The following is a 53548-nucleotide window of genomic DNA, read 5'->3' on the forward strand; positions in this document are numbered from 1 at the left end:
CATGTCGGATTCACCGACACGCTGCTGACCATTTTCACCGGCCATAACAGTCAGGATCTGACCGCCTATCAGCTGAACATGAACGTTGATGGCGTGACGCAGGCGACACCGCTGGATGCGTTTAAAACCGGGCTGCGTTCCGGTCATACCGCCGATCAGATCCTCGGGACGCCGCTGTTCAGCGGGACGCTCGCCGGGCTGGGCTGGCAGTGGATCAACCTCGGTTTTCTGGCCGGCGGGCTGTTCCTGATGTGGCGAAAAATCATCAGCTGGCACATTCCGGTTTCCATGCTGGGTATGCTGGCAGTCTGTGCCGGTATCGCGTGGGGTCTGGCCCCTGAACACTATTCATCACCGCTGGTCGGGCTGTTCTCCGGCGCGACCATGCTCGGCGCGTTCTTTATCGCCACCGATCCGGTGACGGCGTCCACCACGCCAAAAGGCCGCCTGATTTTCGGCGCGCTGATTGGTTTGCTGGTCTGGCTGATCCGCAGTTACGGCGGCTATCCGGATGGCATCGCATTTGCGGTTTTACTGGCCAATATCACCGTGCCATTGATTGATCACTACACGCAACCACGCGTCTACGGGCATCGCTGAGGAAGAAATATGTTAGCTACTATGCGACGCCACGGCCTGATCCTGGCTTTCTTTGGCGCACTGATGACCGGCATGACCGCGCTGGTCAACCTGATGACCAAGCCGACCATTGAACATCAGGCGTTGTTACAGCAGAAATCGCTGTTTGATCAGGTGATCCCGGCTGGCGTGTACGATAACGACATGCAGAATGAATGTTACAACGTCACCGATGAATCACTGGGGACTGCAACACCGCACCGCCTGTATCTGGCACGTAAGAACGGTCAGCCGGTGGCGGCTGTGGTGGAAACCACCGCGCCTGACGGCTATTCCGGCGCGATCCAGTTGCTGGTAGCTGCCGATTTTCACGGCAAAGTCTACGGCTCCCGTGTGCTGGAACAGCATGAAACGCCGGGGCTCGGTGATAAAATTGAAGTGCGCATTTCCGACTGGATCAAGCATTTTGCCAATCAGACCGTCAACGGCGCCAGTGATGAACGCTGGGCGGTGAAGAAAGATGGCGGTATGTTTGATCAGTTTACCGGTGCGACCATTACACCGCGCGCTGTCGTTCGCTCCGTCAAACGCACGGCGCTGTTTATCGGGACGGTACCGTCTCAGCTTTCCCACCTCACCCCTTGTGGAGCCCGTGATGAGTGAAGCCAGAAAGATAATCGTTCAGGGTCTGTGGACCAATAACTCCTCGCTGGTGCAGTTGCTGGGGCTTTGCCCGCTGCTGGCCGTGACGTCCACCGCCACCAACGCCCTTGGTTTAGGGCTGGCGACCACGCTGGTGCTGACCTGTACCAACGCCATGATTTCCGCATTCCGTAAGTGGATCCCGGATGAAATCCGTATCCCGATTTACGTACTGATTATCGCCTCGGTAGTGAGTACCGTGCAGATGCTGATCAACGCCTATGCCTTCGGTTTGTATCAGGCGCTGGGGATTTTTATTCCGCTGATCGTCACCAACTGTATTGTGGTCGGACGCGCCGAAGCCTGTGCCGCCAGCAGCCCGATCCATCTGGCGGCCCTTGACGGCGCGATGACCGGTCTGGGCGCAACCTGCGCAATGTTTGTGCTCGGCTCAATGCGTGAAATTCTCGGCAGCGGCGTGCTGTTTAACGGTGCTGACCTGCTGCTCGGCAGTTGGGCGAAAGTGCTGCGCGTCGAAGTGCTGCATCTGGATAACCCGTTCCTGCTGGCGATGTTGCCGCCGGGGGCATTTATCGGCCTCGGGCTGTTGCTGGCGGGCAAATATCTTATCGATCAGCGCATGAAAGCGCGTAAAGCCGCGCAGCATGTTGCGGCTGAAGAAAGTCTGCCAAAGGGAAGTGTTCATGAATAAGGAAAAGCGCATCGAAATCCTCAGCCGTTTACGGGATAACAACCCGCATCCGACCACTGAACTGGTGTACACCACCCCGTTCGAACTGCTGATTTCGGTATTGCTTTCCGCGCAGGCCACGGATGTCAGCGTTAACAAAGCGACGGCAAAGCTGTATCCGGTCGCCAATACCCCTGAATCGGTTCTGGCGCTGGGCGTGGATGGCGTAAAGGAATACATCAAGACCATCGGCCTGTTTAATGCCAAAGCCGAGAATGTGATCAAAACCTGTCGGATTTTGCTGGAAAAACATCAGGGTGAAGTGCCGGAAGATCGCGCCGCGCTGGAAGCCTTACCGGGCGTAGGCCGTAAAACGGCCAATGTGGTGCTCAACACCGCGTTTGGCTGGCCGACCATCGCTGTGGATACGCATATTTTCCGCGTCTGTAACCGCACGAAATTCGCGCCGGGTAAAACTGTCGATGACGTCGAAGAGAAATTACTGAAAGTGGTGCCGGGCGAGTTCAAACTGGACTGCCATCACTGGCTGATCCTGCATGGCCGCTATACCTGTATTGCGCGCAAACCGCGCTGCGGGTCGTGTCTGATCGAGGATTTGTGTGAGAGCAAAGAGAAGGTTTATGCGGAATGAAAGGGATTCCCTTTGGATCCCTTTTAAATAGCTATAAATGACTTTAAATAGAATTGAGTAAGTTTCGGTTTTTCAATAACGGTTATCACATGGCCTTTCGCGCTGAAACCGACCAGAGGGGAAAAGCTTTTCCCCTCTGAACTCCCCTCGCTTTTTCAAACACGTGATCCGCGCGCTGGGTATGTTTCAGCAACCACCGCGACAGGCTGGAAATCTTGCCGCTGCGCGGTGCCTTCATTTCGGGATTGCAGCCTCAGGTCTGCAACCTCTCATTCAGCAAGCTTTCTGAATCGCCCGCAGCTTTTTAAAAGATAAAAAAAGTGAGGTTGTGAAGTATAAACCTGAGGCCGGTTCCAAAATACCGCCGAAGGAGAGGTGGAAAACCGCGCGTCTTTTTGCGCGGGTTGTAACCCGAACGTAGGGAACCGCGCAGCGGCGGGATTTTGCGGCTGTCACTGTGGCTTATGAAACATAGCCAGCGAGCGGAGCGCGCAGTGAAAAAGCGCGGAGTCCAGAGGCCCGCGCGTTACCGGGTCTCTGGTCGGTGTGGGCCGACGCCCACGACCTTGAAGTTGAAGTTGAAGTTGGAATTTAAGTTAAAAGCCGCCTTTGCAGCGGCCTCAGCAATCAGATAAATGATTTCGCCTGTTTCAGCACCACATCACAGGCTTTGGTTTTCACCTTTTCTTTCACCTGCGTCAGCCCGCTTCCCAGATTGTTCAGATCCACACTCTGATCTTTACCGGTCTTCAGTAAACCGCCCAGACCCTGCTGATAATCCTGACTTTCTGCACCGGAGGCACTCTGGATCCCCAGTTTATTCAGCAACTGATCTTTTACGTTTTCCGTGCTGGCTTTGGAAAGCACATTGTTCTTCACGCAGTATTGCAATACGCCCGCCGCGTTAGACGCACTGGTCGAGGTCAGCGCGCTGTCACCGCCGCTGAGCAGCGAGGTCAGGGAAGACGTGGTGCCGGTTGAACCGGATTTGCTGCTGCCGTTCAGTCCGTCGCTGGCAGCCTGCTGCAGTTGTCCGAGAAGATTATTTGAGGCCTGCGCGCCTGCTGACAGGAATAAACCGGCGGAGGCGAGGGTCAGGACAACGGCTTGTAATGCTTTCATGCTTAACTTCCTTCAATCACATAAGTATTGCGCTAAAGCTTGAGCTTAAATATTCACGACATCAATAGGAATTGCGGAGATAAACCGACGGTAAAGCCTTATTTGATGGCCGTTTTGGGCAACGGCTGTTCTGCTAACCAGACCCCGGCGGCGGTGAAGAAATGCTGCGCCAGCGGCGTTGCCCTGCCCGGTTCAGCGACCACCAGCGCGGCGTGGCGGCTCATGGGGGTGATATCCAGCGGACAACGTTTCAGCGCCGGATGCATGTCATCAATCAGATGACCGCGCGGTACCAGTGCGCAACCGATGCCGACATAAACGCCCTGCATCAGCTGAAAGATCGAGGTGCTTTCCAGCCGAGGATGCAACTCCAGCCCGGCCTGACGGAAGAAATTATCCAGATAACGGCGGAAATAACGGCTCGGCTCAGACAAACACAGCGGTAACGCGGCGGCCTGTTCCGCCGTGATCAGCGCGATATCCTGCAACTGCGGAAAATGATCCGGGTGATACACCACATCTACCCCGCCGTCATCGAGCGGCACCAGCTGGAAACGCAGCTCGTTGAGTGTCGAAAACTCAAAGAAACCGATACCGACATCCACCGAGTGGCTGCTCAGCGCTTCAATCAGCTGATCGGCGCTGACTTCCGCCACGCGGTAATCCAGCCCCGGATGGGCCGCGCTGACCGCTTTGATCAGTTGCGCCAGCGAGACGCTGCACTGCGGCATCACGCCGATACGCAGCGTGCCGCTCATGCCCTGTTTCAGCGATTCAACTTCCAGCTTAAGGCCTTCGTACACCGCGACGATTTCGCGCGCCCAGCTCAGCACCCGCAGGCCCTCGGCGGTAAAACCTTCAAAGTTATTACCGCGATTGATCAGATTCAGATCGAGTTCTTTTTCGAGGTTTTTGAGACGCATCGACAGCGTCGGCTGGCTGACAAAGCTGGCTTCCGCCGCCCTGCCAAAATGCCGCTCGCGTTCGAGATTACAGAGGTAAATGAGTTGTTTGATATCCAATTTATTGTCTGTTTCAGCCCTGAGTTATGCCTGATTGATTGGATTTTATTATAAGCCATCGTGATGTATATGACGCAGCGGATTAAACCCTGAAAGGGAATCCTGACGCTGTTCGCGGGCGCGACGTGCCAGTGCATAGGCCGGATCACCGTTAAAACCGTGGAATCCGCCCGGATAAATGCTGAATTCAACGGGTACACCGGCGCGGATCAAGCGGCGGGCATACTCAATATTTTCATCCAGGAAAAGGTCCACGGACCCGACGCCAATCCAGGCCGGTGGTAATCCGCTGAGATTTTCGGCGCGCGCCGCCGCGGCATAGCAGGAAACGTCCGCTAAACCGGCGTCATGCCCCAGATAGGCCTGCCAGCCGAAGCGGTTGTCGTCGCGCGTCCAGGCGAATTCGCCGGTTGAAGGATTCGGATCCTTGTCCGTCACGGTGCGGTCATCGAGCATCGGGTACATCAGGTTCTGAAATGCCAGTGCCGGACCGCCACGATCGCGGGTCAGCAAGGCCAGTGACGCGGCCAGTCCGGCTCCGGCGCTGTCACCCATCACGCCGATATGCGCAGGATCGATACCCAGTTCCTCTGCCTGCGCGGTCATCCACAACAACGCGGCATAGCAGTCTTCCAGCGGGCCGGGAAACGGGGTTTCAGGCGCGAGGCGGTAATCGACGGAGACAATCACGCAGTCATGTTGCGCCGCCGTCGGACGGGTCAGCGGCATCGACTGTTCCGGGCTGCCCAGCACATAACCGCCGCCATGAATATGCAGGATCCCCATCCGGCCCTGGCGTGTGGATTGCGGGGAAATCACCACCACCCGCACAGGCGGCGCGCCTTCGCTGCCGGAAATAAACTGGCTGCTGACGGTCAGCGCCAGCCCGTCGTCCTGTAATACACTTTCCAGCGCCGCCGCCTGCCGCTGCGCGCGCATGGCCGGCAGGACGGACGCCTCAAGCACACGTTCGGGCATCAGAGACAATAACGGGCGCAGTTCGGGATCGACAAGGTGGGCAGTTTTCATCACGGGTTCCTGTTAAGAATGTCATCCCGTCATTTATAGCCTCTTGCCGCGATTTTAAAAAGTCTGAATCGTTATGGCTTATGACTGATTACGTTCAGATTTTCACGAGGTTAAACCGATAAAAGCGTGCACGCCCATGTATATCCCGACCAGCCCGATCAGCACGCTGGAGAAATACGGTGCCCTGCGCGCCAGCGTGTTTAAACCGCTCCAGCGTTTCGTGGCCTGGCGGACACTTACGGCAGCGGCTACGCCCACGGTCACCAGCGTCAGCGCCAGCCCGAGACTGAAACACACCACCATCGTGGCCCCGAGCGCCAGTTGTTTGAGTTGGATACAGATCAGCAGCACGGTAATGGCTGCCGGACACGGGATCAACCCGCCGGTCAGGCCGAAAAACACAATCTGCCCGTTGGTTACTTCCGTGCTGGTAAAGCGCCGCTGAATATCGCTGGCGTGCGCCAGTTCATGCGCATCCTGATATTCCTGTGGCGACAGACTGATGCGCGTCATGCTGCGCAAATTACTCAGCCTCTGCGGCTGAACGTGGCGCTGTACATTGGCGTGCGTCTGAGCAGGCCCGTGATGATGATCATGTTCGTGGTGATGGGCATGATCACCATGATGTCCGTGCGTATGCTCCCTTTTCCATAACTGCTCCCCGCGAAACGTGCGCCAGAACATCCACATGGCGGTACCGAGGATAATCACTGCGGAGACCAGTTGCAGCCACGGCTCAACCGCTTCGGCAGTGAAGCGGTTGCTGAGAACCATGCCACCGAAAGCGATAATCCAGACAATCGCCGTATGCGAAATCGTGGCAGCCAGACCGAGCAGAACGGCCTGCCGCACGGTGCCTTTAATCGCGATGATAAAAGCCGCCATCATCGTTTTCGAATGTCCCGGCTCAAGTCCGTGCAATATTCCCAGTAAGATGGCGCCGGGCATGTAGAGCCACGCGTTTCCCTGCTGCAAAAGTGTAGAAAAGTCATTCATGGTGTTTATTCCCGATCCCCGGTAAAGTTGGCGTCGGGGATTGTACTCCCCCCCAGTATTAAATACACCCCCCCAGTATCCGCAAAATGCTATGATCGGGTCATCATCGGTGTCATGGAGGAAGTGATATGTCGCATACCATTCGCGATAAACAGAAGCTGAAAGCCCGTACCAGTAAGATTCAGGGGCAGGTGGCGGCATTACATAAAATGCTGGATGAGCCTCATGAATGCGCGGCGGTTCTGCAACAAATTGCCGCTATCCGTGGCGCGGTGAACGGGCTGATGCGGGAAGTGATCAAAGGGCATCTGACTGAACATATTGTTCATGAAGACGACGTGGTGAAGCGGGAAGCGGATCTTGACGTGGTTCTCAGTGTATTAAACACCTATGTGAAGTAAATTCTGCGCAGCAAAAAGGGGCCAAAGCCCCTTCTGTTACTGCATGCTGAACCTTACTTTTTGACCTGTTTGGTGGCAAAACCTTTGTTCAGTTTGCGCCAGTAGACCAGCCAGGTGATCAGCGCGCAGACCACGTAAAACACCAGGAACACTTTCATGGCACCTGCCGGAGAGCCGGTCATCGCCAGTGAAGTCCCGAAGGCTTTAGGGATAAAGAACCCGCCGATCGCGCCGATTGAAGAAATAAAACCGAGCGCCGCCGCCGTATCGGTCACCGCTTCACGCAAGGCTTCATCATCCGTTGCACCACGGGCTTTTGCCTGGTCGGTGGTCAGTTTACGGAAGATCACCGCAATCATCTGGTAAGTGGAACCACTGCCCAGACCGGCCGTCAGGAACAGCACCATAAACACCGTAAAGAACGCCGGGAAATTACCGCCCGCGCCGTTCACCGGCAGCGTCAGGAACAACAGCCCCGCGAACACCGCCATCACAATGTAGTTCACCAGCGTCACACGAATACCGCCCAGACGGTCAGACAGCATACCGCCCGCAGAACGCGCCAGTGCGCCGAAGAACGGACCGAAGAAGGCGAATTGCAGAATATTGACATCCGGGAACTGGGTTTTGGTCAGCATGGCAAAACCGGCGGAGAAACCGATAAAGGAACCAAAGGTCGCCAGATACAACACGCTCATGATCCACAGATGGCCGCGTTTCAGTACCGGCAACTGCTGACGGATAGAGGCTTTGGATGACGCCAGATCGTTCATGCCGAACCAGGCGGCAATGGTGCCGATGATCAGGAACGGCACCCAGATCCACGCGGCATTTTGCAGCCACATATCCGCACCGCTGGCCAGCGTTTGTTTATCGCTGAAGGCCGCAAACACGCCGAGTGAAATCACCAGCGGCGCGACCAGCTGCATCACGCTCACGCCCAGATTACCGAGGCCGCCGTTGATACCCAGTGCGCCGCCCTGCTTCGCTTTCGGGAAGAAGAAGCTGATGTTAGACATGCTGGAGGCAAAGTTAGCGCCACCGAAACCGCACAGCAGCGCGATGATCAGGAAGACGTTATAGGACGTTGTGGTGTCCTGCACCGCAAAGCCCAGCCAAGCGCACGGCAGCACCAGAAACACGGTGCTGATGGCAGTCCAGCGGCGGCCGCCAAACAGCGGGATCATGAAGGAGTAAGGCACACGCAACAGCGCGCCGGACACCGACGGGATCGCCGTCAGCATAAATAACTGATCGGTCGTGAAGTTAAAGCCGACTTTGTTGAGGTTGACGGAAACCAGGCTGAACAGCATCCAGACGCAGAAACCCAGTAACAGGCAGGGTACGGAAATCCACAGGTTGCGGCTGGCGATTTTATGCCCGGTTTTTTCCCAAAACTGCGGATCTTCCGGTCGCCAGTCCTGTAGCAGACGGGACGGTTTTTCCGCAGGTGTAGCTGATGTATGTGACATGTGTACCTCGGGTGGTAGCGCATTGTTGTTGTAATGATTCAGTTATGCCGCACACACTAGGTAGAGCACCGCTTCGGGATGTTGATGCAAATCAACGCAATGGCGGGTCAAAATCGCCATGAAATAGCCCTCAAATCCTTTGTGAGTATTCTGCGCCCTGCTTATAAAGTGCTAATATTCAGAAAGTTGATAGAAATATAACCCTTCCCTGTTTGCAGTTATCCTTCCACTGGAAATAAAGGAGTAATCACAAAGGGGTATAGGGAAACGCCTGCTGATCATAAAAAATGCCCACTTTGTAATAGAATTGTTCCGGCACTCACCGCTTCTTTATCAGATTCAGGAACCCGATTTCATGCTTAAACGCGCCCTGCCTTCATTGTCACTGGTCAGCCAGATCACGCTGCTGATGCTGCTGCTTGGCCTGCTGGGCATTGGCGGAATGAGCGTGGCGGCGTGGATGGCGGGCAGCATCGAAGGCAACGCCCATGCCATCAACAAGGCGGGTTCCCTGCGTATGCAAAGTTACCGCCTGCTGTCTGAAGTGCCGCTGAGCGGGAAAAATTCCGCGTATATCCGCCAGCTTGAGAACGACCAGAGCAGTGCGGATCTGCTGAAAGCGGTCGAGCGCGAAAACCTGCAACCGCAGTTTCTGGCACTGCGCAATTACTGGCAGACCACCTTGCGGGATCAGTTGCTGGCGGCAAAACGCCCGCAGGATGTCTCCGCCAATATCGCGGTATTTGTCGGTCAGCTGGATGTGCTGGTGGCCGAGCTTGAACATAAAACCGAATACCATTTGCAGCAGATTTCGCTGATCCAGCGCGGTCTGGTGGCCGTGACCCTGCTGCTGATGGCGCTGACGATCTGGTTCCTGCGCCGTCATTTGCTGACGCCGTGGAGAAGCCTGCTCGCACAGGCCAGCGCCATTACGGCCGGCGATTTCAGCCGCCGCTATCAGCGCAAGCGGGTGGCGAATGGCGATGCTCATAATGAAATGGATATCCTCGGCGACTCGCTGAACAGCATGTCGCTGGCACTGGCGGAAATGGTCGATAATCTGGCGCAGCGCGTGGCGGAAAAAACCGCCGATCTGCAACAGAAAAACCAGATGCTGGATTACCTGTACCGCGTCAGCCGCCAGTTGCATACCAGCGTCCCGCTTGAGGCGCGCATGGAACCGGTGCTGAAGGAGTTGCAGTTGCTGACGCCGCTGAGCGGTGTGCAACTGCGGCAATATGAAAACAACAGCGCCGAGGTGTTCAACGAATTCAGCAACGGTTCCGCCCGTCAGCCCGACAGCCCGCAGGTCGGGGAACATGCCGGAGAAAGCGGCGAATCCCTGAGCTGGAGCCTGCGCGACGATCGCGAGAATTACGGCGTGTTGCTGGCGCAGTTACCGCCGGGACAGTATCTGGATGACGATCAGCAGCAGCTGGTTCATACCCTGCTTGAACAACTCACCAGTACGCTGATGCTGGCGCGTCAGGCTGAACATCAGCAACAACTGATGCTGATGGAAGAGCGATCCGCCATCGCGCGCGAACTGCACGATTCACTGGCGCAGTCGCTGTCCTGCATGAAGATTCAGGTGGCCTGTTTGCAGAGGCACGCGGAGTCCTTCTCTGAAGAGGACAATATTCTGCTGCAACAGATGCGTGAGGAACTGGGCACCGCGTACCGTCAGTTGCGCGAGCTGCTGACCACCTTCCGTCTCACACTCAACACGCCCGGCCTGCGCGCCGCGCTGCAACATACCGTTGATGAGTTTTCGCGCCGGATGGGGCTGACGATTGATTTCGATTACCAGATCCCGCCGCGCTCGGTACCGGCGAATCAGGGCATTCACCTGCTGCACATCGCCCGCGAAGCCCTGAATAATGTCCACAAGCACGCCCACGCCACGCAGGTGTCGCTCTCCCTGCAATGCCATGACGGCGAGATCAACATGTGCGTGCGCGATAACGGCGAAGGCATTTCGCAGGATGCGGAGCGGCAAAATCATTATGGCCTGATCATCATGCAGGATCGCGCCAGCACCTTACATGGCCAGTGTCGGGTTGCCCGACGCCCGGACGGCGGCACCGAAGTCTGTGTCCGTTTCCGCCCGGAAGCATTGCCCATCAATCCCCAGGAGCAAGTATGAACGACATCACCCCTTCCACCATTTTGCTGATTGACGATCATCCTATGCTGCGTAACGGCGTCAAACAGCTGATTGCCCTCGATTCGCGCCTGAAAGTGATTGGCGAAGCCAGCAATGGCGAACAAGGCGTTGAGCTGGCAAAACAGCTCGACCCGGACCTGATCCTGCTGGATCTGAACATGCCGGGCATGAACGGACTGGATACACTCGACAGCATGCGCCAGACCTCCCTGTCAGGCCGTATCGTGGTGTTCAGCGTGTCAAACCATGAAGACGATGTGGTGACCGCCCTGAAGCGCGGCGCAGACGGGTATCTGCTGAAAGACATGGAGCCGGAAGATTTGCTGACCGCGCTGCATAACGCGGCGGCGGGTAAAATGGTGCTCAGCGAAGCCCTGACGCCGGTGCTGGCCGCCAGCCTGAGGGAAAGCCGTCCGAGCGGTGACCGCGATATCCAGTCCCTGACGCCGCGCGAGCGCGATATCATCAAACTGATCGCCGAAGGTTTGCCGAATAAAATGATTGCCCGCCGTCTGAATATCACGGAAAGCACGGTGAAAGTGCACGTTAAGCATTTGTTGAAAAAAATGAAACTGAAATCCCGCGTCGAAGCGGCAGTATGGGTTTTACAGAGCAACGTGCTGTAAACGATGTGTCCCCGTACCTTCCTCCGGAGTGAGAGGACGGGGGCTGTAACTTACTGCCCCCATTACATTTCTTTGGAAAGCACACCCCATTCCACGTTATCAGATTGGTTTACATACCCCGCTTACGTTATAGTCCCACCGCTGCGGCAAAATCCGCAGCAAGGTTTCGCAGCCTGAATATCACATCGAAAATACATATATAATAGCTATGTATGGCCTCGGCACACCTGTCAGATACAAATGATCGGTATTTGTACAACTATGGTGGCTCTGGCGGGGCAGCTTACGGGCTGGCCGGTTTCCGATGTGACCGGTACTGCGAACCTTGTCTGAGCCGCCACCCAAGAGTTTCGCAGCTCCGGTGGGGGTTTTTTAATCACATCGGAGATACACAATGAAATTATCACGCGACCCCACTTTCCTGCCCTTTATTGCTTGCGTTCAACCAGCCAGCGGAGGGCGGAACCGTGAAAAGTAAAGACTGGCATCCCGCTGACATTATTGCGGCGCTGCGTAAGAAAGGCACCACCCTGTCCGCCGTTTCGCGTGCGGCGGGTTTATGTTCTTCCACCCTGTCTAATGCACTTTCCCGTCCGTGGCCAAAAGGTGAATTACTGATCAGTCAGGCCGTCGGCGTCCCCGCCTGCGTCATCTGGCCAAGCCGGTATTATGATCCCAAGACCATGACGTTTATCGACAGGCCTATGCGCTCGAAGAAAAAAGTCATTCTTTGTGACGAATAGCAGCAGACCTTTCAGGGCGCTGTTCATGCGCCCTTTCTTATCCCGCCCTCCCCTTAAAACCCTCTGATTTTCGTTAGCTAACTAACTGATAATGCATTAAACATTTGATATTGAAACATTTTGATGCATTTCGTGCGTCAATGTTTCGTATTCTCATGCCGTTAGTAAAGTCACTACTATGTGAAAGGTTTTAAGGAAACAGGCATGAGAAGCATAGGATTTATGGGTAGATTACGCATCGCGTTAGCCATGGCACTGGTGGGTTTGCTGGTGCTGGGAACATGGTCGGCCTTTGAAGGCCGTAATGTGATGCTGAAAGAGCGGGAAGATGGCGTCAGAAATATGGTACAGGCCGCGCAGGCGTTGGTGGCAGATTATGCCGGGCAGGCCGCGAAAGGCGCGATGTCGCCAGCCGAGGCACAGAAGCAGGCGCTGGCAAAACTGAAATCGATGAAATACGGCAAGGACGGCTATCTGTTTGTGTTTGACAGCAACCTGACCTTACGGATGATCGGCAATCAGTCCCTCGCGAAGCTGGAAAATCAGAGCGTGAAAGATCGCACTGACAGCAATGGCCTGTTCTATTATCAGGCATTCCTCAAAACTGGCAATGCCGGCGGTGGCTTCGTGAATTATGTCAGCAATTTGCCGGATACCGGCAAGCCTGCTGACAAAGTCAGTTATGTCAGTAAATATCCCGACTGGGACTGGTATATCTGTTCGGGGGTATTCCTCAACGATGTGCAGACCGTGTTCTATAACAGCCTGCTGCAATATTTCACCATGATCCTGCTGGTCGGTCTGGCAGTCTCTGCCGTGATGCTGCTGACCATGCGTTCGACCCGGCGCAGTCTGGGCGGTGATCCGATGTATGCCCGCGAGATTATCGAACATATCGCCGACGGCAATTTGAATACGGCGATCTGTTTGCAGGCCGGAGACAACAACAGCCTGCTGGCGACAATGGCAAGAATGCAGCAACGGCTGGCGGAAATTGTCGGTGACGTGCGCCGTGGCGCAGATCAGATGCAACTGGCATCGCAGGAAATCTCACAAGGTAACGATGACCTGTCCCGCCGCACGGAAGAACAGGCGTCTTCCCTGCAGGAAACCGCCGCCAGCATGGAGCAACTGACCTCGACGGTAAAACTGAATGCCGATAACGCCCGGCAGGCGCGGGATCTGGCCGCTGACACCCGTTCATTGTCGCAGAACACCACCAAAACGGTCGACAGCACCGTGTCTACCATGCAGGGGATTAATGATCAGGTGGATAAAATGGGTGACATTATTTCCACCATCGAGAGCATCGCTTTTCAGACCAACATTCTCGCGCTGAATGCCGCCGTCGAAGCGGCCCGCGCCGGTGAACAAGGTCGCGGATTTGCGGTAGTGGCTGCCGAAGTGGGGCAACTGGCGAAAAGCAGTGCCAGCGCGGCGAAAGAGATTAAAACGATGATCACTCTCTCAACGGAAAGGATCATCAACGGCAGCAAGATGGTCACACAGGTCGGTGAATCAATGCATGCGATGATGAAATCCATCGCCAATGTGTCGGATCTGATTTCTGAAATCTCCGACGCCTCTAATGAACAAAGCAAAGGTATCCATCAGGTGAATATTGCCGTCACGCAAATGGATCAGGTCACGCAGCAAAATGCGGCGCTGGTGGAACAAGGCGCGGCGGCCACCTCTTCACTTAACGAACAGGCGCTGGAACTGCAGCAAGTGGTGTCGTTGTTTAAACTGGCGTGAGCTAATTTCCCTGAATATCCAAAATAACAGATTAGGGTATTTTCACTGAAGGGGAAAATAATGTCAGGGTACAGAGAGTAAAGACAAATAAAGGCGACATGCGTCGCCTTTTATATCCTTTCTCAGAGATGGCTTATGTTTTCAGCCAGAATCCCTGCATCAGATCCCCGCATCAGAACTGATAAACAATACCGACTGCGGTCACGTCGTCGGTGCTAATACCGGCTTCACGGGTAAAGCTGTTTTCATCCACCAGGTTAACCATGTAATCAACAAACATATTGATGTTTTTGTTGAAGTAATACGTCGCGCCGAAATCGACATATTTGATCAGATCCTGATCGCCGTAATTACGACCGGAGGCGGAACGGCCCAGATCTTTCCCTTTGTTGACGTTATAGGCCACAAACGGTTGCAGACCGAAGTCAAACTGGTAGCTGGCGTACAGTTCCATGATCTGAGATTTATTGGCATAACCGTACGCCGTATCATCAGAAACAGAACCGAAGCGGGACGCATTATACGCCTGGGTATACATCGCGCCTAAATACACGCCGTGCGCGTCATACTTGATCGCACCGGAATACGCTTCGGCACGTTTGCCGTTACCCATGATGCCGTTCGTGCGGCTGTTTTGTTCGTTGGTACGGTCAGCGCTGCTCATGGCACCGACAATGCTGACGCCTGCGCCAATATTGTAGGTGGCTGACATGCCGTAACCGTCGCCGTTCTGACGCAATACGCTGCGCACGCCCGGTTCACCGCCGCCGTCATTTTTACCCTGATACTGAATCGCAATATCCAGACCATCAATCAGGCCGTAGAAACCGCTGTCACGGTAAGTCGCGACACCGTTTGCGCGGCTGAACATGAACTGGTCAGAACCGTAGGTCATGCCGTCGAACTCAGGCTGCATGTCGGTAAAGCCTAAGGAATCGTACAGCACGCCACGGTTACGGCCGTAGTCGAAGGAGCCGTAATCACCAAATTTCAGACCCGCGAAACCGTAACGGGTGCGTGGTGTGGAATCTTCACTTTCTGCGCTGCTGGCGTCGTACTGTGACTGCCACTGGCCGTAACCGGTCAGATTGTCAGAGATCTGCGTTTCACCACGAAAACCCAGACGGACGTAGGTCTGGTCGCCATCCATGCTGCTGTCTTTGGAGAAATAATGTTCGCCGGACACCAGACCGTAAATATCTAATTTATTGCCGTCTTTATTGAAAACTTCTGCTGCGTGCGCCGTACCGGCAAGTAATGCGGATGACATCACTAAAAAGATCGCTTTATGCTTCATCATAACCCTCAATGATTGATAACTCGCCACTGCTTATTTATCGAGCTTTAGGCAAAATAAAGTTTCGGGCCTTTACTATCACTTATGGCCCCTGTAATGATTATTTCTCAAGGCAGTAAAAACGCTGCGCATTTGATTTATCATTTTTAAACTCAGGGTGTAAATAAATGTTTTATTTTGTCAGCACAGATTGATAAATATCTCATCCCTTAACTCAAATCGCACATTTTGATAATCCTTGCTTGCGGGCAATCGGTTACGTTGAGTTGCTTCATTATTATTTTTGGCTTTCATTGGCCTGTTTGATTTATAATTTAATTATATGCTTTTCATATAACCGAATATCTTGGTATTCGGTTTTTTGTTCATTTTCATGAACTTATTTCAGGATAAGAAAAACTTATATTACCTCAGGCGGGACCCGCATTAATTAACGTCACTCATGAGTTTAATCAGGATGGGGCGGGTAAATTAGTGTTTTGTTTACTGTTATTCTCTTACTGCAAGTGAAAATAGATAAATGCTCTGAGGCTATGATGATGGTGATACGCGATGAGATCGTTCGTTCAATCATGCTATGGATTGACGACAATATAGATAAACCGCTGAAGATAAATGATGTCGCCGAGAAATCTGGCTATTCAAAATGGCATTTGCAACGCGTCTTCCACGAGAAAACAGAACAAACTATTGCAAATTATATCCGCGACAAAAAACTTGAAAGTGCTGCCTGCGATTTAGTCAGAAATACTGATTCTATTGTCGATATTTCTCACCGTTATGGTTTCGATTCGCAGCAGTCATTCACCCGGGCGTTTTCCCGTAAATACCATATTTCACCGGGACACTGGCGCAGGCGTTTTAATGACTACCTCGAAGGTTCATAAGGACGGGATGTCCCGCTGAAGAGCCCGGGGAGCATGGGGGCGGCCAGCCCCCTATTCCATCTCCCGCAACTCCATAGCAACTATTGTTGTTTTACATCTCTGGTTCCTGACTTTAATAATCGGGGATAACGCTCTGCTGCCAACAATAGGAACCGAACATGAGCCACCTGATCCGCCTTGCGCACGAGTCTGAAGCGGCGGCGTTGCACCGTCTTTTGCAAAAGGCGTACGCGCCGTTGCTGGAACATGGCATTCATTTCACCATCACCCGCGCAAGCGTGGAGGATGTGCGGGATGTTATCCGCAATGAAACCACCTATGTGCTGGAGAAAGACGGCGAACTGACGGCCACGCTGACCACCCGTTTTTTGTGGACACCGGCCAAAAACCATCTTGCGCCATGGCCGTTTGTGCACTGGTTTGCGGTGGCGGAACACGCCAAAGGTCAGGGGCTGGGCAATGAAATTATCCGCTACGTCGAAGAAACATTTTTACGCGACACACTGAAATCACCGGCGGTGTATCTGGCGACGGCGGTGAAACATCCGTGGCTGACCGGTCTGTATCAGCGGCGCGGCTATGAGCCGTTTCATACTGCGACTAACCCGCTGGGTGTCGAACTGGTGTATCTGCGCAAAATTCTCAATCAACAGGCATTTGAAGCGCACGAGCAGGCACCGCTGGTTCGCTCTGTTGCTGAATTACGGACGCTGGTTTAACGCCGGGGGAATAATAAACCGAGAGGTTAAGATTTGCCGTAATATGGGTTTTGTTGCCGGTGATAACAGACAGGTGCTGTATTTTTGCGCACCTGTCTGTTAAGACCAAAATGAATATCAGAAATATTCAGGAAGGTTTTCTAAGTTATCTATGGCTTGCCCGTCAGCGAGAGTGGTGAGGTAATCTTTACCCATTACCCGATCCGTCACCACTATTCGTCCTCTTACCCATTTGCCATGGTTGTTTTGTATCGCGGTGCAGAAACTATAGTCATTATCAATCATAGAGATGACCCACTGCCGGGGTTGTATTACCGCATCACCAACGGCATTTCCCAGATCCTCATGCACCACCACATCGATAATGTGAGTATGCTGCTCGTTATATTTCACCTGCGATATTAAATAATTCGCCCATTTCCCCTTCATCTCTTTTCCTTGATTTTTACAGAGCCAGTCCTGTTTTCTCTTTATATGCTTTAAAATTTTAAAGTCTATTATCTGGCTGTTGATTTATTGATCAAACTCAATAAAAAATCAATATTACTCAACAGGTTTAGCCATACCGGTAATCTTATTACCTGAACATTTTAATAAGTATTGTAATAAGAAGAAGCCTCGTCACCCGCCTGTTATCCCATTCAGTTCGCCGGGTTATTAAGGTCAAGGTCGTGGGCGTCGGCCCACACCGACCAGAGACCCGGTAACGCGCGGGCCTCTGGACTCCGCGCTTTTTCACTGCACGCTATCGCAGGCATGACGGACATGTTCTGGTGCATTGGTGAGTGCCGCAAATCCAGGTGCTTCGCACTACCTTCTCTCGGTCTTCAAGCCATAGGTCTTGAAGCCGCTCCGTTCAGCTGAATTTTGAGCACGCCAATCAACTTTTTTAAAAGAGGAATACAGTCTGCTTTTGAATTTAAAATGTTGCGGGCGATTCAGAAATCTTGCTGAACGGAGCGGCCTGGAGACCAGAGGCTCCAGGACCGAGAGAAGGCACCGCGCAGCGGCAAGATTTCCAGCCTGTCACTGCGATACCTGAAACATAGCCAGCGAGCGGAGCACGCAGTAAAAGAGCCCGGGATTCTCAAGGGGTGTGGCGACAGGCGCCCCTTGAGGCCAGTTTGGGTGGCAACCCAAGGTGTTGACCTTTAGCACGGAAAATTCGATGAGGTGTTCCACCGCCCTGTCCATCCGTGGACGGAAAAGCTGATTGATGCGCTGCCGGTTGTCAGTTCACACAGGCATAATATTACGCCCCGCATATCGTTAGCGATTTAAAGCATTTGTCGCAGGCGACCGAAAAGTTAATATTCTTTTAAGGAAATATGCGCGTTATTTATATTAACCAGCGGGAGCACACATGATCACTGTCAGCGGATTGAATAAATCATTTAACCAATTCCCTGCCCTGTCGGATATTAATTTCACGGTGAATAAAGGTGAAGTGGTGTCGGTAATAGGCCCTTCCGGTTCCGGGAAATCCACTCTGTTACGTTCGCTGAATTTGCTGGTCAGGCCGGATTCCGGCCAGATCCAGATTGGTGATAAACACATTAACGCGGACACTCTTACCCGCAAACAAACCGCCGGTTTTCGCCGCCAGACGTCGATGGTTTTTCAGCACTACAATTTATTTAAAAATAAAACCGCGCTGGAAAATATCACGGAGATTTTACGTTTTACGCAAAAACTGACTAAAGCGCAGGCCGGCGAACGGGGTCAGGAATTGCTTGCGCAGGTGGGTCTGGCGCACAAAGCGGCGGCTTATCCCGGCACACTCTCCGGCGGACAACAGCAGCGCGTCGGCATCGCCCGCGCCATGGCCGTTGATCCGCAGGTCATTTTATTTGATGAGCCCACGTCTTCGCTGGATCCCGAAATGCGCCGTGAAGTCCTGAACCTGATTGAAGGGCTGGCCGGGCGTGACTTGACCATGATGATCGTGACGCATGAAATGGGCTTTGCACGGGATGTTTCTGACCGGATATTTTTCATGGAGCACGGGCAAATTATCGAACAAGGCGAACCGGCAAAAATATTCCAGACCGCTTCCGGGAAGCGTACCCGTTCTTTCTTACATGATTTTGCCTGATGGCCGTACACGGAACTTTGCACAATGAATTTTGATTTTCCTTATATGCTCGGCGTTATTCCGCAGATCCTCGTTTATCTTCCCGTGACCTTGCTGATTTCATTGCTTTCCATTTTACTGGCGACCGTACTGGGGATTATTTTCGCCCTGTTACTCCGGGCCGGTAAAATACCCGCAGCGTTTGCACACCTGTATATTTCCTTCTTTCGCGGCACACCGGTACTGGTGCAATTATTGATTATTTATTTCGGGCTGCCGCAAATTATTCCTTCAATGAATTCGCTGAGTGCCATGAATGCAGTGATCCTCGGTTTAAGCTTAAACACGTCCGCCTATCTGGCGGAAATCTTCCGTGCCGCCATCGACTCTGTTGATAAAGGGCAACTGGAAGCCTCGCTGGCCTCCGGGCTAAGCATGTTTACCGCTTCCCGCCGTATCCTGTTTCCGCAAGCCTGCCGCAATGCGATCCCGGCGACCGGCAACGTGTATATCGGCCTGATCAAGAACTCTTCGCTGGCGTTCACATTAGGCGTCAGCGAGCTGCTGGCCGCCGGAAAAATGGTGGCCACAGAATCGCTGAAATTCTTCGAAGCGTATTTCGCCGTGGCACTGGTCTACTGGGCGCTGACCATCATTTTCAGTGAGTTACAGCGTCGCCTCGAAAAACATCTCGGCAAACCTTATGCCGGTTAAAACAGGAAATCTTGATATGCGCTTGTTAACACTGGCAATTTGTTCACTCCCTTTGCTGCTGACGGCGTGTGATAAACCCGCCGCAAAAGCCGATGATGAACCCGTTCTGCGGGTGGGGGCGACACCGGACGGTTATCCCCACTATTTTAAAGACGGCGATACCATCAAAGGATTCAGCGCGGACATTCTCAACGCCGTCGCCAGTAAGATCCACTACAAAGTGGAATGGGTAACGTCCGATTGGGTGGGCGTGCTGGGTTCTCTGGAAACCGGCAAAGTGGATACCGTGGGCAATTTCGCCGACACGCCGGAGCGGCGAAAAAAATACGATTATTCAGCGCCCTACTATTACTCTGCGGCGCAGTTAGCGGTGAGTAAAAACAACACCACCATTCACGGATTACAGGACATGAAAGGTAAAACCGTCGCCGCCGATCTCGGTTCGAACTATGCCAAAGTCCTGAAAGAATTTGATCCGAAAAATGAAATCAAACTGGTGACCTTCGAGGGCATGGATGTGGTGGTCAACAGCGTGGCTCAGGGAAAAGTGGATGCCTATGTTTCCGGTCAGGTGATCCTGCTCGGTCAGATCAAACATAAAAATCTGCCGCTGAAAGTTGTCGGTGAACCCTTCGGCCTGAAACAGGTTGCCCTGCCGTTCAGGAAAGATGCGCGCGGGGAAGCACTGAAACAAAAAGTGGATGTCGCACTCGGTGAATTACGGGCAGACGGGACATTGAAGAAGATTTCTGAGAAGTGGTTTGACCGGGATCTGAGTGTGGACACGGAATTAACGTCGGTCAGCAAAAGGCAATAAACTTACCGTCTCTCCAGTCTGAATACCCCGCCGGAAACTGGCGGGGGTTTCGTTTACGTGCGCAACCCCTGATGACGTTTGATGGATTTACCCGCCAGATACGCCAGCGTCGCGCACAGCAGGTAATACATCAGCCCGACCAGCAGGAAGATTTCTGCCGGGTAAATTTGTACCCGGTTATTCACCTGTCCGGCGACGGTGGTCAGTTCCGGCACGTTGACGATAAACGCCAGTGACGTGTCTTTCACCAGAGAGATCAGCAGCCCGAGATACGACGGCAGCAGATTCGGCCACGCCTGCGGTAACAGCACGAACAACAGCACGTTGCCGTAACCCATACCGGATGCAATTCCCGCTTCGGTTTGCCCGCGCGGCAAGGCTTCCAGACCGGCCAGCGTCGAGTGCATCACCGCCGCCGAGGTAAACCAGGCCAGCGCCACAATCACCGTCAGCGGGCCGGGAATTGAACCGCCAAACACCACCGGCAGCAGGAAGTACAGCCAGAAAATCACGAAAATCAACGGAATGCCGCGGATAAACGACGCCCAGACAAACAGGACTTTTCGTGTCAGGCCGCCGAAACGCCACGCCAGCGCCGCCATCAGCACACCGAACAGTAACGCCAGAACGCCCGCCGATGCCGCCATGATAAGCGTCAGCAATACGCCGCCCGGCTCGCCGTCAGCCAGCCTTCCCCACAGCAGATAAGTGAAATTATCGTGTATAACTGACCAGTCAAATTCCATCGCCAATTTCCTCCTTCGGAACCACCTGCGGCCTGTGCTGCGGTCGCTTCGGACCAAACACCGTCATCAGCCAGCCGAGGAGCAGTCCGAGCGCCAGATACAGCAGCGTCCCAACGGCGAAACCTTCAAAGGCGTGCGCGTTATAGCTTTCAATCTGGCTGACCTGATACGTCAGTTCCGAAAAACCGATACCCGTCGCCAGCGAGGAAAGCTTCATCAGGTTGAGATACTGGCCGGTGATCGGCTGCCACGCGTTGATCAGCGCCTGCGGCAGGAGAATCGAAAGCAGCAGCGTTTTACGGCTGAAACCCTGAGAAATCGCCGCTTCGGTCTGGCCTTTCGGCACGGAATTCAGCCCGGCCTGCACTTCTTCCACCAAAAACGCCGCCGTAAACAGCGCCAGCCCCCAGGCCGCACACAGAAATTCCGGGGTCAGCCAGGCAATGTTGCCCGGAAACGTCGCCCACGGATGAATGTCGCCGATGTAAAAACGCCAGCTTTGCGGCAACGCGCCGTACGCCGCGAAATACCAGAACAGCAGTTGTACCAGCAGCGGCGTGTTACGAAAAACAGAGACAAACGCCGCCACCGCACCGCGTGCCAGACGCGACGAACTCAGGCGCAGCGCCAGCAGCAATACCGTCAGTAACGTGGCGAGCAAGCTTCCGATAATGCTGACATACAGCGTGGTGAGGAAGCCGGAGATTATCCAGTGCAGAGGCTGGCCGGTCAGCACGCCAGCCCAGTCGGGATGCCAGTTCATAGCGCGACTCCGGTTTGCGGATGCAGCGGAAACAGGACTTTTTGCAGAAACCGCTGCGCACGCGGATGTTGCGGACGCAGGAAGAAATCTTCCGGCTGCGCCTGTTCAAGGATTTCGCCTCCATCCATGAAAATCACCCGGTCAGCGATTTCACGGGCAAAACTCATTTCATGCGTCACCACAATCATGGTGATGCCGCTTTTCGCCAGTTCCTGCATCACCAGCAAGACTTCGCCGATCATTTCAGGATCCAGCGCCGAGGTCGGTTCATCAAATAAAATGATGCCCGGATCCGTGACCAGCGCCCTGGCAATCGCCACGCGCTGCTGCTGACCGCCGGAAAGCTGCTCAGGATAATGCTGCGCTTTATCGCCCAGACCGACGCGCGCCAGCAATGCCCGTGCCTTTTCGCGCGCCTCACTTTTCTTCCAGCCATGCACTTTAATCAGCGCCAGACTGACGTTGTCTTCAGCGGTGAGGTGGGCGTAAAGGTTGAACTGCTGAAAGACAAAGCCGATGTGCGTTCGAAGCTGGCGTAATGCGGCACCTTTGAGATTGCGCGTCGGCTGGTCGGCGATAAAAACTTCACCGCTGCTGACCGATTCCAGCTGATTAATCAGCCGGATCAGCGTGGATTTACCTGAACCGGATGGCCCGCAAACTGCCACCACTTCGCCACTGTTCACACGTAAATCAACGTTACGGATAACCTCATGCGGACCGAAAAATTTACTGACCTGGCGGAATTCAACGGCCGCGATTTTACCGGCGGATGAATGTGAAAAAACCGCAGACGCTGCTGCGGTTGAGATAGTGTCTTGCTGCATGTGTCTTACCTTGCATAAAACAGATTATTTGGCTTCGATTTTGAACAGACGCGGCTGAGGGGATTTGGTCTGCGGACCGAACCAGACGTTATAAATGCTGACCGCCTGACCGTTCTTCTCCAGATTCAGCAGCTCGTCATTAACCACTTTCAGCAGGCTGGTTTCGCCTTTTTTGACGCCCACGCCAATCTCTTCTTTGCTCAGCAATTCAGGCAGCACTTTGTATTTTGCTTTGTCCGGCGCGCCATCCAGCAGCCCCGCCAGAATGGTGCTGTCCTGCGTAATGGCCTGCACGTTGCCGTTCCGCAGCGCGGAAAGTGCCAGCGGAATATCGTCATAAGACAACACGCGGGATTGCGGGAAGCGGTTATGCAATTCCTGCTCGCCGGTGGTGCCTTTCACCGCACCGATGCGTGCCGTGGCATAGGCATCCAGCTTATCCGGCGATCCGGCCGGGACCAGGAACTGCTGGCCGGTGACGAAATAAGGCACGGAGAAGTCGATCACTTTTGCGCGTTCCGGCGTGATGGTGATATCCGCCACGATCAGATCGGCTTTACCGGACTGTAATAACGGAATACGGTTCGCCGGATTGGTCGGCACCAGTTGCAATTTCACACCCAGCGTTTTCGCCAGCGCTTTCGCGAAATCCACGTCATAACCGACGATGTCATGGGTTTTGGCATCAACAGAACCAAATGGCGGATTGGAATCGAACGTCGCGACCCTCACCACACCGGCTTTTTTGATGTCCGCCAGCTGATCCGCGTGCGCGGCAAAAGTAGAAATCGTGCTGAGCGCCAGAAACAGTCCGGCAGCAATCTGGGTTTTATTTACGTTAATGACAGCCATCGTTTTTCCTTATGAATAGTCTTCAGAGGCTGTGACGCCCCAAATGTTAAAAATGAAGATCCGGTATTTTTTCTTTTGTAGGTCAAAGAATTGCATAAGGAAGAATGAGCGACTACGAATTTAAAAATATAAATATGGACGAATTAGGCATAAGAAAAACAGCTGTCACTAAAGGCGAACCGTTCAAATTTTGAGATCCCCCGGCAGGTCGATATCCCACACGCAGCCCGGATCTTCACTTTCGATGTTTAATGGCGGGTGCGTTTTCAGCAGGTCGCGCGCCCCGCCGCTGCCCTGTAAGGCGACCAGCGAGGTCCGCATGGAGGCGGGGAATCCGACAGGATGCCCCGGCTGACCGCAATACACCGGTCTGGCGCATTGCCCGGCACGCACGGCCTGTGCGATACCGTCATAGGTTTGCGGCAGGATATAGGGCAAGTCCGCCAGCGTGATAATCCAGCCACCGGCTTCCCCCATGGCCTGCACACCGGCCGCCAGGGAATCGCCCATGCCCTGACTCTCCACGCAGACAAAAGGCACATCCACACGCTGGCAGAACGCCTGCAGTTCCTGTGAACCGGGGCGCAGCACCACGCAGACCGGCAAGCCTGTTCGCAAAACATTGCCGAGGCTGTGCTGAAATATCGTCATGCCGGTACCGGTAAGCTCTTCCAGTAATTTATGCCGACCGGTCGCCTGCTGATAACGACGGCTGAAGCCCGCCGCCAGCAATATCACCACGGGTTGTTTCATTTCAGATTGCTCCCGAAGCCATTTTCATAAACATCTATAATGATGAGTTAATCCACATGCCGGTTATTTTAGACATAACAAGGGTGTTAACCAATGCAAAGTCTGGATATCAGCGTGATCAGTCAGTCAGCCCGCTGGATTAACGATCAGCCGATATGGCTGTGCACGGTGCTCAGCACTTTCGGTTCATCCCCCCGTCCGCCGGGCACATTAATGGTGATAAACCGCGACGGCCATTTTTGTGGTTCGCTGTCCGGCGGCTGTATTGAGGATGATTTTATTCAGCGCATCCGCGACGGTGATTTTCGCCAGCCGAGTCAGGTGGTGCGCTACGGCGACGGCGGATTAACGCCGGATCGCGCGCTGCCCTGCGGCGGCGTGCTGGATATTCTGATTGAGTATCTCGCACCCACGGCGGCGAATCAGGCTTATATCGCCGGGATCGGCCAGTCGCTGAACTGTCATTTTGCGCTGAAAAAACGCATTACGCCGCCTGCGGCCTGCCATTCCTTAACGCAGGAAACCTGGCGCAGCAGCACCATTGTTGAACGTGATGCGTCTGAAATCGTCATTACCCTCGCCTGCGCACCGCGCATTATCATCGCCGGGCTGTCTGCCGTGGCGGTATTCTGCGCGGAGTTTGCCAGCGGGCTGGGGTTTGAAACGGTGATTTGTGAGCCGAGGGAAGACATTCTGGAGAATTTTCGCGGACAAATCAGCGGTTCGCCGATCCTTGATACGGTGTTTCCGGCGCGCTATCTCGAACAACACGGCTGCCATGCCAATACCGCCATCGTCGCGCTGACCCATGATCCGAGAATGGATGACCTGACCATGATGGAAGCGGTCAACACCGACGCGTTTTACATCGGCGTCATGGGGTCGCTGCGTAACAGCCAGAACCGCATCAGAAGGCTGGAAACCACCGGCGGCATGACCGCGGAAGAACTGACCCGCATTCATGCCCCGATTGGTATTGATATCGGCAGCAAAACCCCCGCCGAAATCGCGCTGGCGGTGATGGCCGATATTGTGCGGGTCAAGAATCAGCGGACAGTTTCAGTTTCGCGCTGAATCTGTCGCACAGGCTGCCGGTACATTCCCGCCACTTCGCCGATAATCAGCAACGCGGGCGTAGCCACCCGGTTCGCCACGATGATATTCCCCAGTGCATCCAGCGTGCCGGTGAATACCCGCTGTTCCGGTTGCGTACCGCGTTCGATCACCGCGACCGGCATGTCTGGCGGCATACCGTTGGCCATCAGTTTCTGACTGATGCTGTCGCTGCCTGCGATGCCCATGTAAAACACCAGCGTCTGACGCGCCATCGCCAGCGCAGACCAGTCAACGTCCGGCTCGCCCTGTGCGCCGTGACCGGTGACAAAGCGTACGGACTGCGCCAGATCCCGGTGCGTCAGCGGAATACCACTGGCCGCCGCACACCCCATCGCCGCCGTGATCCCCGGCACGATATGGCAGGTCACGCCGTGCTGCTGACAGTGCGCCATCTCCTCACCGCCCCGCCCGAAAATAAAGGGATCGCCGCCTTTGAGACGTACCACACGGTGACCGTTCTGCGCCAGATCGACCAGTAACTGATTAATCTCAGGCTGCCCGAGGGTGTGATGACGTGTGGATTTACCGGCGTCAATGCGCAGTGCGTCCTCCGGGATCAGCGCCATCACCGGCGTGGAGACCAGCCGGTCAAACACCACCACCTCCGCCTGCTGTATCACGCGCAGCGCCTTCAGGGTCAGTAATTCCACATCACCCGGCCCGGCACCCACCAGCCAGACTTCGCCGCGACATACCGGCTGACGCAGGGTGGCGGCTGCCATGATGTGCGCGATCTGCTGCACCTGTAAGAATGTTTCGGGAATATTCACTGGCTGTCTCCTTCCGTTTGCGTGACACGCTGACGGGCTATGATGTTTTTGAGTTCAGGAATGCATGAGCCGCAATTTGTGCCGCATTTGAGTGTTTCGCCAAGCTGCTGCACGTTGTGGCAGCCCTGTTGTACCGCCTGCACGATGCGGATTTCACCGACCGAAAAGCAGCTGCAAATCATCGCACCTGCCGGTGGGGTATCGCGGGCGGTGCGACCGGCCAAAAGCGCCAGACGTTGCGACGCGGTGTGCGGCGGTGTGGTAAAGGCAGCCACCACCGCCTGCCGGTCAGGTGACGGCGGTGTGCGGCGGGCATAAAACGCCAGTTGCAATGCGCCGTCTGCCCAGGCCAGCAGACTGAAACCGTCGTCGCCCGTCCGGGCGGTCTGGCAGACCATCTGGTTCGTGGCGTAAGACTCGTCCAGCCACGCCATCCAGTCGGCGGGCAGTGACGAATCGGCCAGCGTGAAATGCGTGATGCCCGGCTGGGTGATCAGGCTCCGGTAAGCGGTCACCGGCGGCTCGCGGTCTTCGCCACGGATAAACAGTTCAGCCTGCCACGCGGCCTGCCAGCGCCGCAGACTGACCGGCATATGCTTGCTTTCCGGCTGCCCTGAGATCGGATCCACATGCGCCGCAATCAGCGCATCCACCCGCGCCTGCTGGCTGAACCGGCTGTTCCAGTGCATCGGCACAAACACGCTGCCGCGCGGTTGCAGGTTGTCCGGTTGCGCACGCAGCAGCAGCCAGCCATGCGACGAGGCCACGCGCAGCAGATCACCGGCCTGAATGTCCGGCGCATCGTCGGGATGAAACTGACAGAAGGGTTCGCTGATGTGCTGCATCAGCCGCGCCGATTTCCCGGTGCGGGTCATGGTATGCCACTGGTCGCGCACCCTGCCGGTATTCATGATCAGCGGCCAGGCCGCCGACGTCGGGCTGACGGGCAGCCGTGGCGTGATCGCCACCAGCCGCGCCCTGCCGTCAGGGTGAAAGAAAGTGTTATCGGTAAATAACCGCGCGGTGCCTTGCGGATGCGCCGCGTTCACCGGCCACTGCACGGGACGCAGGTTGTCCCATTCTTCATCCGACAGCGTCGCCAGCCCGCTGATATCAAACGCCCGCGCGCCGTGATTTTCAAAACCGGAAAGCGCCGCATGTTCACGGAAAATCTCCGCCGGATGCTGCCAGGCAAAAGCCTGACCGAACCCCAGCCGCTGCGCCACCTGACTGAGGATCCACCAGTCCGCTTTCGCCTCTCCTGGTGCGGGCAGAAACGCCCGCTGACGCGAGATGCAGCGTTCCGAGTTGGTGACCGTGCCATTTTTTTCGCCCCAGCCCAGCGCGGGTAAACAGATATGCGCGGCGCGGGTGGTATCGGTGTCGCGCATGATGTCGGAGACAATCACCAGCGGACAGCGGGCCAGTCCGGCGCGTACCCGGTCCGCATCCGGCAGCGAGACCAGCGGATTGGTGCCCATGATCCATACCGCTTTTATCCGGCCGTCTTCCACCGCACGGAACAGATCCACGGCGTTCAGCCCGGCGGATTGAGTGACGTTGTCACTCTTCCAGAAGCGGCCGACGCGCCCGATATCTTCCGCTGTAAAGCCCATGTGTGACGCCAGCTGATTCGCCAGCCCGCCAACTTCCCGCCCGCCCATGGCGTTTGGCTGGCCGGTGATGGAAAAGGGTCCGCAGCCTTCGCGCCCGATATTGCCGGTCGCCAGATGCAGATTGATGATGGCATTGCATTTATCAACGCCGGAGCTGGACTGGTTAATGCCCATGGAATACAGCGTCACCAGCCGCGTACAGCCTGCAATCATCTGGTAAAACGCCAGCAACTGTTCAGCGGGCAATTCGCAGAACGCGGCGGTACGCGCCACCGTCCAGTCCCGCGCTGCCTGCAACGTCTCTTCCGCGCCCTGCGTGTGATGGTGCAGGAAATCGCGGTCAAGATTTCCGCTCTCAGCCAGCGCATTGAGCGCGCCGCAGAACAGTGCCGCATCGCTGCCGGGACGCAGGGCCAGATGCAAATCCGCGATATCACAGGTTGCAGTCTGACGCGGGTCAATTACCACGATACGCATTTCAGGACGCGCCTGTTTAGCCTGCACCAGCCGCTGATACACCACCGGATGCGCCCAGGCGGTATTCGAACCGGTTAATATCACGCAGTCCGCCTGTTCCAGATCCTGATAACTGCACGGCACGGCGTCGGCCCCGAAGGCGCGTTTGTAGGCTGCCACGGCGGAGGCCATGCACAGCCGCGAATTGGTATCCATATTTCCTGCGCCGATAAAGCCCTTCATCAGCTTATTGGCGACGTAATAATCTTCGGTCAGCAACTGGCCGGAGCCGTAAAACGCCACCGCCTGCGGCCCGTGTTCGCGGATCACCGCCTGCAGGCGTTGCGCTACCGTATCCAGCGCCTGCATCCAGCTCACCGGCTGACCGTTGATTTCCGGCTGTAACAGCCGTCCGGCCAGTCCCAGCGTTTCGCCGAGCGCGCTGCCTTTCACGCACAGCCGCCCGTGGTTCGCCGGGTGGTTCGGATCGCCCTCTGCACAAAAATCGTCTCCCTCTGGCCGCATGCTGACGCCACACCCCACGCCGCAATAGGCGCAGGTGGTCAGTGCCGGAACGGTAACGGAAGGTGTCTTCATACGCTGACCGTCGCGGCAATTTCAGCGGCGGTCTGCACCGGCTGTTCCTGCACCCAGACGCGGCCATTTTCCACTTTCACCGGCCAGACGTGCAGCGCGGACTGCGCGTCATCCACGTTGCGCCCGTCCCGCAGGCGGAAACGCTGTTTATACAGCGGCGAAATCACCACCGGTTCGCCCTGCACATCCCCCACCAGTCCCCGTGCCAGCACGTTGGCATCGCTGTCCGGCTCGCGGTTGCTCAGGGCAAAGACCTGTTGCGGATGATCCGGTAAATGGAACAGCGCAATCTGCCGGTGCGCCAGCCGTGCCGCCATACCGGCATTGGCCGGGATCGCAGTCAGATCGCACAACGCCACCCAGCCCTGCACCGCCATCACCGGCTCACTGACCGTGATCCCCTCCCGTGCCGCCCGTTCATGCGCACGCGCCGGACGCACCTGCTGACGCTCGGTGACCATCACCACCGCCTCATCCGGCGCGGTGCTGTTAACGAACGGACGGAACAGCGCCAGCCGGTCAGGATCGGCCAGCGTGGTTTGCCATTCGCACTGATAAGTGCCGACCACCGCGTTCATCTCGCTTTCCAGTTCCGCGCCGATATGCAGGCTGTCTTCCAGCACCACCTGTCGCAGATATTCCATGCCCCCTTCGAGATTATCCATCCAGGTGCTGGTGCGTTGCAGACGGTCGGCGGTACGGATGTAAAACATCAGGAAGCGGTCCACGGTGCGGATCAGATCGCCGGTGCTCATGTCCTGCGCCAGCAAATCCGCATGACGCGGTTTCATGCCGCCGTTGCCGCAGACATATAAATTCCAGCCCTTTTCAGTGGCAATCACGCCAACGTCTTTGCTCTGCGCTTCGGCACATTCGCGGGTGCAACCGGACACCGCCATTTTGATTTTGTGCGGTGAACGCAGTCCCTTGTAGCGGTGCTCCAGTTGCAGCGCCAGCGAGGTGGAATCCTGCACGCCGTAGCGGCACCAGTTCGAGCCGACGCAGGATTTCACCGTGCGCAGCGATTTGCCGTAGGCATGGCCGGTTTCGAAACCGGCTTCCACCAGTTGCTGCCAGATTTCAGGCAGTTGTTCGAGGCGCGCGCCGAACAAATCCACCCGCTGACCGCCGGTGATTTTGGTGTAGAGGTTATAGCGTTTGGCGACCTGACCGATGGCAATCAGGCCGTCCGGCGTGATTTCACCTGCCGGGACACGCGGCACCACGGAATAGGTGCCGTCTTTCTGAATATTGGCAAAGTAACGATCGTTGGTGTCCTGCAACGGCAAATGCTGCGGTGTGAGCAGGTAGTCATTCCAGCAGGACGCCAGAATCGATCCGGCCAGCGGTTTGCAGATTTCACAGCCGCTGCCGCGCCCGTGTTTCTGAATCAGTTCGGCAAAACTGCGGAGTTTGCCCATGCGCACCAGGTGGTACATCTCCTGACGGGAGTACGCAAAATGCTCGCAGACGTCTTTTTTCACCTCGACGCCCATTTCACTCAGCGCGAATTCCATCACCTGTTTGGTCAGCGCCGCACAGCCGCCGCAGCCGGTGGCGGCTTTGGTGCAGGCTTTGACTGCCGCCATGTCGCCACAGCCGCCTTTCACCGCGTCACAGATAGCGGATTTGCTGACGTTATGGCAGGAACAGATTTGTGCACCATCCGGCAGTGCCGCCACGCCGAGACTTTGTGGCGCTGCGCCTGCCCCGGCAGGCAGGATCAGGCTTTCCGGTCTGGCGGGCAGCGGCATGTCGTTAAGCATCATCTGTAACAGCGTGCTGTACTCGTTGCTGTCGCCGACCAGCACCGCACCGAGCAGACGTTTACCGTCCTGGGAGACCACGATTTTTTTGTACACTTCCGCCGGTCCATCCACCCAGCTGTAACTCTGACTGCCCGGCGTGCGGCCATGCGCGTCGCCGACTGACGCGACGTCCACGCCCAGCAGCTTCAGTTTGGTGCTCATGTCCGCCCCTTTAAACGCCACCTCGCTGCCGGAAAGCGTATCCGCCAGCGTGCGCGCCATCTGATAGCCGGGCGCCACCAGACCGAAAATCTGCCCGTTCCATAACGCACATTCACCGATGGCAAAAATGGCCGGATCCGAGGTTCGGCACTGATCGTTAATCACGATGCCGCCGCGCGGCCCGACGTCCAGCCCGCACGCTTTTGCCAGCTGATCACGCGGACGGATCCCGGCGGAGAACAGCACCAGATCGGTTTCCAGATGACCGCCGTCGGCAAACTCCATGCGATAGCGGCTGGCTTCCCCCGCCACGATGGCGCGGGTTTCCTTGCCGGTATGAACCTGCACGTCCAGCGCTTCAATCTTGCGGCGCAGCATCGCCGCCCCGCCTTCATCGAGCTGAACCCCCATCAGCCGGGGCGCGAATTCCACCACATGCGTGTGCAGCCCGAGATGTTTCAGCGCGTTTGCCGCTTCCAGCCCCAGCAGCCCGCCACCGACCACCACGCCGGTTTTGCCTTCCGCTGCGCAGTCGCGGATCGCCGCAAGGTCGTCGAGCGTGCGGTACACCAGACAACCCGGCGCGTCGTTGCCCGGAATGGGCGGCACAAACGGATAAGAGCCAGTCGCCAGCACCAGCAGATCGTAAGGGGTCTGTCGCCCCTGATGATCGACCACAAAACGGTGGCGGGTATCAATATGGCCGATGCAATGCCCCAGGCGCAGCTCGATACCGGTCGATTCAAAGAAGTCGTCCTCCACCACCGACAGCGATTCCGCGCTGCGGCCGGAGAAAAACTCTGATAAATGTACGCGGTCGTAAGCCGGTGACGTTTCTTCCGCAAACACGATCACCTGATATTGCAGATGCAGTTCCCGCTCCACCAGCTGTTGCAGGAAATGGTGACCGACCATGCCGTGTCCGGCCATGACTAAAACGGGTTTCGACATTGCATTGCTCCTCGTCACCTCAACGGGTAACTGTTCTGAAGTGATGGCCGTGAGACCGGACGTAGCCGGGACGTCACCGGGACTGAAAACACTGAGTTGAGCCTGCTGCACGCAGGGATGGCTGAGTCGTGAAACGTATTGCGGTCCGTCACTGATATCGCCCCACAGCAACACGCCGGTGAGGCGGTTATCGCGCAGGATCAGGCGGCGGTAATGGCCGTCGATCGGGTCTGAGACGGTATGGATTTGCGCCCCGTCACCGGCATGCAATTCACCGGCGCAGAACAACGCCAGGCCGGTCACTTTCAGGCGCAGCGGCAGCGGCGGGATCACTGATGACACCTTTTGCCCGCCCGCCAGACGGGCCGCCAGCGCATCGGCCTGTTGCCAGCACGGTGCCACCAGCCCGGCCGTCAGCTCCCCCTGCTGACAACATTCGCCAATCGCGGAAATGGCCGGGTCGGAAGTGTGCAGCGTGTCGCTGACCAGAATGCCGCGATCGCAGGCCAGTCCGGCGGCCTGTGCCAGCGCGATATCAGGCCGGACACCCGCCGCTACCACCACGCGCTGCGCCGGAATGTCCCGCCCGTCGCGGAGCCTGACCGCCTGCACATTGCCCCGTGCATCCCCGGCATACGCCAGCGTTTGTGCCTGCAAAATCACCTCAATCCCCCGCGCCGTCAGGCTGTCATGCAGCAGCCCGGCGGCGTGTTCATCGAGGTGACTGTCCATCAGATACCCGCCACGGTGCAGCAGGCTGACCTGCATACCGCGCTGTGCCAGGGCGGCGGCGGCTTCCACCCCCAGCACCCCGCCGCCAATCACCACCGCCGGTTGTCCGGCGTAATGCCCGTCGAGGATGTTTTCCACATCCTGCTGAGCACGAAAACCGTAAATGCCGCGCAGTGTCGCGCCCGGCAAAGGCGGCATAAAAGGCCGGGAACCGGTGGCGAGCACCAGATGGTCGTACGCCAACCACTGCCCGCCCGCCCGCACCCTGCGGGCCTTGCGGTCAATCTCCGTCGCCGCCGCACCGGCCATAAACGTGACACTGTGACGTTGATACCACGACGCATCATGGGTCACGATGTCATCAAAGTGCTTTTCACCGGCAAGCACCGGCGTCAGCAGGATGCGGTTATACGCAGGCTGTGCTTCATCGCCGATCATCAGGATGCGGAACCGGTCCGCTGCCTGTTCGCACAACCGTTCCACCAGTCGCGCGCCCGCCATGCCGTTGCCGATCACTATCAACGTGGGTTTTTCCATTGCGCTTATCCTGCCCGCTGAATCAGGCCACTGACCGGTGTTTTTCATACAGAAACTGCAACACCTGCTGGCGGTAACGGTGGAACATCGGATCGTTTGCCAGTGCCAGCCGCGAACGCGGACGTTCCAGTTCCACCTGTAATACCTCGCCGACTTTCGCCGCCGGGCCGTTGGTCATCATCATCACGCGATCCGACAGCAGCACCGCTTCATCCACGTCGTGGGTGATCAGCAAAATGGTGGTGTTCAGACGCGACTGGATCTCCATCACCGCATCCTGCAAATGCGCGCGGGTCAGGGCATCGAGCGCACCGAAAGGTTCATCCATCAGCAGCACTTTGGGTTTCATCGCCAGTGCGCGGGCAATCCCCACCCGCTGTTTCATGCCGCCGGAAATCTCAGCCGGGCGCTTGTCGGCGGCGTGCCCCATATGAACCAGCTCGAGGTTGTGCGCGATCCACTCGCGCATTTCACTTTTACTCATCACTCCTTTGAATACCTGATTCACCGCCAGCGCGACGTTCTCCGTCGTGGTCAGCCAGGGCAGCAGGGAATGGTTCTGAAACACCACACCGCGCTCCGGCCCCGGACCGGTAATCTCCTGGTTATCACACAGCAACACCCCTGCCGTCGGGCGACTCAGCCCGGCAATCAGGTTCAGCAAGGTGGATTTCCCGCAGCCGGAATGCCCGATCAGGCTGACCGTTTCGCCCTGCGCAATATCAAAGCTGACGTTGTCGAGCGCCAGAAACGTGCCTTTTGCGGTCGGAAATTGCTGGCTGACGTTTTGCACGCGGATAATGGCTTTGTCATTTTTCATCTCAGGCTCCTGACGTTGTCGTAGCTGAAGCGGCGGGCAATGGCCATCAGCCCCTGTTCCAGCGCCATGCCCACCACGCCAATCAGCAGGATGGCGATAATGATGTTTTCCACATTGAGGTTGTTCCATTCGTTCCAGATCCAGAAACCGATGCCGACGCCGCCGGTGAGCATTTCGGCGGCGACGATCACCAGCCACGCGATGCCGATCGACAGGCGCACACCGGTCAGGATGTAAGGCAACACGGCAGGAAACAGGATCTTGCGCATCACGGTGAATTCACTGAGTTTCAGCACCCGCGCGACGTTGAGATAATCCTGCGGAATACGCATCACGCCTTCTGCGGTGTTAAGGATCATCGGCCAGATGGAGCAGATAAAAATGGTCCATGCCGAGGCCGGTTCAGCACGCTGAAACAGCAGCAGACCAATCGGCAGCCACGCCAGCGGGCTGACCGGGCGCAGCAACGAAATCACCGGGTTGAGCATGCGGGCGATAAAGCGGAAACGTCCGATCAGGAAACCGGCGGGAATGCCCACCAGCGCCGCCAGTCCGAACCCGGTCGCCACACGTTGCAGCGAGGCCAGTACGTTCCAGCCGATCCCCATGTCGTTTGGTCCCGCGATGTAAAACGGATCGGCGAAAATCACTTTGGCGGCGTCCCAGGTTTTCAGCGGTGTCGGAAAACCTTTGCTGCTGAGCGCGGCAACCTGCCACAGCGCAATCAGCACAATGACGCCCAGCAGGGCCGGAATGACCTGTTGCAGCCACCGGCGCAGCACGCCATGTACGCGGCCGGTGACAGGCGCTTTCACGCTAACGACCGGCGGCGCGGGGGTCAGCGGCACGATCTGCGCGCTGACCGGCTCTGCCAGTACGACAATTTTGGATGTGGAGTGAACAGACATTGGCGACCTCACTTAGCGTTTCATGGCAAAACTGTTGGCATATTCAGCAGGCTGGCTGCCGTCCCAGACTTTCCCGTCGATGAGCGTGCTGCTGCGCATCTCGCCGGACGGCAGGCTGATCCCACCCACCGCCGTGGCGGCCTGTTTGTAGACGTCAATGCGGTTAATTTTTCTGGCGACGGCCAGATAGTCCGGATCCTTATCCAGCAGTCCCCAGCGTTTGTGCTGGGTCAGGAACCACATGCCGTCGGAGAGATAGGGGTAGTTGACCGCGCCGTCGTTGAAAAAGCGCATGCTGTGGGCGTCTTTCCAGGTTTTCCCCAGCCCGTTTTGGTAATCGCCGAGCATCCGTCCCTGAAGAGTTTCCACCGGCGTATTGATGTAGGCGCGTGCCGATATCACCTGCGCGGTCTCGATACGGTTGGCGTCTGAGGTGTCGATCCAGCGCGAAGCGTCCAGCACCGCCGCCGTCAGGGCGCGGGCGGCGTTGGGATTCGCCGTCACCCAGGCCTGAGTGGTGCCGAGAATTTTTTCCGGATGATCCGGCCAGATTTCCTGCGAGGTCACGGCGGTGAAACCGATATCATCCTGAATGGCGCGCTGGTTCCACGGTTCGCCGACGCAATAGCCGCTCATGTTGCCGATTTTCATGTTCACCACCATTTGCGGCGGCGGCACGACCACATTGCGGACATCGTTAAACGGATGGATCCCGGCGTTCGCCAGCCAGTAATAGAGCCACATGGCGTGGGTGCCGGTGGGGAAAGTCTGGGCAAAGGTGTACGTGCCTTTCGCACTGGCATCGACTGCTTTTTTCAGCGAGGCCGCGCCGGTGACACCGGCCTGTTTCAGCTGATTTGAAAGGGTGATCGCCTGCCCGTTATTGTTGAGCGCCATCAGCATCGCCATGTCGTGCTGCGGGCCGGAAACGCCAAGCTGTAAGCCGTAGACCAGGCCGTAAAGGACATGCGCGGCATCAAGCTCGCCGGACACCAGTTTGTCGCGCACTGACGCCCAGCTTGATTCCTTGCTCGGGATGATTTTGATGCCGTATTTCTCATCAAACTTTTTCACCGCCGCCATCACCACGGAGGCGCAGTCGGTCAGCGGAATAAAGCCGACGCGGATCTCTTTTTTCTCCGGTGCATCGGAGCCGGCCGCCCATACGCTGTTCATAAAACCGGGCATCATCATGCTGCCGCCCAGCGCCGCGCTGGCCGCGATAAAACGGCGGCGGGAGAATCGCCCCGGCGTAGTGTTGTCTTGCGTCATTGCGGCTTCCTGTAAAGTTGAAAAATGAGCAAAAAAAAAGCGTCCAGTTAGCGCTCAGTTTCCTGAACGCTAACGGACGCCTTTATCCGTAATCCTGACTAAACCGCCATTGGTTTAGTGCTTATGTCGTATAACAATGCAGCTTGTATGCCAACTTGTTGCCACACAATAAAATCAGCCGGTTAGCGGCACGCCGTCACGGCATTGCTGCTTTTCTGCACCGCAACAGCACGTCCTGCACATCGTGATGGCACATCGTCAGTGCAGCTACTCCTTAGGGATTAGGGATTCTTTTTCCCCAATACTTCCGCCACCGCGAGCATCGCCTCTGCAATCTCGGAGAGCTTTTTATTCTGCTTCATCGCCATATCGCGCAGGGTTTTGTGCGCCTGCGGCTCGGTCAGACCGTGATGCTGCATCAGCAGGCCCTTGGCGCGTTCCACCCGTTTTTGTCCGGCCAGCGTGGCGCGCAGTCCGGTCAGTTCGGCATCCAGCGTCTGTAACTGGCGCGACTGCTGTTCGACCAGTTCCAGCACGGACCGGCTGAGCTGCGGGGGGATCAGCGCGGAGTAGTGCGACTCCTGCGGCGGGATGTCACCGATATCCTGCTGCTGGCGCGCAAGGGCATTCTGCGCGTCGCGGATCCGCTGACGGCAGCATTCCATCAGGCTTTCTTCCAGACTGTCTTCCACCGTTTTCATGCCGTCAATGCGCGCCGTCGTCACCTCAAACCAGCGCAGCGCGTCCTCTGCCGGTGTCATACGGGTGCAGGCAATGCGCCGCAGACGTTCGAATTCACTGCTGTCCGTGTTCACCTGCTGTTGCCACTGCGCCAGACAACGTGGATCGGCGAACCCGCTGAACGTCTGGAAACAACGCTCCTGACTGTCGATCAGATCCTGCAATTGCTGATGCGCGGCCTCGTCGAAATGACGGGCCGCAAAACCTGCGGCACCCAGCGCCCGTTCCTGACCGGCCAGTTCCTTGCCCTGCATAAAGCTGAACATCGCCAGTAATGCCCGCGAAATGGACGGATCACCGGAGATATCCGCCGCTTCAAACACCAGCGCCAGATGGCTGCGGATCACCTCGCTGTACTGCCGCATGGCGTCCGGCTGGCTGATGGCCTGTGCCTGAACCTGACCGCGCAGTGACGGCAGGGTGCTGAGACTGTGCAGAACAGCGGCGATGCGGCTGAACAGGCGCGGCGCGTTTGCCACACCCTGCCCGCTCAGATCCAGTGCAGCCAGCTGCTGCCCCACGGCTTGCTCCGCGTTCTCCACCTGCAACGCCCGCTCATTCAACTGGTCAGCCCAGAGTTTGCCGTGCGAACACAAAAAGATGTTCACCGTGCCCCGCTCACGTTGCAGCACATGGATCAGCTGACTGATCGTGCCGACCAGCCTGCCCGTCTCCAGCAACTGCTGCAGGCAGGCAATTTCACTTTTTTTCGATGCCAGCACAAAACCGAGAGCCGAATGAGACATAGAGGAATTCTGTTCAGGGAAGAGGTACAGAGGGTAAAGCAAGAAGTGTGCCGGAGCAGTAACGGCGCCGGGCAAAAAGCACTTACGGTGGCGAGTGAAACTCGGTCAGCTCCCTCCCCTGCGAAGGAGGAGGTGCAGGGCATCTGTCTGGCTGATAGCCTACGTGCGCGATTGCTGATGATTACAACGTCTCAAGCACGCGGCAGGCTATCTGGTTAAGTTCTATAAATTCAGGCCAGCTGTATTGCTGCTGATAATTTAGTAAAAACTGTTTCTCGACCTGACATATGAGCGGACGCTGGTCATAAACCTTACATTGCCGGCTGGTATCATCGTAGTGACGGCAGGCACCGTCACCGCGATCGAGATAGCGCGTTTCCTCTGCCCGATGAACATGGCGGCAACAGGCGCCGCACTGATTACAGGGGAAAGATGGCGTCAGGTTCATAAGGAACTCAGCCAGCTTCGGGTTGATTGTGCATTTCCGGCTTCAAAAGGCAGGCTGATATTGCGTTTATCTGCCTCCGCTTTCAGCAGCAATCCCCGGTGAATTTCATCATTGACCAACACTAAATGCCCGGTAAATGCAGCAAGTTCATCCGCATTCATGGCAAACTCAATCCGGGTTAATTCCAGAATATAACGATCAAGCTCCGCATTCACGTTCTGGAAATATTCTACCGCTTTCTGAAACTTATCTTTGAATCTGTCGAGGAATGCCCATAGCTTTTGCATCAGTGCACTGCTTTCCAGAAAATAATTCATGGTCAGTGTGAGGATGCCCGTCGCCAGTGCGCTGCAAAATGCGGCAAGTTCAGGACCGAACGGGAACAGAAACACACTCGCCAGATATTCGTTAATCAGCACACCCGTTACGACGGCAATTCCCGCCGCTATCACGCGGCTCACCGCTTTCGCCTGCTGGCCCGGCGGCAGATTGTCCGGGTTGAACACCATGATTTTGAACGCCTGAACCAGATTATTCCACATCTCACGGATCAGTCTGACCAGCATCTTTTTCGTGGTGAAAACAATATTAAACAACGTGGTGGTGATACTCGACAGCACGCCACCTAAGACGCCGTCTTTGAAGGCGGTGAGAAAATCACGAAATTTTGCTTTTATCCGTTCCCACGCGGCGACCAACGTTTCACCGATATCACCCAGGAATTCTTTCGCATCAAAGTGTTTGCGCTGGCGGGCATAGATGGAAGGGATACGTTCATGAACTTCAAACCAGACTTCAGCGAGGATAAGCCCCAGCATCTGACGACTTCCCATCCGCAGCCCGGTTGAAACTGACGCACTCGCGACATTCAGGGCAAATTTGCTGCTGGTGTAATAGCTGTGGTTGACTTCTGATTCGTAACGCGCACGCGCTTTTTCATCGGCTTTCTGCATCCGTTCAAAATCTGCTTTGGATTTATTTTCCAGACTTTGCAGGCGCTTCTGCTGTTTATCCGTCAGCACTGGCTGACTTTTTAAGGTCGCGATTTCCTGCTGATTAGCCTGATATTCCTGCTGTAATTTTTTCACGAAATCCGACATCGGCAGCGCTTTTTTAGAGGTATTCAGCGTTGCACCGGTCGGCGTCAGATTGCTGTCATCGTTTGCCAGATCGGCACCGTTCAGTTCTGCCAGGATCCGGCCCGGATCATGATGAATTTCGTTGGCGGAAATAATATGGTCAAGATGTACTTTGTCATTAGGTTTTAGCGTTTCGCCCGTATAACTGTCCGTTAATGTTCCGGCTTTGCGCTGCGTGCTGACACTGGCATTATTTTTTTTATAGTTTGCGTGTTTATGGTAGATATCAGTATCGTAGGCTTCACGATTTTCATACCGTGTGCGTTCTTTTTCAGTGGCGTAAATTCCCTTTCGGACATTTTGAACTGTATTGACATCCCCGCCGTCCTGATCTTTAAGCAGCAAAAAATCAAGACCGAATGATGTTGCGAGACTTTTCACCACAGTCTCATGCAGTTCCTTTCCCCAATCTATTTCCTGTGTCGCCATAAGGTAATGCCACCTGTTTTATCAATAGCCATTCTGAAAAAAAGCCGGGCACAGTGGCCCGGTCAGCCTTAAGCTTTTAAGGTATATTTCGCGCTATCTTCTTCTGATTTAGCCAGCGCTTTATCCAGTGCGCGTTTATTTAGCACATTGATCCCATCGGTATCAGTCTGTAATTGCACAACACCGTTCTCAATAACAGCTTCATTTTTTTCATTGGTCACTGGTTTAAACAACGGCGTGGTAATGATATCGGTCATAATGGCCGCCAACATGTAACCATTTTCAATCATACGCAGACACTCTTCAGAATCTTCAATGGCATCCTGAATATTGTTCTTACGACGTTCGAGGATCTTCTGATGCATTTCTTTCAGTGGGGTGAAATAGCCCGCAAAAAGGGTGTGAAGCTGAGACAAAGAGGTATAGATCGAATCAACATATTTATTCACCACTTTCAGATGCGACTCAGCCAGATTCATTTTATCTACGGCAGATCTCACCTGACGGGCAACATCCTGTGCATTTTCCAATGCTTTCTCCGCATGCGCCGCATAAGCCCAGCCCGCGATCATCAGGATCGGCGCCACGACCGCGCCGCCCAACACCATTGCTCCCCCGGCCATCCCCCAACCGCCTGCCGCCAGTGATCCTCCGCCAATGGCGGCCATCGTGGCATTATAGGCTGCAGCACCTGAGAGTGCGGCAATCGGCGTACCGGTGGAAGCCGCCGCAAACGCCACAACACCACTGTAAACTGCGAATCCTGCTGCTGCACCTGACGTTCCGGCACCTACCACGGTTCCAAGATATTCTGTCGCCGAAATAGCCAGCTTCTCAATTTTGTTCAAACGGTGCTGTGGGATTTCCAGGCGCAACTGGATATGGCCGTCTTGTTCCATTTTCGCCAATAAATCTTTAGCGATCGTGTCAAACTCACGAAATTCCTCACCAATTTTTAATTCTTTTTTACCGAGGCGTTCAAGTTTGCGGGAAGCGTCATCATTGACAGCGTCGAAGGCTTTCTTGCGACTGTCATAGCGATTTTTAGCGCCCTCAAGGATTTCATTTGCTTCAGATTTATCCTGATAACCTTTGTATGCTTTTTTACCACCGACGGCAGTGGCTATTGCTGCGGCACCTAAAATGATAAGAGGAATTGCCATAGTACATCTCCATTGTTATTTAAATTATTTTGCCTCTGCGGGCAGTAACGATTTTTCAGCTGAAGACAGGTAGCCTTTTAATAACCGACAAAGCGCATCCCTGAGCCAGAAAGGTTCAAGAATTTCAATCTCCGGTAGCCAGAAAAGTATCAGCGGTAATATTTGATTTTCATGCGCGGCGCGACAACTCACGACAACCCCTTTTCCGTCATCCTCAAGCAGTTGCTGCTCCGGCAATAAGTCACGCCTTTTGAAGTAATGAGCCTGGCGTCCTTTCACATACAGTTTCACGTCAAAACCTTCCCGGCTAATCCAGGGGTCCTGACTGTTTTCCAGTAAAGCCATCACCGTCATATCGGGAATAAAGGTGTCTTTTTTAATATCCAGCCATTCGATCTGACTCAGTGAAAAAGACTTCAACTTCCCTTTATCTGTGGCCTGTAAATACCAGATGTTGTGCTGATTGATAAGCCGGTACGGGTGGAGTTCCCGTTCTTTACCTTTATAAGTCAGTTTGCAGAGATTACGCTGTCTGATGGCTTTTTCGATGGTCGCGAAGTGACGGCGCAGATCGGTTTTCAATGTATGTTCAGGGCTGGCATTCTGAATACTGATATGTTTTTCGTTCAGACGGGCATCGAGATACTGCCAAAAATCACTTCCACGTTCGGGGAAGTAACTGTCTGCCTGCAAAAATTTTGCCAGCGAATGATGCAGATTATCCGTTTGTGTCGATTGCAGAGCGTATAAAAGCCGGTACTCACCTTCGCCGCGGTGCTCGATAACAGGCGACAGAGCATTCAAATCACGATAGACCGTCCGTTCAGTGATTGAAAATTTCTCCATAAGCGCATTGCGTTTAACAACGCCGTGCAGGTGCAGCTCCATTAATATATCAACCAACCGCTCCGCCGAGCGGCACTTTACGCGAGGCGCCATCGTTTAATCCTAAAGCTACAGTGAGGTGATGTGCTGATTATCCATAACTCACTGACAGGTTTTGTCAGTCACCCATCTGGTACTTCTCTTTTATCGCCCGTTTTTGATAAAACTTAAATTTTTTGGGAAATTCATCACGAACATAGATGAACAACTTCAGGCACCACGCTGGCAGCAGTGTCCCGCCCGGCTGGCCTGAGTTCCTCCACGCATTTCAAATGCCCTTTCCCGCCCATGGCCGAAAGGTGAAATGCTGATCGGTCAGGCAATTGGCGTGCAACCTGCGCTTATCTGACCGAGCCGATATGTTGATCAGTAAACAATGGCCGTGATTGAATGGAAGATAAGGATGCAGGAAAAGTAGAATTCAGGCTGCTCCCTCCCCTGCGAAGGGGAGGGTTGGGGTGGGGTATTAATGAAAAATCAATACGTTGAAGCATACTTTGACCCGGTGTTAGCCCTTAAAACCCCCTCCCGTCCTCCCCCTTCGCAGGGGGAGGTGCAGGGCAAAAACCTACTTACGGTGGCGAGTAAAACTCGATCAGCTCCCTCCCCTGCGAAGGCGTTGACGCCGTCCTCACACTTCTAACGGCCTACCCTCGCCCTGCGGCGGCTCTTCGAACACTTCACCAGATTTACGGCGCTGCTCGAGTATCGCCAGCACGTCGGCGTGTTTATCTTCGGTAAAATCGAAGAACCACATAAAGCCGATGCGGATTAATGAACCGATGGCGGGCAACAGGCTGATGCCGAAGAACAAACCGTTCATCACGCTTTCAGTCTGGTGCGCGGCCTGCGGGACATAGTGGATCGCGGTCAGGAAAATCCCTACCAGCCCGCCGCCGACGGCGACTGACATTTTGCCGGTAAACGTCTGGCCGGAGAAGGTAATGGCGGCGCAGCGTTTATTGGTTTTGTATTCGGCGTATTCGATGGTGTCGACAATCATTGCCGACGTAAACAGATTACTCATCATCACGAATACCGTGCTCAGACCGAGCAGAATAAACAGCCAGGCAAGATGGTGATAACCGCTGAACCACAACACAATGCGCACCACAATATCCAGAATGCACAGGGCAATAAATAACGTTCTCTTTTTATAACGGCGGGTTAATAACGGAGCCGTCAGGCAGGCGATCGCCGCGAGGATCCCCATTACGCCAATCGCAGCCTGTAACGCGCCGTCGCCCATATTATAAATAAAGAAGTAGATATAAATGCCGTTGGCAATATTGTGCAGCACGCAGAAAAAGAACGAGGCTAAGACAAAGAACAACGGCCGGTTATTTTTCAGGTTATGGAAGGTATCGCGCATGGTGACTTTTTCGGTGCTTGGCGGCACGCGTTCTTTAATATGCCAGAAGCCGTTGAGCATCAGCAGCAGACCGATGACCATCATCACCACCGTGGCACCAAAATAGCCGTGGTCGCTGGAACCGGGCGCGAAATACGCCGTCAGACGGGGGAAGAATATCGAGGCGCAGGCAATCCCGGCGTTAACGCCCAGCACCGCGGCGGTCACGGCTTTGGTCCGCTCTTTCGGCTCGGAACTCATCACCGAACTCATCGACCAGAACGGAATATCAGAAATCGCGTATAACGTGCCCCACAGAATATAGGTCGCGCCCGCATACAGAATTTTGGTGCCGGTTGGTGCATCAATATTATAAAACGACGCCAGCGTCACCAGCGTAATCAGGAACGGTGCCAGCAACATAAAATGGCGGAATTTCCCGAAACGGGTCTGAATGGTGTCCATTACGCTGGCAAATAACGGATCATGTATGGCATCCCACGCGCGGGCCACCAGAAATATAGTACTGGCAGCCAGCGCAGATATGCCCAACACATCGGTATAGAAATAGTTAATAAACGAACCCACTAAACCAAAACTGAAGCATTGCCCCAGCCCGTAACCAAAATAAGACCACAACTCCCTGGAAGGGATTTTCATTGAAATAGTCATTTTATATCGCCTCGCACGTCCCTGTGCTGCCTGTTGAAAGGGTTATTTCATGCGTGTTAAACGGCGGACCAGATCCATTTCGGCACGACGGAACGGAATGCCGTATTCGTCCAGTACGTCGTGGAACCATAAATGGGCGTAATCGTGATTGCCTTTGCGCACCACCGGCCACGGCAGCGTGGTCTGGGTCTTCCCGCGCACCAGCCCCCATTGATAACAGCCGCAGTTGAAGGCGCTGAAGAGCGGCAGTTGTTCCTCAAACACGCTGCCGACGTGGCGTGCCAGCCATTCAGTGCAGAGCAGCGGACGGTTAAATTTCTGCCAGAAACGCAGCGCTTGTAACAGTTTCGGCGTGGCAACGTAGGCGTGGAAACTGATGACGTCGGAAAGCTTTGCCGCTTCGACGTCGATCGGATGGGTGAAAAACTCCGATTCCGGCTGATCGGGATCCTGCGAGAAATGCCATGCGCCGACTGTCAGCGGCTGGCGCGGATCTTCATCCCGCGCCCAGACAAACGCCCTTTGCATCAGTTCCAGCGCGAAAACCTCCAGCTTTTCGTCGTACAACACTTCTTCCAGCCCGGTGGCAAACGTGCCCCGGTTACCCGGCTCGTTGTACAAATCCCAGATGGCGATGCGGTCGTCTGTGCGGAAATGTCGGATGACATCACGCACATAACGCTCCACGTCCGGCCACATATCGCGGTTACACACCACGTCGCGTCCCGGACTGGCCGCCGCCTGACTGTTATGTTTGCCCGGCTCCGGCGCTTTTTGCGGCCCGAGGAACGGCTCGTCGCCGGAGAATCCGCAATCGTCCATCAGCGTCAGCATCACCTTGATCTGATGACGGGCGGCAATCGCCAGAAACTCATCAATGCGCGCCAGCAAACCCTCGCGATCATCCTGCCAGACGATAAACGGCAGGTTGATACGCAGCTGGTTATAGCCCGCGTCGTGCGCCCAGCCGAGTTCCTGATCGATGGTCGGCGCATCAAAGGTGTCGCGCTGCCACAGTTCCGTCCAGTTCACCGCCGTGCGCGGCAGATAGTTAAATCCGCAAATCCAGCCCTGCTGCCTGCTCCACGTTGCCGCCTGTTCTGTGCTCCATTGCTCTTTCATTCATCGTTCCTCATGGTAAAGTGCATCAACTAATATTATTAGCTAATGTTTATTACTCACTCGGAATTGCTGCAAATCACATGCTCAGGTTCTGCAATTGAGATCACACTCTTTTTACACAAACTGCGTGGTGGTCGGGCAAAAACAGGCGCTGTGTTATAGTGCAAAAGGAAAAAATATGGGCGACGGGAAAAGGGAAATGGAGAAGAAAAACAAAGTCACAATGAGTGATATTGCGCGCGAGGCCGGTGTGTCTCAGGCCACGGTATCGCTGATTTTAAACAACTCGCGCTCCGTAAAACTCAGTGAGGAAACCCGCCAGCGGGTGTTTAACACCGCCCTGTCGCTCGGTTACAAAAAGATGCCCGCCCCGCACAGTGATAATGGTCAGGAAGAAATTGCGCTGCTGATTAATGCCATGCCCAGTTACGACCCGTTTGTCGATGCGCTGAGTGAAGCGCGTGAAGCGGCGTGGAAACACAACACATTGCTGACCGTGTATGACTACGGCGATGATGCCGAACTGGCGGTGCGGATTATTGCGCAGCTCAATCAGCGGCGCTGTGCCGGTATTATCCTCGCCTCGCCGGTGACGCAGGCGATTGATTACGCCCCGTTTGCCAACCAGACGCAACTGCCGGTGGTGCTGCTGAATGTCTATGACCGCGCCTTTCCGCTGCTGCCGACCTTTTTGCCGGACGACCGCGCCAATGCGCTACAAATTACCCGTCATCTGATTGATCAGGGCGCGACGCGGATCGCCCACATCATGGGCGATAACTGGATGGAAGCCTGTGAAATGCGGCTTGAAGGCTACCGCGAAGCACTCTCGCAGGCCGGTATGGCGCATGACGACCAACGGGTTCTGGCGACCAACTGGTCACTGAATGAAACCTACCGCGCCACACTGGAACTGATGAAGCTGCCCGAACCGCCGGATGCCATTTTCTGCTCCAGCGACTGGATGACCATCGGGTGTTATCAGGCGCTGACCGAACTGCACCTGCGTATTCCGCAGGATATTCTGGTCGCCGGTTACGATGATCAGCGCATTGCCGATCAGATGACGCCGAAACTGACCAGCGTGCAGTTGCCCTATTTCGAACTCGGTCGCATGGCGGTGGAATATCTCTGCTCTGGCGAAGACGCTGCCACGCGGGTGATCATGGCCGGGAAACTGAAAGTGCGGGCGAGTACGGCGGCGAAATAAATAAAGGGAATATCCGTTGCAGATATTCCCTTTTCACAGGTTCAGTCCAGATCCACTCCGTTACTGGCAATCACTTTTTTATACCAGTAAAACGATTTCTTTCTCTTTCTTTCCAGCGTGCCGTTTCCGGCATCGTCGCGGTCGACGTAAACAAAGCCGTAGCGTTTGCTCATTTCGCCGGTCGAGGCGGAAACCAGATCGATACAGCCCCATGAGGTGTAGCCGATCAGCGGAACGCCGTCGGTGATGGCTTCACCCATGGCGCGGATGTGTTCGCGCAGATAGCTGATGCGATAATCGTCGTTGATTTCGCCCTGCGCGTTGATCTCATCTTTCGCACCCAGGCCGTTTTCTACCAGGAATAACGGCTTCTGATAACGGTCGTACATCATGTTCATGGTGATGCGCAGGCCAAGCGGGTCAATGCCCCAGCCCCATTCACTGGCTTCGATATACGGGTTTTTCAGCGATTTGACGATGTTCGCCGCGCTGCTGTTGTTGTCGTTCATATCCGCCGATGCGCAACGTGACGCGTAGTAACTGAACGAGACAAAATCGACGGTATTTTTCAGGATCTCGTCGTCGCCCGGTTCGGTGACCACGGTCACGCCCTTCTCCGCAAAGACGCGACGGGTGTAGGACGGATATTCGCCGCGTGCCTGCACATCGATAAAGAACAGGTTTTCGCGGTCTTTCTGCAATGCCGCCCAGACATCAGCAGGTTTACAGGTTTGCGGATAAAAATTCCCGCCCGCCAGCATACAACCGACCTGATTCTCCGGGTTCACTTCATGGGCGATTTTGGTGGCTAATGCGCTGGCCACCAGCTCATGATGCGCCGCCTGATATTTCACCTGTTCCTGATTTTCACCTTCTTCGAAGACTAATCCGGCACCGGAGAACGGGCTGTGCAGCAGGATGTTGATCTCGTTAAACGTCAGCCAGTATTTCACCAGCCCGTCGAATGCTTCAAAACAGGTACGGGCATAACGGGCGAAAAACTCCACCATTTTGCGGTTACGCCACGAACCGTATTCGATCACCAGATGCATCGGCACATCGAAATGGCACAGCGTTACCAGCGGCTCGATACCGTATTTTTTGCATTCCGCAAACACATCACGGTAAAACGCGATGCCTTCGGCGTTCGGGGTCAGTTCGTCACCGTTCGGATACAGACGGCTCCAGGCTATCGAGGTACGAAAGACTGAAAAGCCCATTTCCGCCATCAGCGCGATGTCTTCTTTATAACGGTGGTAAAAATCGATCGCCTGATGCGCCGGATAAAACTCGTCGTCTTTCAGGGTGAAACGTTTTTCCTGACCGGTTTTGACCGCCAGACGATGCGGGCCATGCGGGATCATATCGACCGTGGTCAGGCCCTTTCCGCCTTCAAAACTGCCGCCTTCGGCCTGGTTGGCGGCAATCGCGCCGCCCCATAAGAAGCCGTCGGGAAATACTGATGCTGACATGAAAAAATCCTCTTCTGTCTTTATTTAACTGCGCTTTGCGAAACCGCAAAGGAAGCGGAAGCTGCCGGTTCGGCCGTTTTTGTTTCTTTCGGCGTCACGGTTTCCACCGGGATATCTTCAAATCCGAGTAACAGCGTGGTGAAGAAGGAAATCACCACCGCCAGAATCATCACGCCCACCACCCAGACGATGCTCATCGGATTGGACGGGTCGAAGAACTGCACGCTGGTAAACAACCCCGGCGAGGCCATTGAATGGCTGGCGAGGCCGCCTAATCCGGCGACACCGCCGCAAATGAAGCCGCTGATCAGGCAGGCGATCAGCGGACGTTTGAGACGCAGCGCTACGCCGTACAAAGCAGGTTCAGAAATCCCGGCAACAATCGCCGAGGCCGCCGCAGCCAGTGCGGTCTGACGCAGTTCCGGGTTTTTGGTGCGCCATGCAACCGCCAGCGACGACCCGCCGAGCGACAGGTTGGCACCAATTTCCGACGGCATCACCATGCCCTCTTTGCCGGTTTCGGCGATGGTCTGAATAATGGTCGGGGTAAACACGCGATGCATGCCGGTCATTACCAGCAGCGGCCAGGCCGCGCCCATGATGGCAACCGACAGCCAGCCCAGATAGCTGTGAACGGTGTACACCACGGCGGAAATCCCGGTACCGATCCAGATACCCAGCGGACCAATCAGCATGATGGCGATCGGCGCGGCAATCAGCATGATCAGCATCGGTTTCAGGAAGTTTTTGGTGACCACTGGCGTGATGCGGTCCACCCATTTTTCAATGTAGGACAGCAGCCAGGTCATGCACAGCGCCGGGATCACCGTGTAGGTGTATTTCACGGCGGTAACGGAAATGCCGATAAATTCAACTTTCTGCCCCTGTGCGGCTTTCGCCATCAAATCGATAAACGCCGGATGCACCAAAATCCCGGCAATGGCAATCGCCAGCGACATGTTGGTTTTAAATTTCACCGCCGCCGAGGCCGCGACCATCACCGGCAGGAAGAAGAATGCGCCGTCGCCGATGGTATTGAGGATCACCAGCGTCGAGGCACCTTTCTCAAACACGCCGGTCATGTCCAGGATCATCGCCAGCAGTTTCACCATCGACCCGCCGATAATCGCCGGGATCAGCGGGGACATGGTGCCGATCAGCGCATCCAGAATGCCGGAACCGATGCGTTTTAAGGTGATTTTGTTTTTAGCCGGGGCGTCGTGATCGCTGGCTGCAAAGCCTTCCGGCAGCAATTTCAGCACTTCGGCATACGCCTGTGAGACGTTATTACCGATGATCACCTGACATTGTTTTTCGTTGCGTACGACACCCATCACACCAGTAATGGCTTTCAGCGTGGCGGCATCGACGGCAGATTCGTCATTGAGCACGAAGCGCAGGCGTGTCATGCAGTGCGTCACCGCCGCCACGTTCTCCGCGCCGCCGATTGCGTCGACAATCGACTGAGACATTGCTGCAAAATTTTTAGACATGAGTGACAACTCTCTCGGATTCATAGTGTTATGAATGTTTTTCAGAAGCCGCAGCTTCTGTGAAACCGCTTTTTATGAAACGTTCAGGTTCTTTTATGAAAGGCTGTGAAACGGTAGGTAACCGGTTTCATACGAGAATGTGCAGTTCTGATGCAGACTTCAATAAAAACCTGCAACGCTGTTTTATTTTTGTGACGCCGATCGCCACCCCGCTTTCAGCGAGTCCAAAATCCTCGCAAAACAGCCGAAATGTGTAGAATGACGCATCGTTTTATATTTCAGGTGTGGCTGATGTCGACAATGCAGGAAGTGGCAACCAAAGCGGGTGTTTCTAAAGCCACGGTGTCCCGTGTGCTCTCCGGTAAAGGTTATGTGAGCCAGGAAACCAAAGATCAGGTCTTTAAAGCCATCGAGGAAGCGGGATACCGGCCAAACTTACTGGCGCGTAATCTGGCGACCAGCAAATCCATGTGCATCGGTCTGGTGGTCACCAACACGCTGTACAACGGAAACTATTTCAGCGAGTTAATCTCTCAGGCGGCCAAAAAACTCGATGCCAACGGCCGTCAGCTGATCCTGGTTGATGGCAAACACAGCGCCGAAGAAGAACGGGAAGCCATTCAGTTTCTGCATGATTTACGTTGCGACGGCATCATTATTTATCCGCGCTTTTTATCCGTGGATGAAATGGATGAGCTGATCGACAAATATAAAAAACCGGTGATGGTGGTCAACCGCAAATTACGTAAACATCAGAGCCATTGTATTTATTGTGACCACAAAGGGTCCGGATTTAATGCCACCCGTGCGCTGACTGAACGCGGCCACCACCGTATTGCATTTATCACCGGCTCGATGGATTCCCCTACCGCCATCGAGCGCCTGTCGGGATATAAAGAGGCGCTGACCGCCGCCGGTTTACCGGTGCAGGAATCGCTGATCGTGCCGGGGAAATGGTCTGCGGCCAGCGGTGCTGCCGCCGTCGAAACCCTGCTGGCGGCCGGTGAACCGTTCAGCGCCATTCTGGCCAGTAACGATGAAATGGCGATCGGCGCGATGAAAAAACTCAACGATGCCGGGATCGCCGTGCCCGCACAGGTTTCGGTGATCGGGTTTGATAATATTCCGACCGCGCCGTTTCTTATTCCGGCGCTGTCGAGCGTGAAAGATCCGGTCAGCGATATGGTCAGCGAAGTCATCAGCCAGATTATTTCCATGCTCGACGGCGGTTATTTGTCCGAGCAGAATAAATTTGTCTCGGAACTTATTTTGCGGGAGTCGGTGGTTGACGGACCTTATGCTTCTCTCAGTATTTCGTAAGCGCAATTTAAATTATCCGTTAAACACAACGGATTAAGCCTTTTCCGAATTGTCGTTTTAGCTTCTGCCCTGCACAGTGCGCATGAACAAGAATCACCGTGATCACGGGACACAGGAAATATCTAAAATGAACAAATCTGGAATGCTTATCCTTTGTGCAAGCTTATTGGCTGCCAGTCTGAGTGCTAACGCCGAAGGCCCGCGTAAAGAGCCAGTAAAACCGCCTCAGCCGGTACATCAGGTGCATAAACCGGTCGTGAAACACAAGCCGGTCCGCCACAAGGCGAAACCTGCGCCGGTGCATCATAAGGTTCAGCCGAAGCCGGAAGTGAAACCGCAGCATCGCGGTTAAGCGATTCATCCTAAGCCGCACACTGTTGCGGCTTTTTTACGTATTGATTAAACGCTTGTAACACATGAACTTTATGTGCCTTTTGAGTAAAGTTATTTCCCCGCCTGCCGATAACTCCCCTGTTATTTAAAACCCGGACAACGAATTTCACTTAAGGCCGATCTTTTTGCTAAATATGCTTAAATTTAAGCACGTTAGAAGCAAAATTTGGCGAAGTAAGAATTATCTTATGCTAACGTTTCTCCGGCACATCACAGCAAAAATGCGTCGGGAACAGGCGCACTATTTAGCCGGACTCTGATTTGGACGGACCCCGTGCAGAGACGGCCAGCTATCAGGCAAAAAATATGAGTGAAGATTCTGATGTACTTTATCGATTGCTGGTTCAGCGCGTAGAAGACTACGCGATATATATGCTGACTCCCGATGGCCTTATTGCTAACTGGAATGCCGGTGCGCAGCGGGCGAAGGGGTATACGCCGGAAGAAGTTGTCGGTAAGCATTTTTCCTGCTTTTACACTGAGGAAGACAAACAATCCGGATGGCCGCAGCACGGGCTGGAAACAGCGCGGTCCACCGGCCGTTACGAATCCGAAGGCTGGCGACAGCGCAAAGACGGTTCGCGCTTCTGGGCGCATATCATTATCGAAGCGTTGCGTGAAGCCGGAGAAATCATCGGATTCGCCAAGATCACCCGTGATGTCACGGAGCGTCGTGAAACGGAACAGGCGTTGTTGCAGGCCAAAGAACTGGCGGAATCCAACAGCGAGCAGCTCTCGTCCCTGTCTCAGTTTCTCAATACGGTGATCGCCAATATTCCCTCTTCGGTGATTGTCGAGAATGCCGTCTCTCGTGAAATCCTGCTGGTTAACCGTCAGGCAGAACGTCTGCTGGGCATCTCCCGCGACAAAATGCTGGGTAAACGTCCGCAGGATTGTATGGGCGTCGGGCTGAGCAATTTCATCAATAAGCAGTCGGATGAATGTCTGCGCGCGGAAGGCGTACACCGCAGCGAGCAGCAATTGCTGACCGCTATCGGCGACCGGACGTTACAGACCACCAGCTCGGTGATCCGCGGACACGATCCGCAGACCAGCTACGTGATGATGATTGCCGATGACGTGACGGATCAACAGGCGGCGCATGCCCGGATCCATCACATGGCGCATCACGATAACCTGACCAGCCTGCCGAACCGCATTCTGTTCAGCCAGCGTCTGAGCGAAGCGTTGCAGCGCGACAGCTATACCCACAGCCACACCGCCACCTTGTGTCTGGATCTCGATAACTTCAAGAACGTCAACGACGCGCTCGGCCATCAGGTCGGTGACGAACTGCTGCGTGCGATTTCCAAACGTCTGCGCATGACCCTGCGCGATGACGACACGCTGGCACGCATTGGCGGTGATGAATTCGCCGTGGTGCTGCCGGGGCTGAAAGACATTTCAGCGGCGCATCAGATTTCCAAACGCCTGATTGAATCGGTGCGTCCGCCGGTCATTATTGACGGCCATTCGCTGTCCGTCGGGCTGAGCATCGGCATTGCGCTGGCAGACTCAGCAGAAAATACCCCCGACCAGTTGCTGCGTTGTGCGGATATGGCGCTGTACGAAGCCAAACGTAATGGCCGCAACCGTTACGAAGATTTCCGCCTGGAGATGGACGCCGCCGCGCGTAAACGCCGGGTGGTTGAAATGGATTTACGCGACGCCATCACCTGTAATCAGCTGCGTCTTTACTACCAGCCGATCACCGATGCGCGGCACGATGCGGTAATGGGTTATGAGGCGCTGATGCGCTGGCATCACCCGGAAAACGGTCTGATCATGCCGGTAGATTTCATCCCGATTGCCGAAGAAACCGGGCTGATCCACAGTCTCGGCTCGTTTGCGTTGCACGAAGCCTGCCGTGAAGCCGCCAGCTGGAAAGGCAATCAGACCGTCGCCGTCAACCTGTCGCCGATCCAGTTCAAAAACAGCGGGCTGGTGTCCGTGGTGGAGTCCGCGCTGGAAGCCTCGGGGCTGGATCCGGCACGTCTGGAAGTGGAAATCACCGAATCGGTGTTGCTTGATAACACGCTGGGCAATATCAGCACGCTGAGAAAACTGAAATCACTGGGTGTACGCATCGCACTGGATGATTTCGGCACCGGCTATTCGTCGCTGAGCTATCTGCGGTCATTCCCGTTCGACAAAATCAAAATCGACCGGTCGTTCATTAATGATATGCAGGACAGCCGCGAAGCACTGGCCATCATCCGCGCGATCACCGGCATGAGCCGCAGTCTGGACATTCAGACCACGGCAGAAGGTGTGGAAACCGACGAGCAGTTCCGGCGTCTGAAAGAAGAAGGTTGTACATTGTTCCAGGGATATTTCTTCGGACGGCCTCAACCCTCAGAGTCAAGACTGACCGGGTTTGCACCCCTCTGATGGTAGTTATTAGACACGGGTTTTGTCGGGAATGATCGGGGGAACAGCGGCATATAAGCCTGTTATTTCTGACGATTGTTTTTGCACAACCCCTTGCTAAGGGGAGCGAGCCGACCGTGTTTCCTTCCACACCGGAAGTGGGTTTTGACCTGCTCCTCCCCCTGCGAAGGGGGAGGCTGGGAGGGGGTTTTAAGGGCTAACACCCGGTCAAAGCATACTTCAACTCATTGATTTTACTTTAATACCCCACCCCAACCCTCCCCTTCGCAGGGGAGGGAGCCGACCGTGTTTCCCTCCACACCGTAAGTGGCTGCTGCCCTGCTCCTCCCCCTGCGCAGGGAAGCGAGCCGACCATGTTTCCCTCCATACCGGAAGTGGCTGTTGACATGCTCCTCCCCCTGCGCAGGGAAGCGAGCCGACCATGTTTCCCTCCATACCGTAAATGGGTGTTGACCTGCTCCTCCCCCTGCGAAGGGGGAGGC

46 protein-coding genes and 1 pseudogene (1 of these 47 running past the window's edge) are annotated in these 53548 nt (G+C 55.2%); 20 read left to right on the top strand and 27 right to left on the bottom strand.

The features are described 5' to 3' along the window. The 4 genes in view from rsxD to nth are tightly spaced (at most 9 nt apart) and all read left to right on the top strand, a layout consistent with a single transcriptional unit that may run on beyond the window. On the top strand, positions 1–600 hold the 3' portion of the coding sequence (gene rsxD / locus EDF78_RS23705) for an electron transport complex subunit RsxD (protein ID WP_133824029.1). 453 nt of this gene lie to the left of the window's left edge; only the last 600 of its 1053 coding nucleotides appear in the window; its start codon lies off the left edge, out of view; it ends in the stop codon at positions 598–600. Positions 601–609: 9 nt separating this feature from the next. Continuing rightward, positions 610–1242, top strand: a complete 633-nt coding sequence (gene rsxG, locus EDF78_RS23710) for an electron transport complex subunit RsxG (RefSeq protein ID WP_095922119.1) — start codon at positions 610–612, stop codon at positions 1240–1242. Then, a complete protein-coding gene (locus EDF78_RS23715; protein ID WP_131694218.1) occupies positions 1235–1933 on the top strand; it encodes an electron transport complex subunit E in 699 nt (232 codons plus the stop codon). Before rsxG ends, EDF78_RS23715 begins: the two co-directional genes overlap by 8 nt. Continuing rightward, a complete protein-coding gene (nth, locus tag EDF78_RS23720; RefSeq protein WP_119826161.1) occupies positions 1926–2564 on the top strand; it encodes an endonuclease III in 639 nt (212 codons plus the stop codon). The genes EDF78_RS23715 and nth overlap by 8 nt, the downstream gene beginning before the upstream one ends. Before the next feature lie 627 nt (positions 2565–3191). Here the strand turns inward: nth and EDF78_RS23725 are convergent. The 4 genes from EDF78_RS23725 to EDF78_RS23740 form a co-directional block, all read right to left on the bottom strand. After that, positions 3192–3686: a DUF2501 domain-containing protein gene (locus EDF78_RS23725; protein WP_095922122.1), complete on the bottom strand. Its 495-nt coding sequence runs from the start codon at positions 3684–3686 to the stop codon at positions 3192–3194. A 98-nt stretch (positions 3687–3784) separates the two neighbouring features. Continuing rightward, positions 3785–4708 carry a LysR family transcriptional regulator gene (locus EDF78_RS23730; protein WP_131694217.1) on the bottom strand — a complete coding sequence of 308 codons (924 nt, stop codon included), beginning with the start codon at positions 4706–4708 and terminating at the stop codon, positions 3785–3787. Positions 4709–4756: 48 nt separating this feature from the next. Beyond that, entirely contained in the window at positions 4757–5737 is a 981-nt protein-coding gene (locus EDF78_RS23735; RefSeq protein ID WP_133824030.1) for an alpha/beta hydrolase, read from the bottom strand. Between the two features lie 102 nt (positions 5738–5839). Further along, positions 5840–6733, bottom strand: a complete 894-nt coding sequence (locus EDF78_RS23740) for a nickel/cobalt efflux protein RcnA (protein ID WP_133824031.1) — start codon at positions 6731–6733, stop codon at positions 5840–5842. 128 nt (positions 6734–6861) lie between these two features. Here EDF78_RS23740 and rcnR point away from each other — a divergent pair, with 128 nt between their 5' ends. Beyond that, positions 6862–7134, top strand: a complete 273-nt coding sequence (gene rcnR, locus EDF78_RS23745) for a Ni(II)/Co(II)-binding transcriptional repressor RcnR (protein ID WP_095922126.1) — start codon at positions 6862–6864, stop codon at positions 7132–7134. 53 nt (positions 7135–7187) lie between these two features. On the opposite strand, the gene EDF78_RS23750 is transcribed toward rcnR, so the two are convergent. Further along, the gene (locus EDF78_RS23750) at positions 7188–8606 is read right to left on the bottom strand and encodes a NarK family nitrate/nitrite MFS transporter (RefSeq protein WP_133824032.1); all 1419 of its coding nucleotides are present in this window, start codon (positions 8604–8606) and stop codon (positions 7188–7190) included. Positions 8607–8961: 355 nt separating this feature from the next. On the opposite strand from EDF78_RS23750, the gene narX reads away from it, so the two are divergent. From narX to EDF78_RS23775, 4 genes are all read left to right on the top strand, one after another. Then, positions 8962–10752 (top strand): nitrate/nitrite two-component system sensor histidine kinase NarX, encoded by a 1791-nt coding sequence (narX, locus tag EDF78_RS23755; RefSeq protein WP_131694214.1) that lies wholly within the window; start codon positions 8962–8964, stop codon positions 10750–10752. Beyond that, positions 10749–11399: a two-component system response regulator NarL gene (narL, locus tag EDF78_RS23760; RefSeq protein ID WP_095922129.1), complete on the top strand. Its 651-nt coding sequence runs from the start codon at positions 10749–10751 to the stop codon at positions 11397–11399. Before narX ends, narL begins: the two co-directional genes overlap by 4 nt. Before the next feature lie 467 nt (positions 11400–11866). Then, entirely contained in the window at positions 11867–12142 is a 276-nt protein-coding gene (locus tag EDF78_RS23770) for a helix-turn-helix transcriptional regulator (RefSeq protein ID WP_095925143.1), read from the top strand. A 222-nt stretch (positions 12143–12364) separates the two neighbouring features. Further along, positions 12365–13897, top strand: coding sequence for a methyl-accepting chemotaxis protein (locus tag EDF78_RS23775; protein ID WP_166654489.1), 1533 nt, complete (start codon positions 12365–12367; stop codon positions 13895–13897). Positions 13898–14069: 172 nt separating this feature from the next. Here EDF78_RS23775 and ompC read toward each other — a convergent pair whose 3' ends face one another. Next, a complete protein-coding gene (ompC, locus tag EDF78_RS23780) occupies positions 14070–15194 on the bottom strand; it encodes a porin OmpC (protein WP_095922131.1) in 1125 nt (374 codons plus the stop codon). A 539-nt stretch (positions 15195–15733) separates the two neighbouring features. Between ompC and EDF78_RS23785 the strand changes: the two genes are divergently transcribed. Then, a complete protein-coding gene (locus EDF78_RS23785; protein ID WP_095925144.1) occupies positions 15734–16081 on the top strand; it encodes a helix-turn-helix domain-containing protein in 348 nt (115 codons plus the stop codon). 158 nt (positions 16082–16239) lie between these two features. Further along, complete coding sequence (locus tag EDF78_RS23790) at positions 16240–16800, top strand: GNAT family N-acetyltransferase (protein ID WP_095922132.1); 561 nt, start codon at positions 16240–16242, stop codon at positions 16798–16800. A gap of 117 nt (positions 16801–16917) precedes the next feature. Here EDF78_RS23790 and EDF78_RS23795 read toward each other — a convergent pair whose 3' ends face one another. Continuing rightward, a complete protein-coding gene (locus EDF78_RS23795; RefSeq protein ID WP_119826178.1) occupies positions 16918–17229 on the bottom strand; it encodes a DUF3892 domain-containing protein in 312 nt (103 codons plus the stop codon). Positions 17230–18163: 934 nt separating this feature from the next. On the opposite strand from EDF78_RS23795, the gene EDF78_RS23800 reads away from it, so the two are divergent. The 3 genes from EDF78_RS23800 to EDF78_RS23810 are packed head-to-tail and all read left to right on the top strand — an operon-like array spanning position 18164 to position 20405. Then, a complete protein-coding gene (locus EDF78_RS23800) occupies positions 18164–18895 on the top strand; it encodes an amino acid ABC transporter ATP-binding protein (protein ID WP_119826182.1) in 732 nt (243 codons plus the stop codon). Positions 18896–18919: 24 nt separating this feature from the next. Beyond that, entirely contained in the window at positions 18920–19588 is a 669-nt protein-coding gene (locus EDF78_RS23805) for an amino acid ABC transporter permease (RefSeq protein ID WP_095922135.1), read from the top strand. A 16-nt stretch (positions 19589–19604) separates the two neighbouring features. Beyond that, complete coding sequence (locus tag EDF78_RS23810) at positions 19605–20405, top strand: amino acid ABC transporter substrate-binding protein (RefSeq protein WP_095922136.1); 801 nt, start codon at positions 19605–19607, stop codon at positions 20403–20405. A 53-nt stretch (positions 20406–20458) separates the two neighbouring features. Here the strand turns inward: EDF78_RS23810 and EDF78_RS23815 are convergent, their stop codons facing one another. From EDF78_RS23815 to EDF78_RS23835, 5 genes are all read right to left on the bottom strand, one after another. Next, entirely contained in the window at positions 20459–21151 is a 693-nt protein-coding gene (locus EDF78_RS23815; RefSeq protein ID WP_133824033.1) for an amino acid ABC transporter permease, read from the bottom strand. Then, the gene (locus EDF78_RS23820; RefSeq protein WP_133824034.1) at positions 21141–21914 is read right to left on the bottom strand and encodes an ABC transporter permease subunit; all 774 of its coding nucleotides are present in this window, start codon (positions 21912–21914) and stop codon (positions 21141–21143) included. Before EDF78_RS23820 ends, EDF78_RS23815 begins: the two co-directional genes overlap by 11 nt. Further along, positions 21911–22741: an amino acid ABC transporter ATP-binding protein gene (locus EDF78_RS23825; RefSeq protein ID WP_133824035.1), complete on the bottom strand. Its 831-nt coding sequence runs from the start codon at positions 22739–22741 to the stop codon at positions 21911–21913. The genes EDF78_RS23820 and EDF78_RS23825 overlap by 4 nt, the downstream gene beginning before the upstream one ends. A 24-nt stretch (positions 22742–22765) precedes the next feature. Then, positions 22766–23593: an ABC transporter substrate-binding protein gene (locus tag EDF78_RS23830; RefSeq protein ID WP_133824036.1), complete on the bottom strand. Its 828-nt coding sequence runs from the start codon at positions 23591–23593 to the stop codon at positions 22766–22768. A 183-nt stretch (positions 23594–23776) separates the two neighbouring features. Then, the gene (locus EDF78_RS23835) at positions 23777–24346 is read right to left on the bottom strand and encodes a nucleotidyltransferase family protein (protein ID WP_133824037.1); all 570 of its coding nucleotides are present in this window, start codon (positions 24344–24346) and stop codon (positions 23777–23779) included. A gap of 93 nt (positions 24347–24439) precedes the next feature. On the opposite strand from EDF78_RS23835, the gene EDF78_RS23840 reads away from it, so the two are divergent. Continuing rightward, positions 24440–25420: an XdhC family protein gene (locus EDF78_RS23840; RefSeq protein ID WP_133824038.1), complete on the top strand. Its 981-nt coding sequence runs from the start codon at positions 24440–24442 to the stop codon at positions 25418–25420. On the opposite strand, the gene cobA is transcribed toward EDF78_RS23840, so the two are convergent. The 11 genes from cobA to EDF78_RS23895 all read right to left on the bottom strand — a co-directional run bounded on the left by cobA (position 25393) and on the right by EDF78_RS23895 (position 41696). Beyond that, positions 25393–26184: a uroporphyrinogen-III C-methyltransferase gene (cobA, locus tag EDF78_RS23845; protein WP_133824050.1), complete on the bottom strand. Its 792-nt coding sequence runs from the start codon at positions 26182–26184 to the stop codon at positions 25393–25395. The genes EDF78_RS23840 and cobA overlap by 28 nt on opposite strands. Positions 26185–26228: 44 nt before the next feature. Beyond that, positions 26229–28901 (bottom strand): nitrate reductase, encoded by a 2673-nt coding sequence (locus EDF78_RS23850; protein WP_133824039.1) that lies wholly within the window; start codon positions 28899–28901, stop codon positions 26229–26231. Further along, positions 28898–33091, bottom strand: coding sequence for a nitrite reductase large subunit NirB (gene nirB, locus EDF78_RS23855; RefSeq protein WP_133824040.1), 4194 nt, complete (start codon positions 33089–33091; stop codon positions 28898–28900). The genes EDF78_RS23850 and nirB overlap by 4 nt, the downstream gene beginning before the upstream one ends. A 22-nt stretch (positions 33092–33113) precedes the next feature. Continuing rightward, complete coding sequence (locus EDF78_RS23860; protein ID WP_095922145.1) at positions 33114–33911, bottom strand: ABC transporter ATP-binding protein; 798 nt, start codon at positions 33909–33911, stop codon at positions 33114–33116. Then, positions 33908–34819, bottom strand: coding sequence for a nitrate ABC transporter permease (gene ntrB / locus EDF78_RS23865; protein ID WP_133824041.1), 912 nt, complete (start codon positions 34817–34819; stop codon positions 33908–33910). The genes EDF78_RS23860 and ntrB overlap by 4 nt, the downstream gene beginning before the upstream one ends. A 12-nt stretch (positions 34820–34831) precedes the next feature. Next, complete coding sequence (locus tag EDF78_RS23870; RefSeq protein WP_133824042.1) at positions 34832–36091, bottom strand: CmpA/NrtA family ABC transporter substrate-binding protein; 1260 nt, start codon at positions 36089–36091, stop codon at positions 34832–34834. Between the two features lie 281 nt (positions 36092–36372). Continuing rightward, positions 36373–37578, bottom strand: coding sequence for a nitrate regulatory protein (locus EDF78_RS23875; protein WP_133824043.1), 1206 nt, complete (start codon positions 37576–37578; stop codon positions 36373–36375). Between the two features lie 181 nt (positions 37579–37759). After that, entirely contained in the window at positions 37760–38026 is a 267-nt protein-coding gene (locus tag EDF78_RS23880) for a YkgJ family cysteine cluster protein (RefSeq protein ID WP_095922149.1), read from the bottom strand. Then, entirely contained in the window at positions 38023–39594 is a 1572-nt protein-coding gene (locus tag EDF78_RS23885; protein WP_133824044.1) for a cobalamin adenosyltransferase, read from the bottom strand. The genes EDF78_RS23880 and EDF78_RS23885 overlap by 4 nt, the downstream gene beginning before the upstream one ends. A gap of 68 nt (positions 39595–39662) precedes the next feature. Further along, positions 39663–40757, bottom strand: coding sequence for a chemotaxis protein (locus EDF78_RS23890; RefSeq protein WP_133824045.1), 1095 nt, complete (start codon positions 40755–40757; stop codon positions 39663–39665). 24 nt (positions 40758–40781) lie between these two features. Further along, positions 40782–41696 (bottom strand): WYL domain-containing protein, encoded by a 915-nt coding sequence (locus tag EDF78_RS23895; protein ID WP_133824046.1) that lies wholly within the window; start codon positions 41694–41696, stop codon positions 40782–40784. Between the two features lie 168 nt (positions 41697–41864). On the opposite strand from EDF78_RS23895, the pseudogene EDF78_RS23900 reads away from it, so the two are divergent. Then, positions 41865–41991: pseudogene (locus EDF78_RS23900) on the top strand (helix-turn-helix domain-containing protein). Between the two features lie 282 nt (positions 41992–42273). Here EDF78_RS23900 and EDF78_RS23905 read toward each other — a convergent pair. Together EDF78_RS23905 and EDF78_RS23910 are read right to left on the bottom strand one after the other, a co-directional pair. Beyond that, positions 42274–43665 (bottom strand): MFS transporter, encoded by a 1392-nt coding sequence (locus tag EDF78_RS23905; RefSeq protein ID WP_095922154.1) that lies wholly within the window; start codon positions 43663–43665, stop codon positions 42274–42276. A 42-nt stretch (positions 43666–43707) separates the two neighbouring features. Next, positions 43708–44787 (bottom strand): cellulase family glycosylhydrolase, encoded by a 1080-nt coding sequence (locus tag EDF78_RS23910; RefSeq protein ID WP_095922155.1) that lies wholly within the window; start codon positions 44785–44787, stop codon positions 43708–43710. A 199-nt stretch (positions 44788–44986) separates the two neighbouring features. Here EDF78_RS23910 and EDF78_RS23915 point away from each other — a divergent pair, with 199 nt between their 5' ends. Continuing rightward, entirely contained in the window at positions 44987–45997 is a 1011-nt protein-coding gene (locus EDF78_RS23915) for a LacI family DNA-binding transcriptional regulator (protein WP_095925146.1), read from the top strand. A 41-nt stretch (positions 45998–46038) separates the two neighbouring features. Here the strand turns inward: EDF78_RS23915 and EDF78_RS23920 are convergent, their stop codons facing one another. Both EDF78_RS23920 and ascF read right to left on the bottom strand, forming a co-directional pair. Next, a complete protein-coding gene (locus EDF78_RS23920) occupies positions 46039–47469 on the bottom strand; it encodes a 6-phospho-beta-glucosidase (protein WP_133824047.1) in 1431 nt (476 codons plus the stop codon). A gap of 20 nt (positions 47470–47489) precedes the next feature. Next, the gene (gene ascF / locus EDF78_RS23925) at positions 47490–48962 is read right to left on the bottom strand and encodes a PTS cellobiose/arbutin/salicin transporter subunit IIBC (RefSeq protein ID WP_166654490.1); all 1473 of its coding nucleotides are present in this window, start codon (positions 48960–48962) and stop codon (positions 47490–47492) included. Positions 48963–49253: 291 nt separating this feature from the next. On the opposite strand from ascF, the gene EDF78_RS23930 reads away from it, so the two are divergent. The 3 genes from EDF78_RS23930 (at position 49254) to EDF78_RS23940 (ending at position 53066) form a co-directional block, all read left to right on the top strand. After that, a complete protein-coding gene (locus EDF78_RS23930) occupies positions 49254–50282 on the top strand; it encodes a LacI family DNA-binding transcriptional regulator (protein ID WP_133824049.1) in 1029 nt (342 codons plus the stop codon). A 127-nt stretch (positions 50283–50409) separates the two neighbouring features. Further along, entirely contained in the window at positions 50410–50634 is a 225-nt protein-coding gene (locus EDF78_RS23935) for a hypothetical protein (protein ID WP_015690004.1), read from the top strand. 347 nt (positions 50635–50981) lie between these two features. Then, entirely contained in the window at positions 50982–53066 is a 2085-nt protein-coding gene (locus tag EDF78_RS23940) for an EAL domain-containing protein (RefSeq protein ID WP_095922162.1), read from the top strand. Positions 53067–53548: the final 482 nt, after the last annotated feature.

Source organism: Rahnella sp. BIGb0236, assembly GCF_004364755.1.
In the GTDB taxonomy this organism is placed as follows: Bacteria; Pseudomonadota; Gammaproteobacteria; order Enterobacterales; family Enterobacteriaceae; genus Rahnella; species Rahnella victoriana.

Excerpts from the sequence above, each read along its gene's own strand:
- rsxG (WP_095922119.1), top strand. The coding sequence starts at position 610 with ATGTTAGCTACTATGCGACGCCACGGCCTGATCCTGGCTTTCTTTGGC.
- EDF78_RS23715 (WP_131694218.1), top strand. The coding sequence starts at position 1,235 with ATGAGTGAAGCCAGAAAGATAATCGTTCAGGGTCTGTGGACCAATAAC.
- nth (WP_119826161.1), top strand. The coding sequence starts at position 1,926 with ATGAATAAGGAAAAGCGCATCGAAATCCTCAGCCGTTTACGGGATAAC.
- EDF78_RS23725 (WP_095922122.1), bottom strand. The coding sequence starts at position 3,686 with ATGAAAGCATTACAAGCCGTTGTCCTGACCCTCGCCTCCGCCGGTTTA.
- EDF78_RS23735 (WP_133824030.1), bottom strand. The coding sequence starts at position 5,737 with ATGAAAACTGCCCACCTTGTCGATCCCGAACTGCGCCCGTTATTGTCT.
- EDF78_RS23740 (WP_133824031.1), bottom strand. The coding sequence starts at position 6,733 with ATGAATGACTTTTCTACACTTTTGCAGCAGGGAAACGCGTGGCTCTAC.
- rcnR (WP_095922126.1), top strand. The coding sequence starts at position 6,862 with ATGTCGCATACCATTCGCGATAAACAGAAGCTGAAAGCCCGTACCAGT.
- EDF78_RS23750 (WP_133824032.1), bottom strand. The coding sequence starts at position 8,606 with ATGTCACATACATCAGCTACACCTGCGGAAAAACCGTCCCGTCTGCTA.
- narX (WP_131694214.1), top strand. The coding sequence starts at position 8,962 with ATGCTTAAACGCGCCCTGCCTTCATTGTCACTGGTCAGCCAGATCACG.
- narL (WP_095922129.1), top strand. The coding sequence starts at position 10,749 with ATGAACGACATCACCCCTTCCACCATTTTGCTGATTGACGATCATCCT.
- EDF78_RS23775 (WP_166654489.1), top strand. The coding sequence starts at position 12,365 with ATGGGTAGATTACGCATCGCGTTAGCCATGGCACTGGTGGGTTTGCTG.
- ompC (WP_095922131.1), bottom strand. The coding sequence starts at position 15,194 with ATGAAGCATAAAGCGATCTTTTTAGTGATGTCATCCGCATTACTTGCC.
- EDF78_RS23785 (WP_095925144.1), top strand. The coding sequence starts at position 15,734 with ATGGTGATACGCGATGAGATCGTTCGTTCAATCATGCTATGGATTGAC.
- EDF78_RS23790 (WP_095922132.1), top strand. The coding sequence starts at position 16,240 with ATGAGCCACCTGATCCGCCTTGCGCACGAGTCTGAAGCGGCGGCGTTG.
- EDF78_RS23795 (WP_119826178.1), bottom strand. The coding sequence starts at position 17,229 with ATGAAGGGGAAATGGGCGAATTATTTAATATCGCAGGTGAAATATAAC.
- EDF78_RS23800 (WP_119826182.1), top strand. The coding sequence starts at position 18,164 with ATGATCACTGTCAGCGGATTGAATAAATCATTTAACCAATTCCCTGCC.
- EDF78_RS23805 (WP_095922135.1), top strand. The coding sequence starts at position 18,920 with ATGAATTTTGATTTTCCTTATATGCTCGGCGTTATTCCGCAGATCCTC.
- EDF78_RS23810 (WP_095922136.1), top strand. The coding sequence starts at position 19,605 with ATGCGCTTGTTAACACTGGCAATTTGTTCACTCCCTTTGCTGCTGACG.
- EDF78_RS23815 (WP_133824033.1), bottom strand. The coding sequence starts at position 21,151 with ATGGAATTTGACTGGTCAGTTATACACGATAATTTCACTTATCTGCTG.
- EDF78_RS23820 (WP_133824034.1), bottom strand. The coding sequence starts at position 21,914 with ATGAACTGGCATCCCGACTGGGCTGGCGTGCTGACCGGCCAGCCTCTG.
- EDF78_RS23825 (WP_133824035.1), bottom strand. The coding sequence starts at position 22,741 with ATGCAGCAAGACACTATCTCAACCGCAGCAGCGTCTGCGGTTTTTTCA.
- EDF78_RS23830 (WP_133824036.1), bottom strand. The coding sequence starts at position 23,593 with ATGGCTGTCATTAACGTAAATAAAACCCAGATTGCTGCCGGACTGTTT.
- EDF78_RS23835 (WP_133824037.1), bottom strand. The coding sequence starts at position 24,346 with ATGAAACAACCCGTGGTGATATTGCTGGCGGCGGGCTTCAGCCGTCGT.
- EDF78_RS23840 (WP_133824038.1), top strand. The coding sequence starts at position 24,440 with ATGCAAAGTCTGGATATCAGCGTGATCAGTCAGTCAGCCCGCTGGATT.
- cobA (WP_133824050.1), bottom strand. The coding sequence starts at position 26,184 with ATGGCAGCCGCCACCCTGCGTCAGCCGGTATGTCGCGGCGAAGTCTGG.
- EDF78_RS23850 (WP_133824039.1), bottom strand. The coding sequence starts at position 28,901 with ATGAAGACACCTTCCGTTACCGTTCCGGCACTGACCACCTGCGCCTAT.
- nirB (WP_133824040.1), bottom strand. The coding sequence starts at position 33,091 with ATGGAAAAACCCACGTTGATAGTGATCGGCAACGGCATGGCGGGCGCG.
- EDF78_RS23860 (WP_095922145.1), bottom strand. The coding sequence starts at position 33,911 with ATGAAAAATGACAAAGCCATTATCCGCGTGCAAAACGTCAGCCAGCAA.
- ntrB (WP_133824041.1), bottom strand. The coding sequence starts at position 34,819 with ATGTCTGTTCACTCCACATCCAAAATTGTCGTACTGGCAGAGCCGGTC.
- EDF78_RS23870 (WP_133824042.1), bottom strand. The coding sequence starts at position 36,091 with ATGACGCAAGACAACACTACGCCGGGGCGATTCTCCCGCCGCCGTTTT.
- EDF78_RS23875 (WP_133824043.1), bottom strand. The coding sequence starts at position 37,578 with ATGTCTCATTCGGCTCTCGGTTTTGTGCTGGCATCGAAAAAAAGTGAA.
- EDF78_RS23880 (WP_095922149.1), bottom strand. The coding sequence starts at position 38,026 with ATGAACCTGACGCCATCTTTCCCCTGTAATCAGTGCGGCGCCTGTTGC.
- EDF78_RS23885 (WP_133824044.1), bottom strand. The coding sequence starts at position 39,594 with ATGGCGACACAGGAAATAGATTGGGGAAAGGAACTGCATGAGACTGTG.
- EDF78_RS23890 (WP_133824045.1), bottom strand. The coding sequence starts at position 40,757 with ATGGCAATTCCTCTTATCATTTTAGGTGCCGCAGCAATAGCCACTGCC.
- EDF78_RS23895 (WP_133824046.1), bottom strand. The coding sequence starts at position 41,696 with ATGGCGCCTCGCGTAAAGTGCCGCTCGGCGGAGCGGTTGGTTGATATA.
- EDF78_RS23905 (WP_095922154.1), bottom strand. The coding sequence starts at position 43,665 with ATGACTATTTCAATGAAAATCCCTTCCAGGGAGTTGTGGTCTTATTTT.
- EDF78_RS23910 (WP_095922155.1), bottom strand. The coding sequence starts at position 44,787 with ATGAAAGAGCAATGGAGCACAGAACAGGCGGCAACGTGGAGCAGGCAG.
- EDF78_RS23915 (WP_095925146.1), top strand. The coding sequence starts at position 44,987 with ATGGAGAAGAAAAACAAAGTCACAATGAGTGATATTGCGCGCGAGGCC.
- EDF78_RS23920 (WP_133824047.1), bottom strand. The coding sequence starts at position 47,469 with ATGTCAGCATCAGTATTTCCCGACGGCTTCTTATGGGGCGGCGCGATT.
- ascF (WP_166654490.1), bottom strand. The coding sequence starts at position 48,962 with ATGTCTAAAAATTTTGCAGCAATGTCTCAGTCGATTGTCGACGCAATC.
- EDF78_RS23930 (WP_133824049.1), top strand. The coding sequence starts at position 49,254 with ATGTCGACAATGCAGGAAGTGGCAACCAAAGCGGGTGTTTCTAAAGCC.
- EDF78_RS23935 (WP_015690004.1), top strand. The coding sequence starts at position 50,410 with ATGAACAAATCTGGAATGCTTATCCTTTGTGCAAGCTTATTGGCTGCC.
- EDF78_RS23940 (WP_095922162.1), top strand. The coding sequence starts at position 50,982 with ATGAGTGAAGATTCTGATGTACTTTATCGATTGCTGGTTCAGCGCGTA.